36 protein-coding genes and 2 pseudogenes are annotated in these 57671 nt (G+C 50.0%); 18 read left to right on the top strand and 20 right to left on the bottom strand.

The genetic code is table 11. The annotated features are described in order from the left end of the window. Window positions 1-8: 8 nt before the first annotated feature. The 6 genes and pseudogenes from AB5903_RS11245 to AB5903_RS11220 all read right to left on the bottom strand — a co-directional run bounded on the left by AB5903_RS11245 (window position 9) and on the right by AB5903_RS11220 (window position 7285). Window positions 9-1148: an acyltransferase gene (locus AB5903_RS11245; RefSeq protein ID WP_272709818.1), complete on the bottom strand. Its 1140-nt coding sequence runs from the start codon at window positions 1146-1148 to the stop codon at window positions 9-11. A gap of 102 nt (window positions 1149-1250) precedes the next feature. Continuing rightward, window positions 1251-2366: an ABC transporter permease gene (locus tag AB5903_RS11240; protein ID WP_272709819.1), complete on the bottom strand. Its 1116-nt coding sequence runs from the start codon at window positions 2364-2366 to the stop codon at window positions 1251-1253. 104 nt (window positions 2367-2470) lie between these two features. Beyond that, window positions 2471-3574, bottom strand: a pseudogene (locus tag AB5903_RS11235) (ABC transporter permease). Window positions 3575-3611: 37 nt separating this feature from the next. Further along, on the bottom strand, window positions 3612-5072 hold the full coding sequence (locus tag AB5903_RS11230) for an ATP-binding cassette domain-containing protein (protein WP_272709829.1): 1461 nt from the start codon (window positions 5070-5072) through the stop codon (window positions 3612-3614). A gap of 19 nt (window positions 5073-5091) precedes the next feature. After that, window positions 5092-5979 carry an HlyD family secretion protein gene (locus tag AB5903_RS11225; protein ID WP_060386178.1) on the bottom strand — a complete coding sequence of 296 codons (888 nt, stop codon included), beginning with the start codon at window positions 5977-5979 and terminating at the stop codon, window positions 5092-5094. Window positions 5980-6016: 37 nt separating this feature from the next. Then, window positions 6017-7285: a TolC family protein gene (locus tag AB5903_RS11220; RefSeq protein ID WP_117917819.1), complete on the bottom strand. Its 1269-nt coding sequence runs from the start codon at window positions 7283-7285 to the stop codon at window positions 6017-6019. Window positions 7286-7454: 169 nt separating this feature from the next. Between AB5903_RS11220 and AB5903_RS11215 the strand changes: the two genes are divergently transcribed. The 6 genes from AB5903_RS11215 (at window position 7455) to AB5903_RS11190 (ending at window position 15203) form a co-directional block, all read left to right on the top strand. Further along, window positions 7455-8348, top strand: a complete 894-nt coding sequence (locus AB5903_RS11215; protein ID WP_040316131.1) for an AraC family transcriptional regulator — start codon at window positions 7455-7457, stop codon at window positions 8346-8348. Window positions 8349-8470: 122 nt separating this feature from the next. Next, window positions 8471-9538 (top strand): efflux RND transporter periplasmic adaptor subunit, encoded by a 1068-nt coding sequence (locus AB5903_RS11210; protein WP_117917820.1) that lies wholly within the window; start codon window positions 8471-8473, stop codon window positions 9536-9538. A gap of 28 nt (window positions 9539-9566) precedes the next feature. Continuing rightward, window positions 9567-12695 carry an efflux RND transporter permease subunit gene (locus AB5903_RS11205; RefSeq protein WP_022104437.1) on the top strand — a complete coding sequence of 1043 codons (3129 nt, stop codon included), beginning with the start codon at window positions 9567-9569 and terminating at the stop codon, window positions 12693-12695. After that, window positions 12695-14053 carry a TolC family protein gene (locus AB5903_RS11200; protein ID WP_224200176.1) on the top strand — a complete coding sequence of 453 codons (1359 nt, stop codon included), beginning with the start codon at window positions 12695-12697 and terminating at the stop codon, window positions 14051-14053. The genes AB5903_RS11205 and AB5903_RS11200 overlap by 1 nt, the downstream gene beginning before the upstream one ends. 233 nt (window positions 14054-14286) lie before the next feature. Continuing rightward, window positions 14287-14883 (top strand): hypothetical protein, encoded by a 597-nt coding sequence (locus AB5903_RS11195; RefSeq protein WP_368117845.1) that lies wholly within the window; start codon window positions 14287-14289, stop codon window positions 14881-14883. Between the two features lie 92 nt (window positions 14884-14975). Beyond that, a complete protein-coding gene (locus tag AB5903_RS11190; RefSeq protein WP_117666554.1) occupies window positions 14976-15203 on the top strand; it encodes a hypothetical protein in 228 nt (75 codons plus the stop codon). A gap of 555 nt (window positions 15204-15758) precedes the next feature. Here AB5903_RS11190 and carB read toward each other — a convergent pair. The 4 genes from carB to glmS form a co-directional block, all read right to left on the bottom strand. Continuing rightward, on the bottom strand, window positions 15759-19070 hold the full coding sequence (carB, locus tag AB5903_RS11185) for a carbamoyl-phosphate synthase large subunit (RefSeq protein WP_272709821.1): 3312 nt from the start codon (window positions 19068-19070) through the stop codon (window positions 15759-15761). 72 nt (window positions 19071-19142) lie between these two features. Beyond that, complete coding sequence (gene carA, locus AB5903_RS11180; protein ID WP_005656722.1) at window positions 19143-20219, bottom strand: glutamine-hydrolyzing carbamoyl-phosphate synthase small subunit; 1077 nt, start codon at window positions 20217-20219, stop codon at window positions 19143-19145. A 2-nt stretch (window positions 20220-20221) separates the two neighbouring features. Then, window positions 20222-22105: an amidophosphoribosyltransferase gene (locus AB5903_RS11175; RefSeq protein WP_117666558.1), complete on the bottom strand. Its 1884-nt coding sequence runs from the start codon at window positions 22103-22105 to the stop codon at window positions 20222-20224. Window positions 22106-22227: 122 nt separating this feature from the next. Continuing rightward, window positions 22228-24072 (bottom strand): glutamine--fructose-6-phosphate transaminase (isomerizing), encoded by a 1845-nt coding sequence (gene glmS / locus AB5903_RS11170; RefSeq protein ID WP_117857937.1) that lies wholly within the window; start codon window positions 24070-24072, stop codon window positions 22228-22230. A 364-nt stretch (window positions 24073-24436) separates the two neighbouring features. Here glmS and gltB point away from each other — a divergent pair, with 364 nt between their 5' ends. The 11 genes and pseudogenes from gltB to AB5903_RS11115 all read left to right on the top strand — a co-directional run bounded on the left by gltB (window position 24437) and on the right by AB5903_RS11115 (window position 42168). After that, window positions 24437-28996, top strand: a complete 4560-nt coding sequence (gltB, locus tag AB5903_RS11165) for a glutamate synthase large subunit (protein WP_117667092.1) — start codon at window positions 24437-24439, stop codon at window positions 28994-28996. A 124-nt stretch (window positions 28997-29120) separates the two neighbouring features. After that, window positions 29121-30461, top strand: a complete 1341-nt coding sequence (locus AB5903_RS11160; protein ID WP_005656729.1) for a glutamate synthase subunit beta — start codon at window positions 29121-29123, stop codon at window positions 30459-30461. 186 nt (window positions 30462-30647) lie between these two features. Continuing rightward, window positions 30648-32357: an asparagine synthase B gene (gene asnB, locus AB5903_RS11155; RefSeq protein WP_005656730.1), complete on the top strand. Its 1710-nt coding sequence runs from the start codon at window positions 30648-30650 to the stop codon at window positions 32355-32357. A 120-nt stretch (window positions 32358-32477) separates the two neighbouring features. Then, entirely contained in the window at window positions 32478-33242 is a 765-nt protein-coding gene (locus AB5903_RS11150; protein ID WP_005656732.1) for a glycerophosphodiester phosphodiesterase family protein, read from the top strand. 346 nt (window positions 33243-33588) lie between these two features. Next, complete coding sequence (gene dapF, locus AB5903_RS11145; protein ID WP_005656734.1) at window positions 33589-34443, top strand: diaminopimelate epimerase; 855 nt, start codon at window positions 33589-33591, stop codon at window positions 34441-34443. Between the two features lie 78 nt (window positions 34444-34521). Further along, window positions 34522-35754, top strand: a complete 1233-nt coding sequence (locus tag AB5903_RS11140) for an LL-diaminopimelate aminotransferase (RefSeq protein ID WP_005656736.1) — start codon at window positions 34522-34524, stop codon at window positions 35752-35754. Between the two features lie 107 nt (window positions 35755-35861). Beyond that, the gene (locus AB5903_RS11135; protein ID WP_005656739.1) at window positions 35862-36581 is read left to right on the top strand and encodes a hypothetical protein; all 720 of its coding nucleotides are present in this window, start codon (window positions 35862-35864) and stop codon (window positions 36579-36581) included. A 21-nt stretch (window positions 36582-36602) separates the two neighbouring features. Beyond that, entirely contained in the window at window positions 36603-36959 is a 357-nt protein-coding gene (locus AB5903_RS11130; protein WP_005656741.1) for a P-II family nitrogen regulator, read from the top strand. Between the two features lie 87 nt (window positions 36960-37046). Then, a pseudogene (locus AB5903_RS11125) lies at window positions 37047-38442 on the top strand (ammonium transporter). Between the two features lie 59 nt (window positions 38443-38501). Further along, window positions 38502-40691, top strand: a complete 2190-nt coding sequence (locus AB5903_RS11120; protein WP_005656745.1) for a glutamine synthetase III — start codon at window positions 38502-38504, stop codon at window positions 40689-40691. 181 nt (window positions 40692-40872) lie between these two features. Beyond that, entirely contained in the window at window positions 40873-42168 is a 1296-nt protein-coding gene (locus AB5903_RS11115) for a S28 family serine protease (RefSeq protein ID WP_368117844.1), read from the top strand. 113 nt (window positions 42169-42281) lie between these two features. Here the strand turns inward: AB5903_RS11115 and AB5903_RS11110 are convergent, their stop codons facing one another. Then, window positions 42282-43625: a threonine/serine exporter ThrE family protein gene (locus AB5903_RS11110; protein WP_005656749.1), complete on the bottom strand. Its 1344-nt coding sequence runs from the start codon at window positions 43623-43625 to the stop codon at window positions 42282-42284. A gap of 250 nt (window positions 43626-43875) precedes the next feature. Here AB5903_RS11110 and AB5903_RS11105 point away from each other — a divergent pair, with 250 nt between their 5' ends. Further along, on the top strand, window positions 43876-44598 hold the full coding sequence (locus AB5903_RS11105; RefSeq protein ID WP_005656750.1) for a DUF6064 family protein: 723 nt from the start codon (window positions 43876-43878) through the stop codon (window positions 44596-44598). 150 nt (window positions 44599-44748) lie between these two features. Here the strand turns inward: AB5903_RS11105 and AB5903_RS11100 are convergent, their stop codons facing one another. The 9 genes from AB5903_RS11100 to AB5903_RS11060 form a co-directional block, all read right to left on the bottom strand. Beyond that, complete coding sequence (locus AB5903_RS11100) at window positions 44749-47313, bottom strand: glycosyltransferase family 1 protein (RefSeq protein ID WP_368117843.1); 2565 nt, start codon at window positions 47311-47313, stop codon at window positions 44749-44751. Window positions 47314-47350: 37 nt separating this feature from the next. Then, complete coding sequence (locus AB5903_RS11095) at window positions 47351-49015, bottom strand: glycogen/starch synthase (RefSeq protein WP_005656754.1); 1665 nt, start codon at window positions 49013-49015, stop codon at window positions 47351-47353. A gap of 420 nt (window positions 49016-49435) precedes the next feature. After that, window positions 49436-49900 (bottom strand): V-type ATP synthase subunit K, encoded by a 465-nt coding sequence (locus AB5903_RS11090; RefSeq protein WP_005656759.1) that lies wholly within the window; start codon window positions 49898-49900, stop codon window positions 49436-49438. Window positions 49901-50083: 183 nt separating this feature from the next. Next, complete coding sequence (locus AB5903_RS11085; RefSeq protein ID WP_016662812.1) at window positions 50084-51898, bottom strand: V-type ATP synthase subunit I; 1815 nt, start codon at window positions 51896-51898, stop codon at window positions 50084-50086. Beyond that, on the bottom strand, window positions 51895-52500 hold the full coding sequence (locus AB5903_RS11080; protein ID WP_005656763.1) for a V-type ATP synthase subunit D: 606 nt from the start codon (window positions 52498-52500) through the stop codon (window positions 51895-51897). Before AB5903_RS11080 ends, AB5903_RS11085 begins: the two co-directional genes overlap by 4 nt. Before the next feature lie 32 nt (window positions 52501-52532). Continuing rightward, window positions 52533-53861 carry a V-type ATP synthase subunit B gene (locus tag AB5903_RS11075; protein ID WP_005656765.1) on the bottom strand — a complete coding sequence of 443 codons (1329 nt, stop codon included), beginning with the start codon at window positions 53859-53861 and terminating at the stop codon, window positions 52533-52535. An 8-nt stretch (window positions 53862-53869) separates the two neighbouring features. Then, a complete protein-coding gene (locus tag AB5903_RS11070) occupies window positions 53870-55624 on the bottom strand; it encodes a V-type ATP synthase subunit A (RefSeq protein WP_005656768.1) in 1755 nt (584 codons plus the stop codon). A gap of 18 nt (window positions 55625-55642) precedes the next feature. Then, a complete protein-coding gene (locus tag AB5903_RS11065; protein WP_005656770.1) occupies window positions 55643-56482 on the bottom strand; it encodes a DUF2764 domain-containing protein in 840 nt (279 codons plus the stop codon). Window positions 56483-56496: 14 nt separating this feature from the next. Beyond that, on the bottom strand, window positions 56497-57087 hold the full coding sequence (locus AB5903_RS11060; RefSeq protein ID WP_005656772.1) for a hypothetical protein: 591 nt from the start codon (window positions 57085-57087) through the stop codon (window positions 56497-56499). Between the last annotated feature and the right edge of the window lie 584 nt (window positions 57088-57671).

Below are 57671 nucleotides of genomic sequence, written 5' to 3'. Positions count from 1 at the left end.
ACTAACTTTTAACAGCTTTCTTTCCTTTTCAGGAATCGGTCTGTCAGCCATTTGCGTATAGGTTCGTCATAGAGTTTCAGACAGGCATAGGCAAGCACGAAAGCACCGGCAAAGGTCAGTATCATATAAGGAATGCTTTCCGCTAAAGTAGCATTATTATTGCACACCCACGCCGTGTAGGTATACACCAACGGATAATGTGTTATGTATACCGGATACGAAATATCTCCCAGAAACTTGCACACAGCGGTAGAACGTTTGCCCGTCACCTTACCTCCCGCCCCCATGGACACAATCACAGGAAAGACAAAAAGAATGCAGCAGGCCTCATAGAGTCCGTTCATCCAATAATGATTTTCACCGCCCAGACGGGGAAATGCCAAAACTGCCACAATCATCAGACTGCACCACCAGAACGCACGCTTCTCAATACGAACAATCCACCCCAGACGGGACAGCAGTAATCCGCCAAAGAAAGGATACATCAACCGGACAAGCCCTACGTACTGCTGTTCCCAATTCAACGCCCAGCCGCCGACAATATCACCCGCAGGTGCGGTAAGACAAAGATGCACCGTAAAACATCCCGCCACAACAACGAGAACGGACAAAGCTGTCTTGCTGAACTTGCGGATAAACAATGCATAAAGAATATTACCTATGTATTCGTAGTAAAGCGACCACGCCGGTCCGTTCAGCGGATGCATCTCGGTCCAGCCGCGAATGTCCCATTTCAAAGGAAGCGGAAGCAGCGTACACCCCAGCAGCATTACCAGTAGCATAGTCCCTACCGATGTATCCTGAATAGCCGGAAAGCAGGACGACTCCTGAAAATAAAAGAACACCGCACCCACTATGCTTCCCACTATCACCATAGGATGCAAACGGATAATACGCCGCTTGAAGAAAGTACCGATGCTCATCCTGCTCCAGCGGTCGTCATAGGCATAACCGATAACAAAACCGGAAAGCATAAAGAAAAAATCTACAGCCAGGTAACCGTGATTGATAATTTGTTCCAAGTGATTGCCGCCGGAATGCGCTTCCAGCAGATGAAAAGCGACTACCATTACGGCAGCTACGCCACGAAGCCCGTCGAGTATCTCGTAATGCGGCTTTGAAACAAGATAAGAGTTTTGCGTGTTCATTCGGTATAAGGTATTGATTAATTTGCCTGCAAAGATAGAAAAAAGGAATGACTGACCATGCTTTCACGGAACAATCAGGAGAAAATTACCTTACCGACTTTCTCAATTACTTTTCCTGTAGCTCTTTACCGCCCAAACATTAGCTGCCACAGCAAATACGGACAAGATACCCAATTGGGGAAGCAACTCCGCAAAACCACCGCCGCGAAGGTATATCGTACGCATCACCTCTACAAAATACCTCAACGGATTGATACGGGTAATCCATTGCGCCCATTCGGGCATACTATGGACCGGCGTAAACAGCCCGCTCAACAAAATAAGTACAAGCATAAAGAACCACATAACGAACATGGCTTGCTGTAACGTTGCCGAATGATTGGATATAACCAGACCGAATCCGGATACAACCGGCAGAAATATCAGCGCAAAACCGTAAATAGTGAAAAAATGTCCGGCAGGCAGAATGCCGTAAAGCAACCATGCAAGGACAAAACAAATGGTAAGTACCACAAAACCTATCAGCCAATAAGGTATCAATTTGGCAGTAATAAACGTGAATTTACCGACCGGTGTCACATTGATCTGTTCAATCGTACCCGCCTCTTTCTCGCCCACTACATTAAGGGCGGGAAGAAAGCCGCAAATCAGCGTCAGCAGCATCACCATAAGTGCAGGAACCATAAAGAGCTTATAGTTCAGCGTAGGATTATAGAGATTCAATGTAGAAATACCGATACGAGGAAGTAGTTTGCCTGCCAATGGTCTTACAGCCATTTCCGACTTCAGTTCACGGGTATAGTCACCGATGATGGCAGAAAGATAAGAACCGCCCAAACTTCCTTTTGTTCCGTTCACCGCATTGGCGGCAACAAGCAGACGGGGAGCTTTGCCGTTTATCCAGTCTTTCTCGAAATCACGGGGAATCTCCAAAATAACATCTGCCGTACCAGCCTCAATACCGTACAAAGCCTCATCATACGTATCGGGAAACGCTGTCAGACGGAAATAAGTGGAAGCATCGAGCTTATCCACCAGACGACGGGACACAACGCTACGGTCATTATCGACGACATTGAGATTAATATTCTTTATCTCCAGATTGGCAGCCCAAGGCATCAGTATCATAATCATACAAGGGAATATGAAAATCAGCTTAGGCAAGAATGAGTTGCGGAACAACTGCTTGAATTCTTTTTCTATCAGATATTTAATCATAAGGATACTACTGTTTATGCTCTACGGTTATGACACATCTTACATATTTAACACACGGATACGTTGACTTTGCCGGCCGGTGAATAATTATAATCGGAACAACTTCACTCCAACCGGTTTTTGAATTTCTTGAAGCTAACGGTTATCAGGAGTACCGCCATAACAGTCAGTATACCGATTTCGGTCAGCACCAGTGATATATCCACACCCTCTATCATCAATTTGCGTACCGCTTGAATATACCAACGTGCGGGAATCACCGTAGAAATACCTTGCAAAATGGCAGGCATGCTCTCAATAGGAAATATCATTCCCGAAAGCAACATAGTGGGCATCATCAGCATCAAGCCGGATACCAGCATAGCTGCCACCTGTGTACGGGTAACAGTGGAGATAAGCAGTCCCAAAGCCAATGATACGAAAATGAAAAGCAGTGATACGGCAACCAGCCAAAACAGGCTGCCTGCAACCGGAACATGAAGGACATAGACCGAAAGCAGCAGAATCGTAATCAGATTGACAAATGACAACACAAAGTACGGCACTGCTTTGGCAAAAATGATAAACAGCGGCTTTACGGGAGAAACCAGCAACACTTCCATAGTTCCCGTCTCCTTCTCGCGCACGATGGAGATGGAAGTCATCATTGCGCAAATCAGCATCAGGATAAGCCCCATAACACCGGGAACAAAATTATAGGCACTCTTCATCTGCGGATTATAAAGCAGTTTGACTTGGGGCACAATGGCGGATACGCGTACTCCGGGCGGAAGCATATCCTGTCTGGCCATGGAGATGATATTTGTGGCGTATCCCGCCTGCATGGTAGCCATATTAGGGTCGGTGGCATCGGAAATAATCTGTACTCCAGCCTCACCGGTATAGAGATTGTCCGAGAAACGTTCGCTAAAGACTATTGCCATATCAATGTCACCGCTCCTGAAAAAGCGTTCTGCTTCTTCGGGAGAATGCAGACGGCGGATAACGGTAAAGTACTCACTGGCATCCACACGATCGATTATGCGTCAGGTTACGGCATCATTGGAAGGGTCGAGAACGGCCACACGCACATTCCTTACTTCCGTAGTGATGGCAAAACCGAAAAGGATTATCTGCACAACGGGCATACCCAGCAGAATCAGCATCGTGCGCCGGTCGCGGAAGATGTGAAAGAATTCTTTTCGGACAAAAGCTATGAATTGTTTCATGGTTATATAACAATCTGTTTTGAATTTTATATCTGTATCAGTCTGCCGTTCTTACAGCCTCACGAGCCAACTGTTGGAACACATCGTCCATGGTAGCGGCTCCAAACTGCCGTTTCAGTCTGTCGGGAGTGTCAAGCGCACGGATTACGCCGTCCACCATGATAGAAATACGGTCGCAATATTCCGCCTCATCCATAAAATGGGTCGTGACAAAAACGGTGATGCCCCGGTCGGCTGCCTGATAAATCAATTCCCAAAACTGGCGGCGAGTGGCAGGATCGACACCCCCTGTAGGTTCATCCAGGAAAACAATCCTGGGATGATGAAAAATGGAGACTGAGAAAGCCAGCTTCTGTTTCCAGCCCAGCGGCAGGCTCTTTACGAGCGTATTACGTTCCTTTTCCAGACCCAGGCGCTGAAGCAATTCATCTGTTCTCGGAGCAATCTCGGCTTCGGGTATTCCGTAGATACCGGCAAAAAGGCGGATATTCTCCCATACCTTGAGGTCTTCGTACAAAGAAAACTTCTGGCTCATATAGCCGATATTCTTCTTCACGGCTTCGGATTGGGTGGCAACATCAAAGCCAGCCACGCAAGCCTTACCGTCTGTAGGACGACTTAACCCCGTGAGCATGCGCATAGCGGTAGTCTTACCGGCTCCATTGGCTCCCAGAAAGCCGAATATTTCACCTTGACGGACTTTGAAGGAGATATGGTCCACAGCCGTAAAAGTACCGAAACGTTTTGTCAGTCCGTCCACCTCTATTACGTAATTCTCACGGTTATCCGCTTTCTCGTGCAACAGTCCCGAAGGACAAAGTATGTCTGCAAACTGCTTCAGAATGCAGTCGGGAGTATCAATGCCATGTATCCGGCCTTCATTGATAAAGGCAATACGGTCGCATTGACGCGCCTCGTCCACAATTGGAGTAGAGGCAATAATGGTGATACCCTGTTCTTTGAGGCGGCGAAGCATCTCCCAGAACTCCTTGCGCGAAACCGGATCTACACCGGTAGTAGGCTCATCCAGAAATAGGACATCCGGTTTATGGATAAGCGCACAGCTCAGGGCAAGCTTCTGCTTCATACCGCCGGACAATGCTCCGGCACGACGCTTGCGGAAAGGCTCTATCTGCTGGTAGATGTCACGCACCAAATCATAATTCTCTTCGATGGTAGTATGAAAAACCGTAGCGAAGAAACTCAGGTTCTCTTCTACCGTCAGGTCCTGATAGAGAGAGAAGCGTCCGGGCATATACCCTACCCGTTGGCGGATAGCCTTATAATCCTTCACCGTATCCAGCCCGCATACCGTAGCCTTGCCTTCATCGGCAAGCAGCAAGGTGGCAAGAATACGGAACAGAGACGTTTTCCCCGCACCGTCAGGGCCGATGATTCCGAAAAGTTCACCCGGACGGACAGACAGTGAAACGCCTTGCAAGGCTTCCACCTGGCCGTAGCGTTTAAAAACATTATCGACAGTTACTGCAAAATCCATGACGGTATCGAATGACGAATTATAAATCCACTCCCCCATACATTCCGATTTTCAACATACCGTCATTCTTCACGGCCACTTTAACGGCATATACCAGATTGGCACGTTCATCTTTCGTAAGAATCGTTTTGGGAGTAAACTCTGAACTGTCCGAAATCCAGGTGACGACTCCCGGATATGCAGTCCGGACATCTTTACCGTAATCGGCATATACAGTCACTTTCTGCCCCAGCTTCACCTCGGACAGTTGCTCGGAAGTGATATAAGCACGCAGATAAATCTGTTCCATATCAGCTATCTTGAACAACGGAGTACCCGGTGCGGCCAGCTCTCCCGCTTCTGCATATTTGGCAAGGACAGTTCCGGTCAGCGGAGCAACGATGTGGCATTTCTTTAACTGGTCTTCAACCTGGGCAACCTGAATACCGACCGATGAACTCTGCCAGGTCAGACTCTGGTCGCTGTTCTGCAACGTAGAGTTTTGTGCGGCAAGTTGTTTGCGGAGTACCTTAAGCAGTGATTCGGCATCATCCAACTGCTTCTGATTGGCTGCACCTACACGAAGCAGATTGGCTACACGGTCGCGTTCGCGTTGCGCCTGAACGATTTGTTCTTTGGTTGCCGCCACCTGTTTCAGAATATCGGGGCGTTGCCCTTCCACAGACTTAACACCGGCTTCCAACTGGAGTTTTTTCAGATAAAGCTGAACTGTGTCGATAATACCGGCTTCCTGCCCGGCTTTCAAAACAGTACCTTCTTCCACATCCAGACCGAGTATCTTTCCGGACGCTTCGGCAGAGACTACGACATCGGTAGCCTCGAAAGTTCCCGTAGCATCATATTCGGGTGTACCGCTGCTGCAAGCGACAAGAAAGAACAATACTGGAAATAATGTAAATGATTTCATATCATAGGATTTTATTGTTACCATCAATTCTAAAATCTCAATTATTCAAAGTGTATTTCAACTGCCAGATATTCATCAACAGTTGCACTTCATGCAATGCCTTGGTCCGGCGTGCCAGATTCTCATTGGTTATCTCGCGAAGCAGGTCGGTCACAGTCAGCGTTCCGTTCTCCACTTTGGCCTCGGCTGCACGACGGATATTCCCACGCAAGCGGATAATTTCATCATCATCCGCCATTTGCCTGCGCATGGACAATACGCCCGCATCCTGCTGTGTGGCCTGCAAACGGGTATTGAACAGAAACACGTCTCTGCTTGTTTCTATCTGCCGGCGGCTGTTGTCTATCCTGCGGCGGTCGTTCTTCAGGGTATAGAGGCTGCCGAAATTCCACGACATGCGTACACCTGCCATATAGTATGCACTGAATTCATCTTTCAGCATATTCAGCCCCGGATTACCGTAGGCACCCTGCACAAAAAGCCCGAAACGGGGCATTACCCTTGCATTCAATGTAGCTTCCTGCACGCTGAGCTGTTCTGTCCGAGCCTCGAAAAGGCGGAGTTCGGGACGGTTATTTATCCCGCCCGCCACACTGACGGCACTTTCCGGTGCAGGCTTTTGAAAAACAGTTCCGGCAGGGATTTCTTTTCCTATAAAAGCGGAAAGCATGTTTACGTATGCCTGACGCGATGTTTCCAGTTCGATGCGGTGCTGTCCGGCATTCAACTGCTCCACACTGACGGCATCCAAATCGCTTTGAGTGGCTATACCGTTTGCCATATAGTCAGACACCTGCTTGTGCGTCCGTCCCAAATCATCCTGCAAAAGCCGGTTCTGCTTCAGTTGTTCGTCCAGCAGCAGGATACCGAAAAACAGCTGGTTGATACGGTCGTTCAATGCGTACATATCCACATGCTGTTTTTCCATGTCCACATCCGATGCCGCACGTGTCAGACGTTTCCGGTTGCGGATATCCCCGCCGTCCCAAATGGTTTGCTGCAATTCGAGCATCACCTGATACTGGTCTTTGGGAGCTGTCTCTACATCAATACCCGGTATCTCGACGGGCAGCCGGGTTATATCACTCTGATACGTGGCCTTTCCCGACAATGAGAACCGGGGCAGATAGCCCTTTCCGGCATTGGAAAGATCATATTCACATGCCTTTTCTATCAGTCCGTACCGGCGCACCAACGGATAATTGGCCTGCGCCTGACGTCGGCACTCGTCCAAGGTCAGTTGTGCATGAGCCAATGCAGCCGTAAGAAGAAAGGCTAAAGAGAGAATTGCTTGTTTTACATCCATATCTGTTTCTTATTTTATTTAGCACAATGCAAAGATAGACGCACAGCTTAGTATGTTTACAATCCATTTGTCGGCAATGATGTTCCGATAGTACGACTTTTTACCGAAAAAGACAAACGATATGGATACTTTATTATCTTTGCCACTGAATTACTTACTATTTATAGATATGGAGAAAAGCAGACCGATAAGCGTTGCATTCGATGACATCCGTCATAAACCGGACATCATCAATCATCTTGAGTACCGCTTCATAAACGATGACTTGGGGATGGTCATCAGTTTTACGCAAATGGGAAGCAAATTGTTCCATACCGGACAACCCTACCGTACCAAAGAAGGACGGATTATCCGTGTCCTGCAAGGAACAGGGCGAATCTCCATCAACCTCATCGAATACGAAGCATCCGCCCGCAAAATCATAATTATCCCCGACAATGCCCTGATAGAACTGCTGGAAATCAGTCCCGACTATGATTTTCAAATCATAATGCCCGCACGCAATTTCCTGCCTGCCCTGCCCGGTTCTATCTTGTCGGAAACTTACACGGGAAATGGCATTGTGCTGTCATTTAACGAGAAAGAGTGGACACAGACGGAGATGTTCTTTACCCTGCTGTGGAATATACTCCATTCCTCGCCCTACCGCCGCGAAACCGTACAGCATCTCATCATTTCCCTGCTTTACAATCTTAAGTATACTTACGAGCAAACGCGTACCGCCACCCCGCTGCGCCTTTCACGCCAGGAAGAAATATTCCGGCGCTTCATAGCTCTCGTAAACGAGCATAGCAAGCAGGAACGTTCCGTCGACTTCTATGCCGGCAAGCTATGCCTGACCCCTCATTACCTAAGCACCGTTATACGTGAGGCAAGCGGACAGACGGTAATGCAATGGATCAACCAATCCGTTATTCTTGAAGCGAAAGTATTGCTGAAACACAGCAATCTGTTGATATTCCAAATATCGGACGAGCTGAACTTTCCCAACCCTTCCTTTTTCTCGAAGTTCTTCAAACGGATAACAGGCATGACTCCTGCCGAATACCAAAGAACGCAATAGACAGGAAAATGTCCGTTTTTTACAAAGAGAGGGCATAAACAGAACATTTTATAATGCTTATAAACCTTTTATATATAGAAGAGACTGAGTAATTTTGTCACAAAACTAATATACCTTGAATTATGAAACGAATTTATTGGATTTTAACAAGCATCTCACTCTACTCGCTGCTATCCTGTAGCAACGGAGCTAAAGACACACGAGAATACCAGACCGTAAAAACAGATACGGTTGTCTCCGCCGGCGGACAAACCAGCCTGCAATATCCCGGAAAAGTAAAAGCGGCACAAGACATCAGCCTCGCATTCAGAGTGAGCGGCACGATACAGAAGATATATGTAAAGGACGGCGCCCGCGTACAGGCAGGACAACTGCTTGCCGAACTGGACCCTACGGACTACCAGGTGCAACTGGACGCCACCGAGGCCGAATACAAACAGATTAAGGCAGAGGCGGAACGCGTAATGGCGCTTTACAAAGACAACGGAACCACGCCCAGTGCCAACGACAAGGCCGTGTACGGACTGAAACAAATCACCGCCAAATACCGGCATCACAAAGACCAGTTGGGCTACACCCGCCTTTACGCCCCTTTCAGCGGCTATATACAGAAAAGGCTGTTTGAAGCGCACGAAACGGTGGGAGCCGGAATGCCTGTCCTGTCCATGATAAGCAACAGCGCCCCGGAAGTGGAAATAAACCTTCCGGCAGCCGAATACATCCGGCGCGAGCAATTTGACCGATACCGCTGTACGTTCGACATTTATCCGGAACAGACCTATGAGCTGAAACTCATCAGCGTCACCCCCAAAGCAAATGCGAACCAGCTCTACACCATGCGCCTGCAACTGATTACAGACAACCGCCCCGTTCCTTCTCCAGGCATGAACACCATGGTTACCATTCTTTGCAACAATGACAGTTCACGCAACCTCTCCGTACCCGGCAGCGCTGTCCTGCAAAAAGACGGCAAAACCTGCGTATTCGTATACAACCCGTCCGACAGCAAAGTACACAGCCGCGAAGTAACCCTCGTACGCCTGCTGAGCAACGGACGCAGCATCATCGCTTCCGACGGGCTGCAACCCGGCGACCAAGTGGTGTCGGCAGGAATACATCACATAAAGGACGGAGAAACCGTGACTCCTCTGCCTGCGGCCAGCGACACAAACATCGGCGGACTGTTATAGCATTGTTTTCCTTTAAAACTCAGCAATTATGGATATAAGCAAATGGGCATTCAAAAACCGCAATCTGGTTTACTTCCTGGTGACCGTCCTGTTTGTAGGCGGCATCCTCTCCTGCTACCAGATGAGCAAGCTGGAAGACCCTGAAATAAAAGTGAAACTCGCCATGGTGGTAACCACCTATCCGGGGGCATCCGCCCACCAGGTAGAGCTGGAAGTGACGGATGTGCTGGAGAAAAGCATCCGCAGCATGGGCAATATAGATAATGTGGAAAGCTACTCGTACAACGACCTCTCCCTGATACAGGTAGAACTCACCACCATTACCCCGGACGATGAAGTGGAGCAGTGCTGGGACATGCTGCGCCGCAAGGTGAGCGACGCCTGCGCCCTGCTGCCCGACGGAGCGAGCACCCCCATCGTGAAAGACGACTTCGGCAATGTATACGGAATGTTCTACGCACTGACCGGTGACGGACTGTCCGACCGGGAGCTGTCCGACTACGCAGAGCTTATCAAGCGCGAAATAAGCGACATGACGGGCGTGGAACGGGTGGAACTGTACGGCAAACGTCCCGAATGCATCAACATCTCCCTGCTGCAAGACCGCATGGCAAACCTCGGCGTAAAGCCCGCCGAAGTCCTCGCCACCTTGAACGGACAGAACAAGACCACCTACAGCGGCTACTACGACAACGGCGACAACCGCATCCGCGTCACCGTCAGTGACAAGTTCAAGACAGTGGAAGATATAGGCAGCATGCTGATACAAGGGCATGACGACGACCAGCTCCGCATGCGCGACATCGCCCGCATTGAGAAAGGATACGAAGAGCCTACCCGCAACGAACTGTTCTTCGACAGCGAACGGGCGCAGGGAATCCTCATCGCAGCTTCCAGCGGTTCGGACATCGTGAAAGTGGGCGCTGCCGTAGAGAAAAAACTGGCGCAACTGAAAGAAAGCCGCCTGCCCGCAGGCGTGGAGTGCCACAAGGTATTCTATCAGCCCGAACGTGTGGGAGCCTCTTTGGGTACTTTCGTCATCAACCTGATAGAGTCCGTCATCATCGTTGTGGTAATCCTGATGCTGGCCATGGGTTTCAAGAGCGGAATCATCATCGGCATCAGCCTCATTGTCACCGTATTCGGTTCGTTCCTGTTCCTGTACACGGCGGACGGAACCATGCAGCGTGTATCGCTTGCCGCTTTCGTGCTGGCAATGGGTATGCTGGTAGATAATGCCATTGTCATCGTAGACGGAATACTGGTAGACCTGAAAGCCGGCAAAAACCGCATGGAGGCAATGACAGCCATCGGCCGCCAGACGGCAATGCCCCTGCTGGGCGCCACACTGATAGCCATCATCGCTTTCCTTCCCATCTTCCTGTCGCCGGACACTGCCGGGGTATACACCCGCGACCTGTTCATCGTACTGGCGGTGTCCTTACTGCTGAGTTGGGTGCTGGCGCTGGTGCACGTGCCGCTGATGGCAAACCGCAAGCTGCACCCTGCCGTTGAAGTCAGCGCCACCGGAAAGCGCGAATACAAGGGACGTACCTATGCCCTGCTGCGCACCGCCCTCTACTTCGGACTGGCACATCGCTGGAGCGTCGTACTGGCGATGCTCGCCCTGCTGGGACTTTCCATTTTCGGCTACGGCTACATGCGGCAGGGTTTCTTCCCCGATATGGTGTACGACCAGCTCTACATGGAGTACAAGCTGCCCGAAGGCAATAACTCCACCCGCGTGGCACGCGATTTAAGGGAGATAGAATCCTACCTGAAAACACGCAAGGAGATTACCCACGTCACCGCCTCTGTCGGCGGCACGCCGGGACGCTACAACCTGGTGCGCAGCATCGCCAATCCGTCCTTGTCGTACGGCGAACTGATTATAGACTTCACCTCTCCTGACGACCTGGTAGAGAATATGGATGAGATACAGGAATACCTGACACGGCGTTATCCGGATGCTTACATCAACCTGAAACGCTACAACCTGATGTTCAAGAAGTACCCTATCGAAGCGCAGTTTATGGGTCCCGACCCTGCCGTACTGCACCGCTTGGCCGACAGTGCGCGGTACATTATGGAACACACGCCGGAGGTCCGCCTCATCACCACCGACTGGGAACCGCAGATACCCGTACTCTCCATCGAGTACGACCAGGCAGCCGCCCGCGCGCTGGGTCTCAGCCGCAACGACGTAAGTATGTCCCTGCTTTCCGCCAACGGCGGCATACCCATCGGGTTCTTCTACGAAGGCATCCACCGCGACAACATCTACCTGAAATGTCTGGACGAGGAAGGAAAGCCGATAGAAGACCTCGGCAATACGCAGGTATTCTCCGCCCTGCCCTCGCTGAACGGACTGCTGAACGAGGAAACCATGGTGAAACTGAAGGCAGGTACACTGAGCAAGGAAGAACTGGTGGAAAGCCTCATGGGAAGCACCCCGCTGAAACAAATCAGCAAGCGCATCGACATCCGCTGGGAAGACCCCGTCGTACCACGCTATAACGGACAGCGCAGCCAGCGCGTGCAATGCTCTCCCGCTCCCGGCATAGAGACCGAAAAGGCAAGGCAGATTATCGCCCGTCGGATAGAACAGATAGAGCTTCCGCAAGGCTATACCCTGCATTGGCAGGGCGAGAAGAGCGCCAGCGACGAGTCCATGGAGTATCTGTTCAAGAACTTCCCGCTTGCCATCATCCTGATGATTGCCATTCTTATCATGCTGTTCAAGGACTACCGCAAGCCGATTATCATCTTCTGCAGTCTGCCCATGCTGCTTGTGGGAGTGGTGGCTGTGATGCTGCTTACAGACAAGACGTTCAACTTCGTGGCAATTGTGGGTACGCTGGGACTGATAGGCATGCTTATCAAGAACGGCATCGTGCTGATGGATGAAATCACCCTTCAGCTCAACCAAGGGGTAGAACCTATTACGGCACTGGTGGATAGTGCCCAAAGCCGTCTCCGTCCTGTGACCATGGCTGCGCTGACCACCATTCTGGGTATGATACCGCTGCTGCCCGACGCGATGTTCGGTTCGCTGGCGGCTTCCATCATGGGCGGCCTCACATTCGGAACGCTGATAACACTCCTGTTCATCCCTGTACTATACGCATTATTCTTTCATATAAAAAACGAACAATAATGAAAAAGACAACATTCATCCTCGCCGCCCTGCTCTCCGCTGCCTGCATCTCCGCCCAAGAGACGCTGACACTGGAACAATGCAGGGAAATGGCACTGAAATACAACAAAGAAATGGCAGCCGCCGCCAGACAAACGGAAAGTGCACGCTACACCGCAAAGAGCTATAAGGGCAACTTCTTCCCCAACTTCAGCCTCAGCGGTACGGGTATCTACAGTACATCAGACGGCAGCCTCGGCATAGCCGGCGGCAACCTGCCTACTTTCCTGCCCGATGCCACAGGGCAATTCCTTCCCAACAAGGGGTTCGCCTACTTCCCCGGAATAGACCTGAACTACAAGATAGGCATGGTATATATGGGCGGCATACAAGTGGAACAACCGCTCTACATGGGCGGTAAAATCCGTGCGGCATACAAAATGTCCCTGCTGGGTAAGGAAATGGCACAGTTGAGCGAAACGCTTACAGCCTCGGAAGTCATTGTAAAGACAGAGCAGGCATACGCACAAGTCATCAAAGCCAAAGAGATGAAGAAAGTGGCCGACAAATACAGTGCCGTGCTCACGGAACTGATGAAGAACGTGGAAAGCGCCCATAAACACGGACTCAAGCCCCAGAACGACGTGCTGAAAGTGCAGGTAAAGCTGAACGAAAGCGAACTCAACATCCGCAAGGCCGACAATGCGCTGCGCCTGGCCACCATGAACCTCTGCCACTACATCGGCAAACCGCTGACGGCAGATATACGCACTGCCGATACTTTTCCCGAAGTGGCACAGGACATCCGGCTACAAACAGCCGACATCTCCGCCCGCCCCGAATATGCCATACTGAACCAGCAAGTGGCCATCGCCAAGCAGCAGGTGAAATTGAACCGCAGCGAACTCCTGCCCAAAATCGGTGTGAAAGGTTCGTACGACTACATCCACGGCTTGGAAATCAGCGACCAGGACCTGTTCGACGGCGGCAGCTTCTCTGTGCTTCTGAACGTAAGCGTACCGCTCTTCCATTTCGGTGCAAACAGCAATAAAGTACGTGCAGCCAAAGCCAAACTGGAGCAGGCGCGCCTCGAACAGGAGAACATGAACGAACAGATGCTGCTTGAACTGGTACAGTCCGTCAACAACCTCGACGAAGCCCGGCTGGAAAGCACCATTGCCGAACGCTCCCTGCAACAGGCGGAAGAGAACATGAGAGTGAGCCGCAGCCAATACGACGTGGGACTGGAAACCCTGTCCGACCACCTGGAAGCGCAAGCTCTGTGGCAGCAGGCGTACGAAACCAAAGTCGACGCATGCTTCCGACTGTACCTGAACTACATCACTTATTTAAAGGCAACGGGAACGCTGCTGAAATGAAAACGTACATATATTACTAAAATGCAGATTACGGACAATTAGAAAATATATAAGGAGACCGACAAAGAATAAAATAACGGATACTCTTGCACCCTACCAACAAAATGTAAAATTATTTATTCGCCTTCCAAGCGACACTCCTTATACTCGACAGGGAAAATGTTTTATCAGAAGCATTTTCCCTGTTTTGCTGCTAACAAGCCCCGTTATACCGTCCCCCAGACATCCTTTCTATGAAAAAGCGCATTTTTTTAGTCGCCGTCCCGCTGATGAACCAGACTTCCGCTTCGGACAACAGCCTGGTGAAGTTACGCTTCCACCATACCCTGACCCGGATTGCCATCTACGTAAAAAGCGATGACAACACAACCGGAAAGCAAATCACGGCATTCTCCATCCGCGGAATGAAAAACGGTATCCTCACCTGCCATATCCCGGAAGACAGTAAAGACAAAGGATTCGGCTGGAGTTATCCCGCCCCCGCCGAAACGGAAACATTCACCGCCACCGCTACCCGTTTCGATATTCCGGATAACACCGCAACCCCCAAGGAACTGCTCGCAACCTTCTATCTGCTGCCTTACGGAACAGAGAGTGTCTTCAACCTCACCTACACCTACCAAGCCTATAATTCCGATAATACGGACATCACCCAGACTATCGTCCTGAGCAACCAGACACTGCCATCGACTGAAATGTGGACGGAAGGAGCTTCCATAAGTTATACCCTCGGCATCTCCCGGAAGAAAGTCACCGTAACAGCAGGCAGCCTTCCGACATGGAACACAGGAAGTACTGAAACGGTAAGCGAAACGGTTGTGATAAACTAAAAACGAAACGACATGAAACACCTATCTGCCAATATACTGCTTTGCAGCCTTCTCATCTGCAACGGATGTGACAACAGCCGAACCATACAACAATGGCTACGACAAACCTGGACAAGCTGAACGCACAATTGGGCAAAGCAGGCAGGTCGGCAAGAAATCTGTCAGTTGGTAAAAGACGTATATACCAGACCAGCACCGAATTCAGCCGACAACTCAGTTGGATTATCATCTGGGGATTTCTCGATGATTGGGACAGAATCGGCATCAAAGGGTATGATAAAAGTGCCGGCTACCTGATTTATCCCTTCTTTGCATTTTGACTAAAACAACGTGTTGGAGCATTAGGAAAAACACGTTTTTTTCTCATCACTCGTCACTTTCGCTTTCTATCCCTTTGTTTATGGGGCATTGAGTGGTGACGACCATTGTTATGACAAGAGGTTTTGTCAAAATATACTTGATAATTTCCTTTTAAACACGGAATTACACGGATAAATACGGATTTATTTTATCCTTTTTCCGTGAAATCCGTGTAATTCCGTGCCTAAAAAGAAAAAAACCGGGGAAACGCTCTCTTTATCCGCCTGCTTTTTCATACTTTATCCATTGACTAATATCGAAAAGCCATCGATAAAACTACGGAATGCTTATAGGAAAACCCCGTTTTGCAGTTGCGGGCCGCACGGGGGGCAATTGCGGGCTCTGCGGTTTCCATATGCGGGCTGTACAGCCCGCAGCTACGGGACGAAGAAAACAATACTCTATAACCGGGTTTTACCTACGGTATCTCTGCTTTATATCGCAGAGATACCGTAGAAAAACACCGGCAAACCGGATGCTCCGGGCCGGAGTTCGGAACGGTTGTCCAAGCACTTTTACTTATATTCGTCCCAGGCCCTGATAGCCAAATCGTCCGGTGTCATGGTGCAGAAGGCATTGATAAACGCACTTGCCAGACGTGCATTCGTTATCAGCGGAATATTGAGGTCGATAGCGGCGCGGCGTATTCTGTAACCGTTGTCCAACTCGCCCGCGGTGAGATTCTTCGGAATGTTCACCACCATATCTATCTCTTTTCTGTGCAGCATTTCGAGCGCCTGCGGGTGCATGTCGGGCTCGCTCGGCCAGTAGACACGGGTATTCTCCACCCCGTTCTCGGTAAGGAACTTGCTCGAACCGCCGGTAGCAAACAGTTTATACCCCTTCTTTTGAAGCATGCGGGCTGCGGAAAGCATGTCTACCTTCTGCTTCGGCGTACCGGTGGAGAGCAGGATATTCTTCTGCGGAATACGGTAACCCACCGAAAGCATCGCTTTAAGAATAGCGCAGGAAGTATCGCTGCCTATGCACCCCACCTCGCCCGTAGACGCCATATCCACGCCCAATACGGGGTCTGCCTTTTGCAGGCGGTTGAAGGAGAACTGAGAGGCCTTGATTCCTACATAATCGAGGTCGAACAGGTTCTTGTCCGGCTTCTGTACGGGGATGCCGAGCATCACTTTCGTAGCCAGTTCGATAAAGTTTATCTTGAGCACCTTGCTTACAAAGGGGAATGAACGCGACGCACGCAGATTACATTCGATTACCTTGATGTCGTTGTCCTTGGCGAGATACTGGATATTGAACGGGCCGGAGATGTTCAGCTCGCGGGCTATCTCGCGGCTGATGCGCTTGATGCGGCGCACCGTCTCCACATACAGTTTCTGCGGCGGGAACTGGATAGTGGCATCGCCGGAGTGCACACCTGCAAACTCGATGTGTTCGCTGATGGCGTAGGCAACGATTTCCCCGTTCTGCGCCACGGCATCCATTTCCACTTCCTTGGCATGCTCTATGAACTGGCTCACCACCACCGGATGTTTCTTCGAGACGTTTGCCGCCAGTTGCAGGAAGCGTTCCAGCTCTTCCCGGTTGGAGCAGACATTCATTGCCGCGCCCGAAAGCACGTAGCTGGGACGAACCAGCACCGGGAAGCCTACCTTATCGACAAAGGCGTTGATGTCTTCCAGCGAGGTAAGCGCACGCCATTCGGGCTGGTCTACGCCGATGCGATCCAGCATGGCGGAGAACTTGTCGCGGTCTTCGGCGTTGTCGATGCTCCTGGCGCTCGTACCGAGAATAGGCACGCGCTGCGCATCGAGACGCAAGGCGAGGTTGTTGGGTATCTGGCCGCCGGTGGATACGATGACGCCGTGCGGATTCTCCAGTTCGAGGATATCCATGACGCGCTCGAAGGTAAGCTCATCGAAATAAAGGCGGTCGCACATGTCATAGTCCGTAGATACGGTTTCGGGGTTGTAGTTGATCATGACGCTGCGGTAGCCTTCCTTGCGGATGGTGTTCAACGCCTGCACGCCGCACCAGTCGAACTCCACCGAGGAACCGATGCGGTACGCACCCGAACCGAGTACGACGATGGATTTACGGTCGCCCAGGTAATGCACGTCGTGGGCAATGCCGCTGTACGTCAGGTACAGATAGTTGGTACGGGCGGGATATTCGGCGGCAAGGGTGTCTATTTGTTTCACTACGGGCAGAATGCCTGCATGCTTGCGCAGGGCACGTATGGCAAGGATGGCGTCCTCACCGTCCATATACCGTTCCAGGCCGAAAGCGCGGGCTATCTGGAAATCGGAGAAACCCTGTATCTTGGCCCTGTGCAACAGTTCCCGCGCGGCTTTGTCATTCAGGAGGGAATGAAGCATCCTTTCACCGTGCACGGCTTCCGACGTACCTTCAACCTGTGCGGCTTCCGGTTCATCCTGCACCTTTTCAGAATATTCGTGCAGCGCCCTGCTGGTGTCCATTATATTCATCAGCTTTTCAAGGAACCAGCGGTCTATCTTTGTCAGCGCGTGCACCTGGTCTACGGTATATCCGGCACGGAAGGCCTTGGAGATAACGAAGATACGCTTGTCGGTAGGCTCGCGCAGCGCCTTGTCTATGTCGGGGATAACAAGCTCCCTGTTCTCCACGAAGCCGTGCATCCCCTGTCCTATCATGCGCAACCCCTTCTGAATGGCTTCTTCAAAAGTACGTCCGATAGCCATGACCTCGCCCACGGACTTCATGCTCGAACCCAATTCCTTATCTACACCATGAAACTTGCCCAAATCCCAACGGGGAATCTTGCAGACCACATAGTCCAGTGCCGGCTCGAAGAATGCGCCGGTGGTCTTGGTTACGGAGTTCTTCAATTCGAAAAGGCCGTAGCCCAATCCTAATTTGGCGGCAACGAATGCCAGCGGATAACCCGTTGCCTTAGAGGCAAGTGCGGACGAACGGCTCAAGCGGGCGTTTACCTCGATAACGCGGTAGTCCTCGCTTTCGGGGTCGTAGGCATACTGCACGTTACACTCGCCCACAATGCCGATGTGGCGGATGATGCGGATAGCCAGTTCGCGCAGTTTATGATAATCCGTATTGCTCAGTGTCTGCGACGGAGCAATCACGATAGACTCTCCGGTGTGGATGCCCAGCGGGTCGAAGTTCTCCATGTTGCACACCGTGATGCAGTTGTCGAAACGGTCGCGTACCACTTCGTACTCCACCTCTTTCCAGCCGCGCAAGGATTTCTCCACCAGCACTTGCGGGGAGAAAGAGAAAGCCTTTTCCACCAGTACGTTCAGCTCGTCTTCGTTGTCGCAGAAGCCCGACCCTAACCCGCCGAGCGCGTAAGCGGCACGGACGATAACCGGATAGCCCAGTTCCGCAGCGGCGCGGCGGGCATCCGCAGCATTCTCCACAGCCTCGCTCCGGATGGTCTTTACATTGATTTCGTTCAGCTTCTGTACGAATATCTCGCGGTCTTCCGTATCTATAATGGCCTGTACGGGCGTACCGAGCACCTCGACGCCGTATTTTCCGAAAACACCTTCCTTGTAAAGCTCCACACCACAGTTCAAAGCCGTTTGTCCGCCAAAGGCGAGCATAATGCCGTCGGGACGTTCTTTTTCGATAACCTTCTCCACGAAGTAAGGGGTTACAGGCAGGAAGTAAATCCGGTCGGCAACACCTTCCGAGGTCTGCACCGTGGCAATGTTCGGATTGATGAGGACGGTGTGGATACCTTCTTCCTTCAATGCCTTGAGCGCCTGCGAACCGGAGTAGTCAAACTCTCCCGCCTCACCTATTTTCAGTGCACCGGACCCCAGCAGCAGGACTTTCTTTATATTGTTCTCTTTCATTTGTCTTGATTTGATTGTACCAATAATTTGTTTTCACACGTATCCGAATCTTTTTCGATACCGATAAAACGGTTATAGCAGTTTCACGAACTCATCGAACAGAAATTCCGTATCCGTCGGTCCGCTGGCCGCTTCGGGATGAAACTGTGCGGAGAACCACGGATTGCGCTTATGGCGGATGCCTTCGTTGGAGCCGTCGTTCATATTGACGAAGAGCGGTTCCCAGTCTGCGCCCAGCGTGTTGCTGTCCACCGCATAGCCGTGGTTCTGCGAAGTGATGAAACAACGCTCCGTACCCACCATGCGTACGGGCTGGTTGTGGCTGCGGTGTCCGTATTTCAATTTGTATATTTCGGCTCCACCGGCTTTGGAGAGTAACTGATTGCCCATGCAGATGCCGAAGATAGGCAGCTTCTCGTTCTGCATCGCCTTGCGGATGTTCCGGACGGCGGCATCGCAGGTATCGGGGTCGCCGGGACCGTTGGAGATGAACAGCCCGTCGAACTCCAGTCCGTTGAAGTCGTAATCCCAGGGAACGCGGATTACTTCCACATCCCGTTTCAAGAGACAACGGATGATGTTGGCCTTGACGCCGCAGTCCACAAGGAGCACTTTCTTTCTGCCCTCGCCCGTGTTGTAGCGGATAACTTCCCTGCAACTCACCTTATCCACATAGTTTACACCCGCATAAGCAGCTTGGGGCACATTATCGGGATCGTCGTCAAAGACAATCTTGCCCATCATCACCCCGTGCTCGCGCAGCACTTTCGTCAACTCGCGGGTATCGATGCCCGTAATGCCCGGCACTTGTTCGCGTTTCAGCCAGTTGCCGAGGCTTTCCACGGCATTCCAATGACTGTAGTTACCGGAATAATCGCTTACGATAAGGGCTTCGGCGTGGATGCGTTCGCTCTCCATAAATACAGGCAGCCCGTCGGGGGCGAAGGTAAAAGGCGGCACACCGTAATTGCCCGCCAAGGGATATGTAAGCGTCATCAACTGTCCGGCATACGAAGGGTCGGTCAGGCTTTCGGGATAACCCGACATGGCAGTGTTGAACACCACCTCTCCCGCTACCGGCTTTTCATAACCGAACGACTTGCCGTGAAAACGGCTCCCGTCGTCAAGGATAAGAGTCACATTTCTCATATTCAGAATTGATATACTTGTTCTATGTAATTAATAAATGCCATGTTCAGCAACTTCACACCGCCCGGCGTGGGATAGTCACCGCTGAAGTACCAGTCGCCCCGGTGCCGCGGACAGGCTTCATGCAGGCCTTCAAGAGGCTGATATACAATCTGCACTTGGGCTTTCGTGCCTTTCGGAGTGAGCAGTTCCACCATTTTGGCGGAAATCTCTTCGTCGGTAAAGGGAGCGTATATCTCCTTTACGTAGTTCACCATCTGTTCTTTGGGCAGACTCACCTGTTCTTTGGACTTGCGGTAGGCGGATTCGATGACATCGCGCATCTCGCGTTCTTTCAGTAACTCGATGGCAGCCTTGAAAGCTATGAACTCGCTCATCTTCGCCATGTCGATGCCGTAATAGTCGGGATAGCGCACCTGCGGTGAGGAGCTTACAATTACTATCTTCTTCGGACCGAGGCGGTCGAGGATGCCGATGATGCTCTGCTTCAGGGTAGTGCCGCGCACAATGCTGTCGTCTATGATAACCAGATTGTCCGTGCCGGGCACGAGGCTGCCGTAAGTGATGTCGTACACATGGGCGGCAAGGTCGTTGCGACTGTTGCCCTCGGCAATGAAAGTACGCAGCTTAATGTCCTTAATGGCCACCTTCTCGCTCCGTATGCGGCGGGACAGGATACGCTCCAGCTCATCGTGGCTGGGGTTGTGTCCCAAAGCGGCAATCTGCCGCACCTTCTCCTCGTTGAGATAGTCGTCCAGTCCCTGCAACATTCCATAGAAAGCCACTTCCGCAGTATTCGGTATAAAGGAAAAGACGGTGTGGTCTATATCCTTGTCGATGGCTTTCAGGATGTTGGACACCAGTTTCTCACCCAACAGTTTACGTTCCTTGTAGATGTCCATGTCACTGCCGCGGCTGAAATAGATACGCTCGAAGGAGCAAGGCTTCACCTCGCGCGGCTTGTTGATTTGCACCGTGCGGAGCTTGCCGGCTTTGTTGATTAGCAAAGCCTGTCCCGGTTGCAGCTCCCTGATGCGGTCGGCTGAGACGTTGAGCGCGGTCTGGATGACGGGACGCTCGCTGGCAAGCACCGCTATCTCATCGTCCTGATACCAGAATGCAGGGCGGATGCCCCACGGATCGCGGACGGCGAATGTCTCGCCGCTTCCGGTAAGTCCGCACATCACATAGCCCCCGTCCCACTCCTTGCTCGAGGTGCGCAGGACGTTGGCGAGGTCGATGTGGTCTTCGATGTAATGCGTGATGTCCATGCCCGTCAGTCCTTCGGCTTCGGCAAGGTTGAAGAGGCGCTCCACCTCGCGGTCGAGCCGGTGGCCCACCTGCTCCAGCATGATATACGTATCGGCATACTTGCGCGGGTGCTGGCCGATGGCGGTGATGCGTGCGAAGATTTCATCCACGTTCGTCAGGTTGAAGTTGCCGCACAGGGCAAGGTTCTTGGCACGCCAGTTGTTCCGCCTGAGAAACGGATGCACGTACGAGAGGCCCGACTTCCCCGTGGTGGAGTAACGCAGATGCCCCATATACACCTCCCCCGCAAAGGGGAGCACGCGCTTGGCATAGCCGGCGTCGTGCAGTTGTTCTTTCGTAAGGTCTTTAAAGTTGCTTTGCACCGTGCCGAATATCTCGGTGATGGCTCCCGAACCGAGCGCCCGTTCGCGAAACATATATTCCTCGCCGGGGTTCGCTTCCAGTTTCACACAAGCCAGTCCGGCGCCTTCCTGCCCCCGGTTGTGCTGTTTCTCCATGAGAAGATAGAGCTTGTTCAGCCCGTACATCCATGTACCGTACTTTTCTTCGTAATACTCCAGCGGTTTCAGCAGGCGTATCATGGCGACGCCACATTCATGCTTCAGTTGTTCCATTTATATATTTACTAATGAGTTATTACTTCTTTTAAAAACGCGTTATTTATGTTCTGAGAACATATCATCTGTCAAGGGCAAACGCATTATCTGTTTTACCCATACACATCATCCGCTTCCGGTCATTCCACCGTTACCGACTTGGCAAGATTACGCGGTCGGTCTACATCCATGCCTTTACATACGGCTATGTGATAAGCGAGCAGTTGCAAGGGAACCGTAGTTATTAACGGGCCAAGACATTCCATTGTTTCGGGAAGTTCGATACAAATGTCAGCGATTTTACCGATAACCGTATCTCCCTTGGTAACAATCGCTATCACCCTGCCTTTGCGCGCTTTAATTTCCTGTATATTGCTCAGTACTTTTTCGTACAATCCGTTCTGTGTGGCAATAACCACCACCGGCATTTCCGCATCTATCAAAGCAATAGGCCCATGCTTCATTTCGGCGGCCGGATAGCCTTCCGCATGGATGTACGAGATTTCTTTCAGCTTCAAAGCGCCTTCCAACGCTACGGGATAACTGTAACCGCGTCCCAGATAGATAAAATTGTGTGCGTAAGTGAAGATTTTGGAAAGCTCCGCTATACGGTCGTTCAGCTTCAGCACCTCTTTCATCTTTCCGGGAATCTGTCCGAGTTCCCTCACTATGGCGAGGTATTGCGTTTCATCAATCGTACGCTTCTCCCGTGCAAGAGTCAATGCCAACATGGTGAGCACAGTTACCTGACCTGTAAAGGCTTTGGTGGACGCCACACCTATTTCCGGCCCTACATGAATGTAAGACCCCGTATTCGTAGCGCGCGGAATACTCGAACCGATAGCATTACAGATGCCATATATAAATGCACCACGGCTTTTGGCAAGTTCTATGGCAGCCAGCGTATCGGCTGTCTCCCCGCTTTGCGAAATGGCAATCACCACATCACTACTGTCAATCACCGGGTCCCGGTAACGAAATTCCGAAGCATACTCCACTTCCACCGGAATGCGGCAGAAACTCTCTATCAGATGTTTGCCTATAAGCGCAGCGTGCCACGACGTGCCACAAGCCACAATTACAAAACGTTTGGCAGCAAGCAGACGTTCCTTATAATCTATAATGGCGGAAAGCACCACGTTAGTACCCTCCAGATTAATGCGTCCGCGCATACAGTCATGAATACAATCGGGTTGCTCAAAAATCTCCTTCAACATGAAATGCGGATAACCGCCCTTCTCCAACTGGCCGAGATTGAGCGCCACCGTCTTTACCTCGTGCGGGCACTCCACATTCTTGAGATTCACCACTTTCAGTTTCTCCCCACAACGAATAACGGCTATCTCCTCATCTTCCAGATAGACCACCTTGTCCGTATATTCCACAATCGGAGTGGCATCGGATGCCAAGAAGAATTCATCCTGCCCGATACCCACCACCAACGGACTGCTTTTGCGCGCAGCAATAATCTCATCAGGATTCTCCCTGTCGAGCACGGCAATGGCATATGCACCGATAACCTCCTGCAAAGCCAGTTGCACGGCAGTCAGTAAATCGATGCGGTTTATAACCTGAATGTATTCTATGAGTTGTATCAGTACCTCGGTGTCGGTACTACTTTTAAAAGTATAGCCTTTGGCTTGGAGTTTGTCTTTAAGGGCGGCGTAATTTTCAATGATACCGTTGTGAATAAGAGCGAATCTTTCGGAAGAGGAATAATGGGGATGAGCGTTAACGGAACAAGGTTCTCCATGTGTAGCCCAGCGGGTATGTGCAATACCTATACTACCGGAAATATCTTTTTGAGTAACGAAAGTTTCTAAATCCGAAACCTTTCCTTTCGTCTTGTACACGTTCAGTTCTCGGTCATCACTGATTAATGCTACCCCTGCACTATCGTATCCGCGGTACTCCAACCGCTTCAAACCTTTGATAAGAATGGGGTAGGCTTTTCTTTGACCTATATAGCCTACTATTCCACACATAATATATCAGTATTTGATTTGCGCTGCAAAGATATATATTCTTTAGAACATAAAGTTAACCTTTTCACTATTTATTTGTCAAAAGAGTAGAAAAAAGTTATTTTATTATCAAAAAGACAAGGAAAATAATATTTTAAAAGCAAAAGGTCTAATTTATAATCTTAAAGCAAACAGACGAAATCTGATTTAAGATTAGAAGAAAACAAAGGGTATTTTCTATCAGATTATAACTTCATCCCCCGGTGTAAGTATTTAGCAAGGCACAAATCGAGGAATATTGTTATCAATTTGAAACTATATATATATATTTGCAAAACATTTTGATACAACAAATAGGTATTACATAAATTAGAGTAAACCAAAAATGGAAAACAAAGAGCTTTTTAACAACAAAACAAAGGAACAACCCGCACAACGACAGCCCATGCAGTTGGGCCTGTACGATGCCACCAATGAACACGACGCTTGCGGTGTGGGAATGTTAGTGAACATTCACGGCAGCAAATCACATGAATTGGTTGAATCCGCATTGAAAGTATTGGAGAATATGCGTCATCGCGGAGCGGAAGGTGCCGACAACAAGACCGGAGACGGCGCCGGCATCATGTTGCAAATACCGCACGAATTCATCCTGCTGCAAGGCATCCCCGTTCCCGAAAAAGGGAAATACGGAACAGGACTGCTTTTTCTTCCGAAAGATGAGAAAGACCGGGCAGCCATCCTGAGTATCATCATTGAAGAAATAGAGAAAGAAGGATTGACGCTGATGCACCTGCGCAATGTGCCTACCTGCCCCGAAATACTGGGTGAGGCCGCACTTGCCAACGAACCCGACATCAAACAAATCTTCATCACCGGATTTACGGACAGTGAAACCGCCGACCGCCGTCTCTATATAATAAGGAAAAGAATAGAAAACAAAGTACGCAGGTCGGATATAGCCGCACGAGAGGATTTCTATATCGTGTCGCTGTCTACGAAGAACATCATCTATAAAGGTATGCTCTCTTCCCTACAGTTACGTAACTACTTCCCCGACCTGACAAACAACTACTTCACCAGCGGACTGGCTCTGGTGCACTCCCGTTTCAGCACCAACACCTTCCCTACATGGGGACTGGCACAGCCGTTCCGTCTCTTGGCGCACAACGGTGAAATCAATACCATACGCGGTAACCGCGGCTGGATGGAAGCGCGTGAAAGCGTCCTGTCCTCTCCCGCCCTTGGCGACATCAAAGAACTGCGTCCCATCATCCAGCCGAACATGAGCGACAGCGCCTCGCTGGACAACGTACTGGAGTTCCTTGTCATGTCCGGCCTCAGCCTACCGCATGCCATGGCAATGCTCGTACCGGAATCCTTCAACGAAAAGAACCCCATCAGCGAAGACCTCAAGGCCTTCTACGAATACCACTCTATCCTCATGGAACCTTGGGACGGACCTGCCGCACTACTCTTCAGCGACGGACGCTATGCGGGTGGTATGTTGGATCGCAACGGTCTGCGTCCCGCACGCTACCTTATTACGCACAACGACATCATGGTAGTGGCAAGTGAAGTCGGCGTAATGGATTTCGAACCGGGCAACATCAAAGAGAAAGGTCGTCTGCAACCCGGCAAGATACTTTTGATAGATACCGAGAAAGGCGAGATTTACTACGACGGCGAACAGAAAAAGCAACTTGCCGAAGCCAAGCCCTACCGCACTTGGCTCGCCAGCAACCGCATCGAACTGAACGAACTGAAAAGCGGGCGCAAAGTGCCCCACAACGTGGACAACTATAACAGTATGCTACGTACGTTCGGCTTCTCCAAAGAAGATGTCGAGAAAATCATCCTACCCATGGCATCCAACGGCGCCGAGCCTGTCAGCGCAATGGGTAACGACACCCCGCTTGCCGTACTTTCCGACAAGCCGCAGCTACTATACAATTACTTCCGCCAACAGTTTGCGCAAGTCACCAATCCGCCTATCGACCCTATCCGCGAAGAGTTGGTAATGTCTCTCACCGAGTACATCGGCGCAGTGGGCATGAACATACTGACACCCAACGAAAGCCATTGCAAAATGGTACGGCTGAACCACCCCATCCTGACGAATGCGCAATTGGATATTCTCTGCAACATCCGCTACAAAGGCTTCAAGACCGTAAAGCTGCCGATACTGTTTGAAGTCTCCAAAGGACGTGCAGGACTGCAGGAAGCGCTTGACCGCCTGTGCAAGGAAGCCGAAGAGTCCGTCACCGAAGGCGTGAACTACATTGTACTGACCGACCGCAACGTAGATACCGTCCATGCCGCCATCCCCTCATTGCTTGCCGTATCGGCAGTGCACCACCACCTCATTTCGGTAGGAAAGCGCGTACAGACCGCATTGGTCGTGGAAAGCGGCGAGATACGCGAAGTGATGCACGCCGCACTGCTCCTCGGATTCGGTGCAAGCGCACTGAACCCCTATATGGCATTTGCCGTACTGAACGAACTCGTTGCCAAGAAAGAGGTACAGTTGGACTATGCCACCGCAGAGAAGAATTACATCAAAGCCATTTGCAAAGGCCTGTTCAAGATTATGAGCAAAATGGGTATCAGCACCATCCGCTCCTACCGGGGCGCAAAGATATTCGAGGCTGTCGGGCTGAGCGAAGAATTGAGCAACGCTTACTTCGGCGGATTAAAATCGGCTATCGGCGGCATCCGTTTGGATGAGGTGGCACGTGACGCCATCACTTTTCACGACGAAGGAGAAGCGATGAAAAAGGAAGAAACGCGCATGAAGAATGATGGTGGTGAAGCTCCCCTATTGCCGAACAAAGGACTGTACGCATACCGTAAGGACGGAGAAAAGCACGCTTGGAACCCAGAGACTATCAGTACCCTGCAAATAGCTACTCGTCTGGGCAGTTACAAGAAATTCAAAGAGTTTACCCGCTTGGTCGATGAGAAAGAAAAGCCTATCTTCCTGCGCGACTTTCTCGACTTCCGTCACAACCCCATTTCCATAGACAGGGTGGAACCGGTGGAAAGCATTCTGAAACGTTTCGTTACGGGCGCCATGTCTTTCGGAGCCATCAGTCAGGAAGCGCATGAGGCAATGGCGGTTGCCATGAATAAACTGCACGGGCGAAGCAATACGGGTGAAGGCGGTGAAGATGCCGCACGCTTCGGAACTGAAATGCGCAGTGCCATCAAACAGGTAGCATCCGGACGTTTCGGGGTCACTACGGAATATCTGGTGAATGCCGACGAAATACAGATAAAAGTGGCACAAGGCGCCAAGCCGGGTGAAGGCGGCCAGTTGCCGGGATTCAAAGTAGACCAAGTGATTGCCCGCACGCGCCACTCCATTCCAGGTATTTCATTGATTTCTCCCCCGCCCCATCACGACATCTATTCCATCGAAGACCTGGCACAGCTTATCTTCGACTTGAAGAACGTCAATCCGAAAGCCAAAATCAGCGTGAAGCTGGTAGCCGAAAGCGGTGTGGGAACTATCGCCGCAGGTGTGGCGAAAGCCAAAGCCGACCTCATCGTCATCTCCGGCGCCGAAGGCGGTACAGGCGCATCACCCGCAAGCTCCATCCGATATGCCGGCATCTCGCCCGAACTCGGACTGAGCGAGACGCAACAGACACTGGTACTGAACGGGCTGCGCGGACAAGTGCTGCTGCAAGTGGACGGACAACTGAAAACCGGACGCGACGTAGTACTCATGGCCATGCTCGGTGCGGAAGAATACGGTTTCGCCACCGCTGCCCTCATCGTATTGGGATGCGTGATGATGCGCAAGTGTAACCAAAACACATGTCCCGTAGGTGTAGCCACCCAGAACCCGGAACTGCGCAAACGTTTCATCGGCCGTAGCGAATACCTTGTGAACTACTTTACCTTCCTTGCCCGCGAAGTACGCGAGTATCTGGCAGAGATTGGAGTGGAAAAACTGGATGATATCATCGGGCGTACCGACCTCATCATCCGCAGACCGGATGACGGCATCAAGAAACATCAACTCATCAACTTCGACAAAGTACTGGCGCGTGTGGACAACGGAGCCGCCATCCGCCACATCATAAACCAGCAACACGGCATCGACCGCGTAAAAGACGTGGAAATGCTGAATGCCGCCGCCAATGCCGTAGACGAACAGAAAGAAGTTTCTCTCGAATATACCATCGCCAACACCGACCGCGCCTGCGGTGCGATGCTCTCCGGCGCTATCGCCGCCAAGTACGGCGCAAAAGGCCTGCCCGAACATACACTGAACGTCAAGTTCAAAGGCTCGGCCGGACAGAGTTTCGGAGCATTCCTCGTACCGGGTATCAACTTCAAGCTGGAAGGTGAGGCCAATGACTATCTGGGCAAAGGGCTGAGTGGCGGACGTATCGCCGTACTACCCCCTGTACGCAGCAACTTCGAGGCCGAGAAGAACACAATTGCCGGAAACACCCTTCTGTATGGTGCAACCAGCGGCGAAGTATATATCAACGGTCGCGTAGGCGAACGCTTTGCCGTCCGCAACTCCGGTGCAATAGCCGTTGTAGAGGGTGTGGGTGACCATTGCTGCGAATACATGACCGGCGGACGTGTAGTGGTGCTCGGACAGACGGGACGTAACTTTGCCGCAGGTATGTCCGGTGGTGTGGCCTACGTCTGGAACAAAGACGGAAACTTCGACTACTTCTGTAACATGGAAATGGTGGAACTAAGCCTCATTGAAGAAACCTCATACCGCAAGGAGTTGCACGAACTCATCCGCCAGCATTATCTCTACACCGGTTCCAAACTGGCGCGCATCCTACTCGATGACTGGACGCACTACGTAGACGAGTTTATCCAAGTAGTCCCTATCGAGTACAAGAAAGTGCTGCAAGAAGAACAGATGAAGAAGCTGCAACAGAAGATTGCGGATATGCAAAGAGACTATTAAATTAAAAATTGAGAATTAAAAAATACAGAATAGTGCGTACTTACAAATTCCACGTTCTTTTTAATTTTCGATTCTCTGAGTATTATTTCTTAATTTTCAATTTTTAATTCTCAATTTATCAATCATGGGCGATTCAAAAGCATTCTTAAATATCCCCCGCCAAGAAGCGGGCTACCGTCCGATACACGAACGTATCACAGATTTCAGCCAGGTGGAACAGACGCTGAACAGTCACGACCGCAAGCTCCAAGCCTCACGCTGTATGGAATGCGGTGTACCTTTTTGCCATTGGGCATGTCCGTTGGGCAACAAGCAACCGGAGTTTCAAGACGCACTCTGCAAAGGAAAATGGCGCGAAGCCTATCAAGTACTGAACGAGACGAATGATTTCCCCGAATTTACGGGACGTATCTGCCCCGCACTTTGTGAGAAGTCATGTGTGCTGAAACTCTCCTGCGATGCTCCCGTAACCATCCGCGAGAATGAGGCAGCCATTGCCGAAGCCGCTTTTCGTGAAGGATATATCGTGCCTGTCCGCCCCGAACGCAATGGCTGGAAAATAGCTGTCATCGGTGCAGGGCCTGCCGGGCTGAGCGTTGCCGCACGGCTGAATGCCCGTGGCTACGAAGTCACGATATTCGATTCCAAACCGATGCCGGGCGGACTGCTTCGCTACGGTATTCCCAATTTCAAACTACCCAAAGAAGTGATAGACCGTCGCATGAATGTACTGAAAGCCGAAGGTATCCGGTTTGAAATGGGTGTCTGCATCGATATGCAGAAGCTGCCCGCAGGTTTCGATGCTTACGCCGTCTGCACAGGCACTCCCACTGCCCGTGACCTTACCATCCCCGGCCGTGAACTGAAAGGTATCTACTTTGCCCTCGATATGCTGGCTCAACAGAACCGTATCCTCGACGGAGAGACATTCCCGAAAGAGCAGCTTGTCAATGCCCGTGGCAAACGGGTGCTTGTCATTGGCGGTGGCGACACAGGCTCGGACTGCATCGGCACGAGCATCCGCCAAGGAGCTACGAGCGTGACACAAATAGAAATCATGCCACAACCACCCGTAGGCCACAATGACGCTACGCCCTGGCCGCAATGGCCCGTTGTCCTGAAAACCACTTCCAGTCACGAAGAAGGATGCACACGCCGCTGGTCACTGGCATCCAACAGATTCATCGGCAAGAACGGAAAGGTTTGCGGCGTGGAAGTGGAAGAAGTGGAATGGCTTCCGGCAAAAGACGGTGGCCGCCCCACCATGAAACCTACGGGTAAGAAAGAAGTCATTGAAGCCGATATGGTGCTGTTGGCTATGGGCTTCCTCAAACCGGAACAGCCGACATTTGCAGAGAATGTATTCGTGGCGGGAGATGCCGCCAATGGTGCAAGTCTCGTAGTACGTGCACTGGCTGACGGTCGCAAAGTAGCCCGGCGGATTGACCAATACTTCAACCGGTAGTTTTGCGGCAACGAAAAAAGTTTCAAAGAGGGATACCAAGAGTTTCAACGCATGAAACTTTCTGTCCCCCGGTGTGAAACGACTCGTTTCAACGCTTGAAACAATCCGTTCCAACGGACGAAACTGCCAGTCTCACCCGATACAACTAACATCATCCCGATATCAACTTCTAAAACAACTACAACCATGTGTGGAATAGCAGGTATTTTCAACATAAAATCCCAGACTCCGGAACTCAGGAGTAAAGCTTTAAAAATGGCACAGAAAATCCGCCATCGCGGACCGGACTGGAGCGGTATTTATGTAGGCGGCTCCGCAATCCTTGCACACGAGCGGCTTTCTATCGTCGACCCTCAATCGGGTGGGCAACCTCTGTACTCGCCCGACCGCAAGCAAATCCTTGCCGTCAACGGTGAGATATACAACCACCGCGATATCCGTGCACATTACGCCGGAAAGTACACCTTTCAGACGGGTTCGGACTGCGAAGTCATCCTCGCCCTCTACAAAGACAAGGGCATCAATTTCCTCGAAGAACTGAACGGTATCTTCGCCTTTGCCCTCTACGATGAAGAGACGGACGATTACCTCATAGCCCGCGACCCCATCGGAGTGATACCTTTATATATAGGCCGCGACAAGGAAGGCCGCATCTACTTCGGCAGCGAACTGAAAGCTCTCGAAGGCTTCTGCGACGAGTACGAGCCTTTCCTGCCCGGACACTATTACCGGGGACGTGAGGGTAAAATGCACCGCTGGTACACTCGCGACTGGATGCAATACCTTGCCGTAAAAGACAACTATCATACTGGTTACCCTGACGTCAATGCCACAACCTACCAAACTCAGGTTTCTGCCGTACATGATGCCCTCGAAGCCGCCGTACAGCGCCAACTTATGTCGGACGTACCTTACGGCGTGTTGTTGTCCGGCGGGCTGGACTCTTCCGTAATCTCGGCCATCGCCAAGAAATACGCCGGAAAACGTATTGAGACGGACAACAAGGCAGATGCGTGGTGGCCTCAACTCCACTCTTTTGCAGTAGGCTTGAAAGGTGCTCCCGACCTCATCAAAGCACGTGAAGTGGCGCAATACATCGGCACTATCCACCATGAAATAAACTACACCATTCAAGAAGGGCTGGACGCCATTCGCGATGTCATCTACTTCATCGAAACCTACGACGTAACCACTGTCCGCGCATCCACGCCCATGTACTTGCTGGCGCGTGTCATCAAGAGCATGGGCATCAAGATGGTACTTAGTGGTGAAGGTGCGGACGAAGTATTCGGCGGCTACCTCTACTTCCACAAAGCGCCCACACCACAAGCCTTCCATGAAGAAACAGTACGTAAGCTCTCCAAACTGTACCTTTACGATTGCCTGCGCGCCAACAAGAGTCTTGCCGCTTGGGGCGTGGAAGGACGTGTCCCGTTTCTCGACAAAGAATTTCTGGATGTAGCCATGCGACTGAATCCTGCCACGAAGATGTGTCCCGGAAAAGAAATTGAAAAGAAAGTGGTTCGCGAAGCCTTTGCGGATATGCTGCCCGAAAGCGTCGCATGGCGTCAGAAAGAACAATTTTCTGATGGTGTGGGTTACAGCTGGATTGATACGCTGAAAGCTGTCACTGCCGCTGCCGTCAGTGATGAACAGATGCGGAAAGCCTCCGAACGCTTCCCCGTAAACACACCGATGAACAAAGAGGAATACTACTACCGCACTATTTTCGAGGAGCACTTCCCCAGCGAGAGTGCCGCCCGCAGTGTACCCAGCGTACCGAGTGTAGCCTGTTCCACCGCCGAAGCATTGGCATGGGACGTCTCATTCCAAGGGAAAAACGACCCTAGCGGACGCGCCGTTGCCGGTGTGCACGAAGAAGCCTACAAGGACTGAACCTTAAAAAAAGTAACCACACGGCAAATGCAACGGATTTTTAATATACTTTCTGTTTCATATTCGTAAGCTTATGCTACCTTTGCGAAAGAACGATGAAAATAATTAATTCTAAAGCCCATGAAACTGAAAAGCCTTATTATCACTTCCGCCCTGCTACTTGCCGCTTGTGGCTATACACAGGCACAGTCCACCCAAGTCATTGCTCACCGCGGCTTCTGGAAAACAGACGGTTCGGCACAGAATTCCATTGCCGCACTGGTGAAAGCCGACTCCATAAATTGTTACGGTTCCGAGTTCGATGTATGGCTCACCGCCGACAACCAACTTGTAGTAAACCACGATAGCACTTTCAAGGGAGTGAATATGCAGAAATCCACCGCACAACAGTGTACCGCCGTCATACTGGACAACGGAGAGCAACTCCCCACCCTGCGGCAATACTTGGAGAAGGCCGGACAACTGAAAACGCGCCTTATTCTGGAACTGAAATCCCACAAGACACCCGAACAGGAAACACGTGCCGTAGAAAGTATCGTGAAGATGGTGAAAGACATGGGATTGGAGAACCGCATGGAATACATCGCTTTCTCGCGACACGCCACCAAAGAATTTATCCGTCTTACCCCCAAAGGAACTCCGGTATATTATCTGGAAGGCGACCTCTCTCCCAAAGAACTGAAAGAATGGGGATGCGCCGGACCCGACTATCACTTCAGCGTATTCAAAAGACATCCCGAATGGATTAAAGAGTCCCACGACTTGGGCATGAAAGTAAATGCTTGGACCATAAACGATGCCAAAGACATGAAGTGGTTGATTGACCACGGTGTGGATTTCATCACTACCAACGTCCCCGTAGAACTGCAAGAAATATTACAGTAAAAGCATCAGCTTACAATACATTTAGAAAGTTATTACAGACAAGCTGCTTCATTATGAAAACAATGAAGCAGCTTTTATATTTCAAAAAGGTAGTAATAAGCGAATAAAACAATCATTTTTATTATTTCCCCGCAAGAGTGCGAGAGCATTATATTACAATCTTTACGAATATAGCATCATATACTTTTAAATTGAAAGGGAAATCATATATATTTGCACTGAATGAAAGCAGGAATAGAAATAAATAGAAAACAGATATCAATATAGATAAAAATCATCCAAAACGTCGTATATTTGCATTGAAATAAGACAAAAGGATATAGTCAACTAACCAAGTAAGTACAAAATGACAAGAAGCATAAAGTTTACCAAGATGCATGGCGCAGGAAACGACTACATATATGTAGACACTACCCGCTATCCTATCGAGAACCCGGAGAAACTCTCGAAGAAATGGAGCGCACCGCATACGGGAATCGGCAGTGACGGTCTGGTACTTATAGGGCGCTCCGACAAAGCCGATTTCAGCATGCGCATTTTCAATGCGGACGGTTCGGAAGCCAAGATGTGCGGCAATGCCAGCCGGTGCATCGGCAAATACCTTTATGACTACAAGCTGACTTCCAAAACAGAAATCACACTCGATACCCTGTCCGGCATCAAGATTCTAAAACTACACGCGACAGGCGATAAAGTAGACACTGTAACCGTTGACATGGGTATTCCGTCTGACGAACCCGTGAACTATGACGGCAAGGGGAGCAAGCCGATGACAGAACATCCCATCGAAATAGACGGCATACGCTATACGGGTACTACCGTATCCATGGGAAACCCGCATCTGGTAATCTTCGTGAACGACATTACGAAGGTAGACCTCTCCTCTATCGGCCCCAAACTGGAGAATCACCCTCTCTTCCCCGACCGCACCAATGTGGAGTTTGCCCAAGTATTGGAAGAGGGAAAGATAAGGATGCGCGTATGGGAACGGGGTTCGGGCGTCACCCGAGCCTGTGGAACAGGAGCCTGTGCCACAGCCGTAGCCGCTTTCCTCACAGGACGTGCCGGAAGAAAATCAATCATCGGCATGGATGGAGGAACACTCACCATTGAATGGGATATAGCCACCAAGCACGTCTTTATGACGGGAGAGGCAACCAAGGTGTTCGAGGGAGAGATGGAGACGGATGAAGAATTATGAATGAATATACGCTTTTGTGCCACATGGCAATTCTTCATTATTAATTCATCATTATTAAATAATTAAACCAACAGAGATATGGCATTAGTTAATGAACATTTTTTGAAACTGCCCGGAAGTTACTTATTTTCGGACATAGCTAAAAAAATTAATACTTTCAGGATAACGCACCCTAAAAAAGAAGTCATCCGTCTGGGTATCGGAGACGTTACCCGTCCGCTGCCGCAAGTTTGCATCGAAGCGATGCACAAGGCAGTGGATGAGATGGCTGATGCCAAGACATTCCGCGGATACGGTCCTGAACAGGGTTATGACTTTCTGATTGATGCCGTTATCAAACACGATTACGCGACACGCGGCGTTCATTTCAGCCCACAAGAAATCTTCATCAACGACGGAGCCAAGAGCGATACGGGAAACATAGGCGACATACTCCGCCATGACAACAGTGTGGGAGTAACCGACCCTATCTACCCCGTCTACATTGACAGCAACGTAATGTGCGGACGCGCCGGCATATTGGAAAAAGACGGCAAATGGAGCAATGTAACCTATATGCCCTGTACGGCCGAAAACAACTTTATCCCCGAAATACCGGACAAACGTATCGACATCGTCTACCTCTGTTACCCCAACAATCCTACGGGTACTACCCTTACCAAACCCGAACTGAAAAAGTGGGTGGACTATGCCCTTGACAACGACACGCTTATCCTATTTGATGCCGCCTACGAGGCTTTCATCCAAGAGGACGATGTGCCCCACTCCATATACGAAATAAAAGGGGCGAAAAAATGCGCCATCGAGTTCCGCAGTTTCTCAAAGACAGCCGGATTTACAGGCGTACGCTGCGGCTACACCGTAGTACCGAAAGAACTGACCGCCGCTACGCTGGAAGGTGAACGTATCTCCCTCAACAAACTGTGGAACCGCCGCCAATGCACCAAGTTTAATGGTACAAGCTACATTACCCAGCGTGCCGCCGAAGCCATCTACACCGCAGAAGGCAGACGGCAGGTAAAAGAAACGATTGACTACTATATGAACAACGCCCGCACCATGAAAGAAGGACTGGAAACATCCGGGCTGGAAGTGTACGGCGGTGTGAACGCTCCATACATCTGGCTGAAAACCCCGAACGACATAAGCTCTTGGCGGTTCTTCGAACAAATGTTGTACGAAGCCAATGTAGTGGGTACTCCGGGTGTAGGCTTCGGGCCAAGCGGTGAGGGATATATCCGCCTGACCGCTTTCGGCAAACACGAAGACTGTGTGGAAGCCATAAAACGCATCCGCAACTGGCTGAAATAAAAGTGAAGAATATAAACATCCTACTATTTAATAGTTCAAGCACAATACTATACTAACAGAACCGGACTGATCATCCGCAATTTTTCTAACTAAAAAGGTAAGAAGGTATGAAAACAAGAAACACAAAATTAGGAGTAATAGCAATAACGTTACTATCAGCTGCAATGCCTTTCACGGCAAAGGCACAGGACAAAGTAAAAGCATCCGTAGGCGCAGACATCGTAAGCGGCTACATCTGGCGCGGACAAGACTTGGGCGGTGTAAGCCTTCAACCCAACGCATCCATCGCCTATAAAGGTTTGTCTTTGGAAGCATGGGGATCGGTAGGTATTGAAAAGACAGATGCCGACGGTTACGATGCTAAAGAGTTCGACCTCACACTGGGCTACTCCACCGGTGGTTTTAGCGTATCAATTACTGATTATTGGTATAATACCGGAGCAGGTTACTTCCACTACGGTGCCCACAATACAACCCACCTGTACGAAGCCCAAGTGGGTTACGACTTCGGACCGGTAGCAGTAAACTGGTACACCAACTTTGCCGGAGACGACGGTGTCAAGGAGAATGGTGACAGAGCCTATTCATCCTATATTTCCATAGCCGCTCCGTTCAAATTGGGCGGACTTGACTGGACAGCCGAAGTAGGCGCCACTCCATGGGAAACGGACTTCTACGGAGCAAGCGGATTTGCCGTATGCGACGTCAGCCTCGGAGCTACAAAGGATATCAGGATAACCAATTCATTCTCCCTGCCACTCTTTGCCAAAGCTACTTGGAATCCCTGTTCGGAAAGAGCATACTTCGTAGTAGGATTAAGTTTTTAAGAACAATAAAACACTTAAGGTATGAAAAAGATTGAAGCTATCATCCGCAAAACCAAATTCGAGGAAGTGAAAGACTCACTCCTCGAAGCAGATATCGAATGGTTCTCTTATTACGATGTAAGAGGTATCGGAAAATCCAGACAAGCCCGTATTTACCGTGGTGTACTGTACGACACCAGTTCCATCGAACGTATCCTCATCTCTATCGTTGTACGCGATAAAAACGCAGAAAAGACAGTACAAGCTATCATCAAAGCCGCACAAACCGGCGAAATCGGCGACGGCCGTATCTTCGTCATCCCCATTGAAGACGCTATCCGCATCCGCACCGGAGAACGGGGTGACATTGCCCTCTATAATGCCGAACAGGAAAGATAACCGGCAGCACTCAACCCACAGGATTTTCATTGAGCGGCGTGCTCAGTGAAAAACAAAATACAAGTACAACTAAAAACCCAAAAGATTATGGACAAATATATGAAACGCAGTTTCACAAAACTGCGTACGGCCCTTGCTATACTCATAGCTTGCTGCCTCACAACAGATATGTATGCACAAACCGCCGTAGCTGCGGATAGTGTGGCAACCGATACCGTCGCCCAGTTGGTTTCCGGTGTCAACACCGTCTGGATGTTACTTGCAGCCATGTTGGTATTCTTTATGCAACCGGGCTTCGCATTGGTGGAAGCCGGTTTCACCCGCACCAAGAACACCGCCAACATACTGATGAAAAACTTTGTGGACTTCATGTTCGGCTCACTTCTTTACTGGCTGGTAGGTTTCGGCATCATGTTCGGTTTAGGCGACTTCTTCGGAACTCCTCACCTCATGAGCCTGTTGTTCGATAGCAATGGCCTGCCCGACCCCGCTTCATTGCCTACCGAAGGTTTCCTCGTATTCCAAACCGTATTCTGCGCCACTTCCGCCACAATTGTTTCGGGAGGCTATGGCGGAGCGTACAAAGTTTTCCATGTATCTGGTTTACACAATCTTCATCAGCGTACTGATTTATCCCGTTTCCGGGCACTGGACTTGGGGTGGTGGATGGCTGATGAACGGTGAAGCAGGTTCCTTCATGACGGAAACATTCGGAACTACCTTCCACGATTTCGCAGGTTCTACCATTGTACACTCCGTAGGCGGTTGGATTGCATTGGTAGGTGCAGCTATCCTCGGTCCGCGCATCGGCAAGTACGGCAAAGACGACCGGTCAAAAGCCATCCCCGGACACAACCTCACCATTGCGGCACTGGGCGTGTTCATCCTATGGTTCGGATGGTTCGGTTTCAACCCCGGCTCTCAGTTGGCGGCAGCCACTACCGAGGATCAGGTAACTGTCTCGCTCGTATTCCTCAACACTAACTTGGCAGCTTGCGCTGGTGGTTTCTTTGCCCTGGCCGTCAGTTGGCTGAAATACGGCAAACCGTCCCTGTCACTCACGCTGAACGGTATTTTGGCGGGATTGGTAGGCATTACGGCAGGATGCGACGCCGTTGCTCCGCTGGGTGCGGTCATCATCGGCGCCATCTGTGGCGTACTGATGATATATGCCGTAGAATTCATTGACAAAGTACTGAAAATTGACGACCCCATAGGCGCATCTTCCGTACACGGCGTATGTGGTTTCACGGGAACGGTACTTACCGGACTGTTCTCTACCAGTGAAGGTCTGTTCTACGGTGCGGGTGCGGGCTTCCTCGGAGCACAGATATTCGGTGCGGTAATTGTCGGACTTTGGGCGGCAGGTATGGGCTTCATCATCTTCAAAGTACTCGACAAGATACACGGCTTGCGTGTTCCGGCTCGCGTGGAGGAAGAAGGACTTGACATCTACGAGCACGGAGAGTCCGCTTACAACTAAAACAAGTTTTTTTATTCTATCATATATTTATAAACCAACAATTACAATTCTAAGGTATTATGTCAAAATTGAGATTCAGAGTAGTAGAGACGGCGTTCAAGAAGAAACCCGTTGCAGTGGCAGTCCCGGCGGAACGTCCGTCGGAATACTTCGCCAAGTATGTATTCAACAAGGAAAAGATGTTCAGGTATCTGCCGAGCAAGGTATATGCCAAACTGATTGATGTAATTGACAACGGTGCGCCGCTGGACCGCAGTATTGCTGATGAAGTGGCGGCGGGAATGAAGAAATGGGCGCTTGAGATGGGAGCCACCCACTACACGCACTGGTTTCATCCGCTCACCGAAGGCACTGCCGAAAAACACGACGCTTTTGTGGAACACGACGGCAAGGGCGGCATGATGGAAGAATTCACAGGCAAGTTGCTTGTGCAGCAGGAACCGGACGCATCCAGCTTCCCCAACGGCGGTATCCGCAACACGTTCGAGGCACGCGGATATTCAGCATGGGACCCCTCTTCTCCCGCGTTCATAGTAGATGATACGCTCTGCATTCCTACCATCTTCATTGCCTACACGGGTGAATCTCTTGACTACAAAGCGCCGTTACTCAAAGCACTGCGTGCAGTGGACAAGGCAGCGGTAGACGTATGCCGCTACTTCAACCCGGACGTAAAGAAAGTAGTGGCGTACTTGGGCTGGGAACAGGAATACTTCCTGATTGACGAAGGCCTTTACGCCGCCCGCCCCGACCTGTTGATGACCGGCCGCACACTGACCGGACACGATAGTGCCAAGAACCAACAACTCGAAGACCACTACTTCGGCGCCATCCCTCCGCGTGTGGCAGCCTTTATGAAGGAGTTGGAAATCGAAGCGTTGAAACTCGGAATCCCTGTCAAGACCCGCCACAACGAGGTAGCTCCCAACCAATTCGAGTTGGCTCCTATCTTCGAGGAATGCAACCTTGCAGTAGACCACAATATGCTCATCATGGCTCTGATGCGCAAGGTGGCACGTAATCACGGCTTCCGAGTACTGTTGCACGAAAAGCCATTCAAGGGTGTCAACGGCAGCGGCAAGCACAACAACTGGTCGTTGGGTACGGACACGGGCATCCTGCTCCATGCCCCCGGCAAACTGCCCGAAGACAACCTACGCTTCATCACCTTCGTAGTAAATACCTTAATGGCAGTCTACAAACATAACGGATTACTGAAAGCCAGCATCTCCAGCGCCACAAACGCCCACCGACTGGGAGCGAATGAAGCGCCTCCTGCAATCATATCCAGCTTCCTCGGCAAGCAGTTGAGTCAGGTTCTAGAACATATTGAGGAAAGCACTAAGGATAACCTCATCAGCCTCAGCGGCAAACAGGGCATGAAGCTGGACATTCCGCAGATACCCGAGCTAATGATAGACAACACCGACCGTAACCGTACCAGCCCGTTTGCCTTTACGGGCAACCGCTTCGAGTTTCGTGCCGTAGGTTCGGAAGCCAACTGTGCCAGCGCCATGATTGCCCTGAACTCCGCTCTTGCCGAGCAACTGGTAGAATTCAAGAAGGATGTAGACAAACTTATCGGGAAGGGTGAACCGAAGATTTCGGCTATCCTCGACGTTATCCGCAAATACATCAGGATATGCAAGCCCATTCACTTCGACGGTAACGGCTACAGCGACGAATGGAAAGCCGAGGCCAAAAAACGCGGTCTGGACTGCGAAACCAGTGTACCCCTCATCTTCGACAACTATCTGAAGCCCGAAAGCATCCGTATGTTCGAGTCTGTAGGCGTAATGACGCAAAAGGAACTGGAAGCCCGCAACGAAGTGAAGTGGGAGACCTATACCAAGAAAATTCAGATTGAAGCCCGCGTGCTCGGTGACTTGGCGATGAATCACATCATTCCCGTAGCCACTCAATATCAGACGGATTTGATAGACAATGTCTACAAAATGAAAGACCTCTTCCCGGTAGAGAAAGCTGCAAAACTGTCTGCCAAGAATTTGGAACTCATCGAAGAGATTGCCGACCGTACCACCTTCATCAAGGAACATGTAGATACCATGATAGAAGCCCGCAAGGTTGCCAACAAGATTGAATGTGAACGCGACAAAGCCATCGCTTATCACGACAACATCGTACCGATGATGGAAGAAATCCGCTATCACATCGACAAGTTGGAACTCATCGTTGACAACCAGATGTGGACATTACCGAAATACAGGGAACTGTTGTTTATAAGATAAAGAGCTATTTCAGACATACAAACTCTGAAACCGGAAATTATCTATTTCTTTTGTTGGTTGTTTTAAGTTTGCAGGGGAAAGAAGTGCCGTGATGGTAGTTCTTTCCCCTTTTTTATCCGGCAGACAGCAGCCTGAAGAGGAAAACAGATTATCTTTGTCCCCAATTACAAATAAACACATTATGAAAGACCTGCGTACACGCCATACAGCATTGCTGCTGTTTACATTCTTGCTGGCATCGGTATCCTTATCCGCACAGACCGGCTTACAGCAGAAACTAAGTGAGATTTCCGCCATAACGGAAACCCAACCGTTGGAATCTACCGAGTTTTCGGAGAAGTATGTAACCTATTTCACCCAGCCGCTCGACCACCGGCATCCCAAGAAAGGAAGTTTCCGCCAGCGGGTTATCGTGGCGCATGCGGGCTTCGATCGTCCCACGGTCATTATAACCGAAGGATATGGAGCCGCCTACGCGCTCAAGCCCCAATATCGCGAGGGACTTTCCAGGCTCCTCAATGCCAATATGGTATTTGTGGAATACCGCTATTTCCTGGAATCCACTCCCGAACCCAAAGACTGGCGATACCTTACAGCCGAAAGTTCCGCCGATGATTTGCACGCGGTAACAACCGCATTCAAAAACATATATCCCGGAAAATGGATTGCTACCGGTATCAGCAAAGGCGGACAGACCGCCCTGCTCTACCGCACATTCTATCCGGACGATGTGGATGTATCCGTTCCTTACGTGGCTCCCCTCTGCTACGGAACAGAGGACGGCCGTCACGAACCGTTCCTCAAAAAAGTGTCTACGGATGAAGACCGTAAAAGAATTACCGACTTCCAGCTGGAAATCCTGAAACGCAAAGCGGCCTTACTCCCCCTTTTCGAGAAATACTGCACCGAACAAGAGTATAAGTTCCGTGCTCCTATCGAAGAGATATACGACTATTCGGTACTGGAATATTCATTCGCGCTCTGGCAATGGGGTACTCCCGTCGGCAGCATTCCGCTACCCACAGCCACCGACGCAGAACTCATAGCCCACCTGCTGGCCATCAGCGACCCGTCCTATTTCACAACCGACAGTACCAACGCCTCTTTCTTCGTACAGGCCGCACGCGAATTGGGCTATTACGGCTACGACACCCGTCCTTTCAAAAAGTATCTCTCCATCAAGTCCGGCAAAGGCTACCTGCATCGCCTGATGCTTCCCGAGGAACTGAAAGATATGCCTTTTGACAAGACACTCAGTAGGAAGATTAAGGGATTCTTGCAAAAGAACGACCCGAAAATGATATTCATCTACGGTGAAAACGATCCCTGGACGGCTGCCGGAGTTACCTGGCTCAAAGAGAAAAAGAATATTCACGTATTCATTCAGCCGGGCGGCAGCCATCTGGCACGCATCTCCACACTGCCCGAAAAGGAGAAAGAAGAAGTGATGAAGCTGCTAAACGAATGGTTGCGGTAAACGCACCCGTTCTTTCGCAGCATCCTGTTTCTGCCGCATAAGGGAAAAGACACAAACGGAAAAGGGCTGCCTCAGCGATTGAGACAGCCCCTTTTATATCAAACATACCACTCTTACCACTCAAGGAACTTTCCCCTCTCCCTGCGCTTCTGCAACTCCTCTTTCAGGAAGCGCTGACGGTCTTTGGCTATATAACGGCGGGCAAAGATGTTGGGAACGGCTACCCCCAGCGCAATGCAAAGGATAATCAACGAAGCGTTGATACCGTTGGACACAGCCACCGTGACCTCGCCCACCACTCCGTGCATATTGATGAGCGCCACCAGCGCACGGTACATCAACACTCCCGGAATCATCGGAATGACGGAAGGAATGGTAAGCACGTGATTAGGCACATGAAACCAGTGGACTGCCTTCACCGCCACCAGACTCACCACCATGGCTCCCATGAAAGAACCGATGACCGGACCGAGCCCCAACTCGAAGTTGACGAAATTACGCGTACACACGGCAAGGATTCCCCCTACCGCAACCACCCACAGCAGACGGCGCTGGATATTGAATATCATGGAGAAGCCCATCGCGGATATGGCTGCCGCAATGGCGTATATATAATAAGGATCGTGCGGAACCATGCTCAGTTCGCTGAACTTCTTGTCAATCACCACATCTTCCATAGCCAGCAGGCGCATGGCCATCACAATGCCGAACGCCATGGCACACACCATGAGTACCGTATTAACGGCACGCACGATGCCCACCTGTATGTAGTTGTCAATCATGTCGTCCACAAAGTTTATAATGGGAACTCCCGGCACAATGAACAGCGCGCACGCCAGTAGCGGATGGTAAGGCGTGCCCGAAAGCCCTGTAAAGGTAGTGATATAAGCCAGACATGTGGACACCAGCGCCGCAATGGTGATGCTCATATACAGATTGATACCGAACTCTATGCAGCGCGCACGGACACGGAAACCTGCAAAAGCGGCGATAGAGGCAAACAGAAAGGCAACCCAGTCGCTGCCGAACAGCTTGCAGAAGCCACCACAGGCAAAACCCGCACCGATGGCAACAAGATAGGGGGTGTAGTTCCGCTTCTTGTTTTTTATCTTCTCCAGCTCTTCCTCGTAGCGGTCGAGCGAATAGTCTTCCTCAATGGCACGCCAGGACAGCTTGCTGATTTCGGATATGGCCGTCATGTTGATACCATGTTTCTCGCACTTCTGAAATTTGGAATAAGAGTGCGATTCGTCACTCAGGTTCACCACCAGCATTGTATAAGTCACGTCGATGTGAAGATTTTCCTCAGGTAGTCCCAAATAAGCCGCCACACGATTCATATTGCGTACAATGCGATTGGTATCGGCAGCACTCTCCACTAATATTTTCCCCGTACGAAGCAATAAATCAAGCTTCCTGCGCAAGATAATCTCTTGCTCGACCATTGTTTTATCCATCAAACTTTCCACTAACTAATATCTGATTTTTACCTATTTTCAAAAAGGAGTACAAAAGTACATAAAAAGCATGAGTTTCCTACACCGGCATAACAAAGAAATCATTTTTTCTTTAGAGGAAAGAAAGGCAAAATAGGGAAAAGAATTTCATATCTCATCGGAAACCGATACCTTTGCACACATTTTCGGACAAAAGAAAACGGGCAGAGCGAATGTTCATCATATCTCCCGGAAACAAAAGCTGACTTATATGGAAACATTTTGGAACACCATCGCACAGTATAATGAAAGCACCTGGTGGGCGCAGATTCTCATTACCGCAGCGGGCATCCTGCTGACTGCATTGCTATACCGTCGTCCCACCGTCTGGACAAAACGCTCAATGAAAATATATATGGTATTCCTCAACGGCTGGATAGCGCTGGTGTACTACGCAATGTACTGCGACACGCGCAACTATCACTACGTTCTCTCCGCATTCTGGGGAACCGTCGCATTGATTTGGCTGTGGGATTTATTTACCGGTTACACTCCGTTCGAGCGTAACCCCAAGTACCCTATGCTGGCAGGAGTGCTCTATGCGATGCCCTTCCTATACCCGCTCCTTTCGTGGGCGCGCGGCATGGAGTTCCCGATGATGACGACCACAGTAATGCCCTGCTCGGTAGCCGCATTTACCATCGGACTTCTGTTGGCGTTCTCGCGCAAAGTCAATCTGCTCGTTATCCTCTTCCTCTGCCACTGGGCGCTCATCGCTTTCTCCAAAGTGTATGTGTACAAGATTCCCGAAGACCTGCTGCTGGCAAGCGCCACCGTACCTGCCATCTACCTGTTCTTCAAGAATTACATAGCCCAAAACCTGCACAAGGAAACGAAACTGAGCGCACGTCTCATGAACTGGTTCCTGATTCTGATGTGCATCGTTATCGGGGTATTCCTGAGCATCACGCTCTTTCAAGAGGTAGGAAAATAAACGGACCGACACACGTATTCATCACCGTTTGCCCATATAATAATACCCTATAAAAAAACAGACCATCCGTTTCGGGTAAACGGATGGTCTGTCTGTATCAAACGGATGATGCGTTTCATACCAACGCACCATCTGTTTTGTTATCTTATCTTAGATGAACCAGCGAACATAGCAGAAGTCCTGACGGTGAGGCAGTTCTGCGTTCTTCGGGAACATACGGTAAGCTACCTTGAAGCTGCCTGCGTTCTCCAGCTTATGTGTTGCCCGGAACGTATAGAGGTCACCCTCTTTCTTCACTACTTCAAACGGTGCTACGGAGTAAACGTGCTGCTTGCCGTCCTGAGCTGTATAAGTAGTAACCAGTTCCAGACCGATAGCATCGTCCAGCCCCTTCTCGTCGATAACGTAGGTAATGGTGTACTCCTTACCGCTTTCGAGAGAGCCTTTCACCAGTTCTTCGGTCTTTTCGCAGGATACGACTTCGATGCTGTCCCACTTGGCCACAACTTCTTCCTTCCATGCTGCGAGTTCCTTGGCTTTGGCATAGTTGTTGGCAGCCAATGCCTTGAAGCGTTTTGCTTCCTTGGTGTAGAACTTGCTATAGTAATCGTCCAACTGACGCTTCATTGTGTAATGAGGCGCAATCTGTGCGATGGAGTTCTTGATGGTTCTGATCCAGCCTTCGGAATATCCCTTCTTGTTGCGTGCATAGTACAACGGCAGGATTTCCTGTTCGAGGATGCTGTAAATGGTAGCGGCATCCAACTGGTCTTGGTATTCCTGATTCTGGTAAGTACGTTTTTCGGTCAACGCCCAGCCTGCACCTTCACGATAGCCTTCCAGCCACCATCCGTCGAGCACGGAGAAGTTTACCACACCGTTCATCAACGCTTTCTCACCGGAAGTACCGGATGCTTCGAGCGGACGTGTCGGAGTGTTCAGCCAGATATCCACACCCGATACAAGACGGCGTGCCAACTGCATGTCGTAGTTCTCGAGGAAGATAATCTTACCCAGGAATTCGGGACGGCGGGAGATTTCGATGATTCTCTTAATCAATCCCTGACCTGCACCGTCGTGCGGGTGGGCCTTACCCGTAAAGAGGAACTGTACCGGATAGTCGGGGTTGTTCACAATCTTGGACAGACGGTCCAGGTCGGTGAACAGCAGGTGTGCACGCTTGTAAGTGGCGAAACGGCGTCCGAAACCTATCAGCAGTGCATTCGGGTTAATCTTGTCCAGCAGAGACACAACACGTGAGGGGTCTCCCTGGTTGTTCAACCATGTCTTGCAGTATTCCTTACGGACGTAGTCAATCAGTTTGTTCTTCATGGCCATGCGCGTCTTCCAGATCTCTTCGTCGGGTACGCTGTAGATAGCTTCCCAAATCTTAGGATTGGACTGGTCGTACCAGAAGTTTTCATCGAAGTGCTTGGCATAGAGCTGCTTCCACTCCGTTGCGCTCCATGTGGGGAAGTGTACACCATTGGTGACGTAGCCCACGTGCATTTCTTCCGGGAAGTAACCTTTCCAGATGGGAGCAAACATCTCCTGGGAAACCTTTCCGTGCAACCAGCTTACACCGTTCACTTCCTGAGAAGTGTTGCAGGCAAATACGGACATGCAGAAACGCTCGCCCTTGTCGCCGGGGTTGTTGCGGCCGAGGTCCATGAGGTCGTCCCAAGTGATACCCATACGGGCAGGATAACCGCCCATGTACTTGCCGAAGAGACCTTCGTCGAAGTAGTCGTGGCCGGCAGGAACCGGAGTGTGTACGGTGTACAGAGAAGAGGCGCGTACCAGCTCGATAGCCTGGTCGTAGGTCAGACCTTCGGCTACGTAGTCGCAGATGCGCTGTACGTTAATCAACGCTGCGTGGCCTTCGTTGCAGTGATATACGTCTTTCTTGATACCCAGCTTCTTCAAGGTAAGGATACCGCCGATACCGAGCAGGATTTCCTGCTTCAAACGGTTCTCCCAGTCGCCGCCGTAAAGCTGGTGAGTGATGGAACGGTCGAACTCGCTGTTCATCTCGTTGTCCGTATCGAGCAGATAAAGGGAGATACGGCCTACGTTCACTCTCCAAAGATAAGCATGTACGTAGTAATCCAGGTAAGGAACATCGACTACAACCTGCTTTCCGTTTTCGTCCAATACGCGGTCGAGAGGCAACTGGCCGAAGTTCTGGGCTTCGTAGTTGGCAATCTGCTGTCCGTCCATAGACAAGGTTTGGGTGAAATAACCGTAACGGTACAGGAAACCTACGGCACACAAGTCTACGTTGCTGTCGGAAGCCTCTTTCAAATAGTCGCCGGCAAGTACGCCCAGACCACCGGAATATATCTTAAGTACATGATTCAAACCGTATTCCATACTGAAATATGCAACGGAAGGACGATTGCTGTCGGGTTTTACATCCATGTAATTGCGGAACTTGGAATATACATCTTCCATTCTGCGCAAAATAACCTTATCTTCAGCAAGCGCCTCAAGCTTGGCATAGCTCATACGTTCCAACAGCAGAACAGGGTTCTGTCCTACTTCTTTCCAAAGAGCAGGGTCAAGGTCTCTAAACAGTTCGGTGGCTTCAAAGTTCCATGACCACCAAATGTTACGTGCAAGTTCGGATAACTTCTCCAATTCAGCGGGGATGTGAGATTTAACGTTCACATCTTTCCAGTTCGGAGTGTTTACATTACTAACTTTAATCTTCATTGTATGATTACTTGATTGATTAATATAATTCTTTTTATCAGCCCAACTGACGCTTCATCGCATTGCGCAACGCAAGGTCGTAGGCTTCATAATAATATTGTATGAAATGCTTCCATAAGGCCTGCTCTGCCACTTGGGCGGCACGCTTACGGATTTCTTTGATTTCCGCATCTGTCTTTGTAGAGAACAAAGTTATGGTATCCTTGATACCGTCCGCCACTTCGGAATAGTTATAGTCCGAACGGTGCAGCACCTCTACTCCATCGTTGATACCGTGCTGGTTCTTCAGGCTGTTCACCCAAAGTCCGAAGCCGGCAAGGTCGGTCGTAATGGTGGGCACGCGGAAAGCCACGCTCTCCAACGGGGTATATCCCCACGGCTCATAGTAAGAGGGATAAACGCTGAGGTCCTCTCCCAGTATCAGGTCGTAATAATGCTTGTTGAGAATGCCGTCCTTACCGTCCAGATAGCAGGGAACGAAGATTACCTTCACCTTGTCTTCGGGACGGTTGCCCATACCGAGGTACTTCAGCATGTCCAGCACCTGGTCGTGCGTCATGTTGTGCAGCCAGTGCGTGATGAAAGGTACTTCCAAAGGAGTGGTATAATGCTCGTCTTTCTTTTTCAGACGCTGCTGCAGGTCTTCGCGGGGGTCACCCACCCAACCGGGTACGTTGACGAAAGCCAGCACTTTCTTATTCAGATTCTTATCACGGTTCAAACGGTTCAATGATTCCAGGAACACATCGATGCCCTTGTTCTTGAACTCGTAACGGCCGCTGGTTCCGATGATAAGCGTATCATCATCAAATTCCTGTCCCAACAGACTGTTTGCCACACGCAACATAGTGGAACGCGCCCGCTTGCGCTTACCGGTAAATGTAGAGCCTTTCGGAACGAAATCGTCCTCAAAGCCGTTCATCAGGACTACATCGGCAGGCTTGTCGAGCAGTTCCTTGCACTCGTTGTTGGTGATTTCGCTTACGGTAGTGAAACAGTCTACGTAATGGGCGGTCTGCTTTTCGATGGAATGTTTGGACTCCATATTCAGCTCCTGCGCCATTTGGTCGCCGTTGTAGGCAAAAAGATAATCGTATAGCGGTTTGTTGTTGCCCGCAATAGAACGGCCTATCGAAGTGGCATGGGTGGTGAATATCGTAGCGATTTCAGGAACGGCAGTCTGCAAGTAAAGCGCAGCCATACCGGTCATCCACTCATGTGCCTGAAATACAACCTTGTCCGTTTCCGTCAGGTTATACCGGTAGAAACTCTCCACCACCTTTCCGGTGGCGTATGCAAACATCGAGGCTTCATCGTAGTCACCGTATGCGTGCAGTGAATCCACCTGATAGTGTTCCCACATCTCCGCATAAATTTCATTCTTTTGTGCAAAGAAAGGTTGGAAGTCAACCAATATGACAATAGGTTCGCCCGGAATGTTCCAGCGGCCTACGCGGACAGAGAGGTTGTCTTTTTCAATAGCATATTTCTTCCATGCGGCACAAAGGTTATCGGACTCGATAAATAAAGGGTTCTCTTTACCTTGCCAGAAGTCCGGGCCTACAAAAAATACTTTATCGCGGAATTTTGTCTGCAAAGTGTTTGCTCTGGTAGACAAAACTGTATAGATACCGCCTACTTTATTACATACTTCCCAGCTCGCTTCGAAGATGTAATCGGGGGTAAGTAGTTCTTTAACCATATATGTTATAATCTCTTTATCGTAATTGTGGCTGCAAAAGTACGCATTATTCTTTGAAAAATAGCCTTTTAATCGAAAAAACTGATTAAATGTGCATAAACAATCGTTTGCATAAATACTACCGGCAAACGCTAAAAGCCCACCAATACAGAGAAGAGCGAAGATTACCGATGAAAAGAGAAAAAACAGAAGTTTGTACGGAATAGAAGGAAAAGACAGAGAAGAAGATATGAAAAAGAGGGTATATCAAAACTTAAACTCGCTTGCTGTCTGTTTCTTTTTAGGCACGGATTACACGGAAAACACAGATTTTCTTTGTTCTTTTTCCGTATAATTCCGTGACTAAAAGAAATCAGCAAGTATATTTTGACACCCTCTTCTTTTATTTCAACTGCTATTTGTGCAGTCGGTAATTGCTGTTTATGCGGTCAGCGCACTGCCAATCAAGAAAGTGGCAGCCAAAGCTACAATCGCATAAAGTTCGGGGAATACGGCAAGAATCAGCGTGTTGCTGAATACGTCGTGTCCCTGACCGATAGCGGCGATACCGTTGGCGCAAACCTGTCCCTGACGGATAGCGGAGAACAAGGCAACCAATCCCAAAGCAATACCTGCACCCAGAATGGCAGCAGCCTGAATGGCAGTCATGCCCGGAGTAAGGATGCCGAAAATAGTCTGGAACATAAAGTAGCCTGCAAAACCGTACAAGCCCTGAGTACCGGGAAGAGCGGTCAGCACAAGGAAGTTACCGAAAGCACCGTCGTTCTTCTTCAGCGCACCGATAGCCGCATTACCGGCAATTGTCACACCGTAGGCACTACCGATACCCGACAAACCAATCATCACTGCAATGCCAATATAGGCAATCAATAAATTCATTTCCATAATCTTATTCGTTTTTTATTGTTTATATTTTATTTGTTTCTCTTGTTTGTTTCTCTTAAAGATTTCTTTTGAAGAATTCTCCTGAAGACTCTCGGAGAAAAGACTACGCTATCTCCGCGCAGCTCCTATCTTCCTCTTTTGTCAATCCTTTATTCTCTATTTCTCAATTTAAATTTTCAACTCTCAATTCTTAAACGGCTTGTATTCCTTGCCTCCGCCTTCGTATCCGGAGTTCTTGAAGAATTCCACAAAGGTCAGACGCATGGGGTGAACCATTGCACCGAGCACGTTCATAAAGATATTGATGGCATGGCCGATAACGAATATCAGTACCATTACGATGGGACCTGCAATGACATTGTCAGGACTCATGCCCACCGCCAAGCTGTTGAACACCCCTGCAAGGATACCACCCGACAGTCCGAGGGCAAACAGACGTACATACGACAACACATCGCCCAGCAATCCGGTAGCCATATTGTAGGAATCCCAAAGCCCAAGCCCGATATTGAGGAATATGTTCTTTCCCGGACTGTTGTAGAGGAATATCATGGCTGCCGCCACACCGAGGATGCACAGATGCACCGTACCGCCCAATGGCATGACTTCCGGCAGCAAGGCTCCTACTCCGCAGGAAACCAGCAATATAATCCAGCCAATCGTAGCCACGGCATACTTGAACCCGAACTGAATACCCTGGTTCACCGCTTTCAGCACCATACCGAACAATATCTGCACCACACCGAGTATCAACGACAACTGGAACATATCGTTATTGTCCATGAACAAGGCCGCTTTCATTTTTTGGAAGAAAGGCAGGTCGATATCGTAAATGTTCGCTCCGAAGAACGTGCCGGTCAGCAATCCGCAGAAGAAAGTGGATGCCGCCAATACCTGCACCAATGAGAGGACAGGTCTCATCGCAGCGCTGATGTTCTTGGCAAACAGACGGTACAGGGTTGCTCCGAGAAACAGGAACAGTCCGTAACCGGAGTCTCCCAGACACAAGCCGAAGAACACCATAAAGAAAGGTGCAAAGAACGGCGTCAGGTCCAGCTCGTTATACTTGGGCAGCATATAGAGCTTGCATATAGGCTCGAACCAGGCAAAGAAACCTTTGTTGTTCAACTGTATAGGCACGTTGTCGCCCGGTACGGGAGAGGTTACCTCGTAGTACACGTGCTGCGCATCGAGCCATTCGGAGATTTCTCCGACTCTGGATGCCGGCGCCCAGCCTTGCAGCAGCATCAGCTTCTCTCCTGCCGTAGCTTCCGTATTCAGCATTACTTTGGAGAATTCCATGTCGGTGTTCACCTCTTTCAAGGCTGCACGCAACGAAGGGATTTCTCTCTCGGCAAGCACTTTCATTTTTTCCTCGTTATCCGCCAGAGCCTGTTCCGTCTCGTCACAAAGCACTTGTACGCGCTCCAATGAGTAAGGCGGCAGCTTGGCCTGCTCCGCATCCAAATCCGTTTCTTCCGAACTACCGGTTACGGTAACGAAATAGACGCGAGAGGCCTGACGGCTGATAACCATCGCATTATAGGTATCTTCCCAGGTTGCGTCGTAATTGCCTTCCGAGCAACTGTAAAAGCCTACTGCCAGTCCGGCATCGTGCAGACGCGAAAGGCTTGCGGGTTCAAAGTTACCCCATGGCTCCAGCGCAGCTTTTTCCTTCTGATAGGTCTGCAACTGCTGTTGCAACTTATTCTTTTCGGCTTGCAACTCGTCCACTTCGTTCAGCACTTCCAGTCCGCGGGCTGCCGAGGCGGGTGTTTCCTCCACCGCCGGTCTGGCGGGCTTAAACGCCTGCAACAGCTTTTCCGTAGCCTGCAGGCGGGCAGACAGACGGATACTGTCCTGCAACTCCGTATTGTCGGCAACGCCTTGCTGCTTTTCGGCCACATGCACCACACCGAGGTCGCGCACACCGTTCAGGAATGCTTCGTACTCCTTATAATATACAAGGAACGTGAGCTTCTTCATTTTCGTAATCATGCTTCTGCCTCCTTCCTTTTCTCTTGGTGGGACTTCATGATTTTCTGCGACGACTTGGAGAGGTTCTCCTCGTCTTCCATAAACCGCTTGATTTTGCGCAGTGCATCCTGATAGCCCGGAATCTGTACTTTCTCAAAAAGATTCACCTTTTGGGTGGTCTTTTTACGCGCATGTTCCAGCAAGTTCAGCTTGGCCACGGTAAACTCCCGTTCAATGGCCGTGTGTGCCAGTTCCTTGAGCAGATGCAACCCGTCTGCATACCATTTGGGCGCATTGAACAAGCTGTAAGGGCGTATCTCGAAATCTACATTCTCGAGCAACGGCACTCTTACGCCGGCAATCTTCTTCACACCAAGATGAACATCGCTGACCTTTATCAATGAGGCATCAAACTCATTCCAAAGGGCGAACATGGCTTCATAAGCTTGGATTTCCTTTTCCAACCTCGCGTCCAGCGCGGCAGCATCGGCCTTGCAGCGCTTCACTTCCATACGCAGGGCGCTCTCCTTGTTCTTAATGATGGGGAGCGTGCGCACACGTACTTTCAGTTGCTTTTCCAACTGCTGGAGCGACGTTTTATTATATTGAAACTTAATAGCCACTTCGTTAGTGATTAATGGTTAATTATAAGTGATTAGTTTTCTGTTTTGGGCCAGAATTCGTCCACAAGTTCTTTCTTGATGTTCACCTCTTCCGGACGGAAATACTTGCCGAACAAGCTCCAGGCTACGTCGAGCATCTCCGTGGTGTCAAGGTTTACGTCGATAGCCAGCAACTGGTTGGAGTAGTCCTTGGCAAAGGCAAGCGTACGCTCGTCGTAGTTCGTCAGGTCGAAACCGTTCTCCAGCTTCGTCTTGGCATTGGCGGCATCGGCATACAGACGTACGGCGGCATTCATCACCTGCGGATGGTCCTTACGGGTCTTCTTACCGGTAACGAGCTGTTTCAGACGAGACAATGAACGGAACGGGTCGACGATAACCTTACCGATGTCACTGTCACGGCGAAGGAACAACTGCCCCTCGGTGATATACCCCGTATTATCGGGCACAGCATGCGTAATATCGCCGCCGGACAAGGTAGTCACGGCGATAATCGTAATAGAACCGCCGCTGGGGAACTGCACCGCCTTCTCGTAAATCTTCGCCAAATCCGAATAAAGCGAACCCGGCATGGAGTCTTTGGACGGAATCTGATCCATACGGTTGGACACGATGGCCAGCGCATCGGCATAGGACGTCATGTCTGTAAGCAATACCAATACCTTTTCATTGTTGTTCACCGCAAAGTATTCGGCAGCGGTCAGCGCCATATCCGGAATCAGCAGACGTTCCACGGGGGGATTCTCGGTAGTATTCATGAAGCTGACGATACGGTCGAGCGCACCGGCATTGGAGAATACATTCTTGAAGTACAGGTAGTCGTCGTTCGTCATACCCATACCGCCGAGGATAATCTTATCAGTTTCCGCACGCAGGGCTACGTTGGCCATCACCTGGTTGAAAGGCTGGTCGGGGTCCGCGAAGAACGGAATCTTCTGTCCGGACACCAACGTATTGTTCAGGTCGATACCTGCGATACCGGTTGCAATCAGTTCGGACGGTTGCTTACGGCGTACCGGGTTCACGGACGGACCGCCGATTTCCACTTCCTGACCTTCGATGGACGGACCGCCGTCGATAGGATCGCCGAAAGCGTTGAAGAAACGTCCGGCAAGCTGGTCGCTCACTTTAATGGTAGGAGCCTTGCCCAGAAACACCACCTCTGCATTGGTGGGGATACCTTCAGTACCCTCGAAAACCTGCAAAGTCACATCGTCACCGGCAATCTTCACCACCTGGGCCAGCTTGCCGTTTACGGTTGCCAACTCATCATACCCTACCCCCGTGGCTTTCAGCGAGCACGTGGCTTTCGTAATCTGAGTAATCTTAGTATATATTTTTTGAAATGCTTTTGTTGCCATCTTATTATTTATGCTTTACGTTCTTCAATCAATTCCTGCAACTGTTTGTAGAAATTGTCATACTCTTCCGATTTGAATTTCGAGTAGTTCATCTGCTTGCAGATGTTAATCATTTTTTTGAAGTAATCCATTACCTCGTTGAAGTTGTCGAACTCAAATTCCGTATGGCAGATGTCGATAACCATGTTCAGGATTTCTTCCTGACGTTCCATGGGAGTTACGGCGTCAATCTCGTCGAAAGCATCCTGTTGCAGGATAACGAAGTCAATCAGTTCCGATTTCCAGAAGGTTACGTGATATTCCACGGGGACACCGTCATCACCGAGAATGTTGATTTGCTCCGCAATTTCCTTACCGCGTTGCAGACGGGTCTTGACTTCGTTTACCTTGCCAATCCATTCGCCGTTGATACGCTTGGTTATATAATCCTCGAATTCGGGATACTCGATATATTTGGAATACGAGTCGATAGGGTTTACGGCAGGATAACGCTTCTTATCCGCACGGTCTTGTTCGAGGGCGTAGAAGCAGCGGGCCACCTTCTTGGTATTTTCGGTTACGGGTTCTTTCAAGTTACCGCCGGCAGGCGATACAGTACCGATGAAGGTAATGGAACCCGTCTCGCCGTTGTTCAGCTTCACGTATCCGGCACGGCCGTAGAAGTTGGAAATGATAGAAGACAAGTCCATCGGGAACGCGTCCGGACCGGGCAACTCTTCCATACGGTTGGACATTTCGCGCAATGCCTGTGCCCAACGGGAAGTGGAGTCGGCCATCAGCAACACCTTCAATCCCATGCTGCGATAGTATTCCGCAATGGTCATGGCCGTGTACACAGATGCTTCACGGGCTGCCACCGGCATGTTGGACGTATTGGCGATGATAATGGTACGCTCCATCAGCTTACGGCCTGTATGCGGGTCGACCAGCTCGGGGAATTCCGTAAAGATTTCCACAACCTCGTTGGCGCGTTCACCGCAGGCGGCGATGATTACGATATCGGCTTCCGCCTGTTTGGAAATGGCGTGCTGGAGCACTGTCTTACCCGTACCGAACGGGCCGGGGATAAATCCCGTACCACCCTCCACAATCGGATTGACGGTATCGATTACACGCACACCCGTTTCCAACAATTTGAAAGGACGCGGCTTCTCTTTATAGTTCGTCATGGCTCGCTTCACGGGCCATTTCTGAATCATATTCACTTTTACATCGTTACCTTCCTCGTCGGTCAGGACAGCAATGGTATCCTCAATGCCGTAGTCGCCTTCCTTTACGATGGACTTCACGGTACATACGCCTTTCTGCCCGAAAGGAACCATGATTTTCAACGGCTGGAAGTTTTCATCCACCTGCCCCAGCCATGCAGCGGCTTCCACTTGGTCGCCTGCCTTTGCCAAAGGCACAAAATGCCATTTGCTTTCCTTATCCAACGGATACGTATATTGTCCGCGCTTCAGGAAAACGCCATCCATTTTATCGAGGTCGTTTTGCAGACCGTCATAGTTTTTAGAAAGCATACCGGGACCCAATGTCACTTCGAGCATGTGTCCGGTAAACTCAGCTTCGGCTCCCACCTTCAGTCCACGGGTGCTTTCAAACACCTGTACATAGACCTGAGTGCCTACCACTTTAATAACCTCCGCCATCAATCGGTCTCCGCCGGTCGAGATATAACAAATCTCGTTCTGTGCCACGGGGCCGTCAACTACGAGGGTCACCATATTGGCTATTACGCCACTAACAGTTCCTTTTGTTGCCATATAATTATGTAATTTATTTTATCTGAATTCTGCGGGTATCCGTACTTCATCCTTCAACGCAGCAATTATGCTGCGGAACAGTTGGCTACCCTTTTCTTTATCCAACGAAATCCAACGTTCTATCATTTCGAGCTGTAACAGGAACACAAACAGACGTTCCACTGTGAAATAGTCGAAGAAAGTAGTCTCTTCCATCCAGTTCCACCGCAACCGGTCTATCTTTTTCTCCCGCTCCACCAGTTCTTCCGTCTCGCTGATTTTCACCAGTTGCTCCAGCCATTCTACTTCACCGCCCAGTCCGAAGTCCCTGGCCCCGGATGTGCGCAAAGCCTCACAAACTTCCGTATCTCCCACTATCAGAGGAGCCACGTCCATTTTAAACTTTCGCGCCGTCAGTGCAACCAGCACATTGTTAATCACAAGATTAAAACCGAACCAAGCAGATACAAACTTGTTTTTGCACTTCATGGCATAGGTATAATAAAGCGCAGCCAAACGGTCTTCATGCAAGAAGCCATCTTCTGCGGACAAGTTGACATATTCGGAGATAAAGACAGAAAGGTAAGAGGGAAACACGCGATCCGATACCTCGCCGCCTTCTTTCAGCAACGAGATATACTCGGTCAGTTCTTCCGCCGAGTAGTTTCCCCGCGGATCAATCGCAGCGTCCTTGTTTTTCAATAATTTCAAGACATTCGCATTGTCGAACTGAAGATAAAACAAGTCTATCAGCCTTTTATCATCCTCAGACAAAGCCGGATACAATTCCGTCTTGAAATCAGCTACCGTATAGCTCAGTTTGCTATCCTCTAAAGTGAGTTCCGGCAAACCGGCTACCAAGTAATAGTATTTACTCATAATCCTGTGGGGAATTAAAACAGCATTTCCACTAATTGCGGACGCAGGAATTCTTTGAAATAGTTCATAAATTCCTCTTCGCCGAAGTTCACTTTGTAAGAGCCGTCGGCCGGTGAAACAGAAAAGAGTGTCTTGTTTCCATTCACCTGCTCAATCTTCACGCCCTTATCCAATAATTCTTTTGCCTGAGCGGTGAAATACTTTTTCAAGCCTTCCGCATCCGATGTGGAAATCACGATAGGTTCGTCCACACTCCATTTGGATGCCAGCGCTACGATGAAAGCGTTAAGGAAATCTTTGTTTGCGGCAAAAGCTTTCACATCGGCGTTTACGATTTTATCCGTTACCAAAGTGGCAATTTCAGATTTCAGGGCGTTCACAGCCTGACCGGCAAACAGTTTCAACTCTGATTTGGTATTCTCCGCCAGCTCATCGGCTGATTTACGAGCAGCAGCCACAATAGAGTCTGCCTCTTTCTGTGCATTCTCTACTATTTTTTGGGCTTCTTCCTGAGCTTTTACGATAAGTTTTTGGGCTTCTTCATTACCTTTTTCCACCCCTTCACGGTAAATCTTATCGGTTAGCTCTTGAATCTTGTTTTCCATATTTTACAGGAGTTATTATATGATTTATTACAATATTAATTGCATGATTTTTTTCAGTCCTTATTAGATTCACGCCAAAATTACGAAAAACCATTTGATATTAAACAAGAAGAATGGAATAAAAGTAACCCATTTTCATAAAAAATATCGTTTTTCACCAGTTTTGTTCCGTAAAGATAACAATAAGATAACAAGGAAAAAAGAAATAAAGAGTAAAACCGGAAAATAGACAGATGAAAGGGGCAAATAAACGGATGCATAGCATTCTTTTAGACGATACGATATAATATCCTAAAAACTAAGAAAGAAAAAACACTTCACAAGTATAAGAATAATCCGCACTAAAAATCTGCTGACCCCAAGAAAACAAGCAAAACAAAGAAAAGAAAAGAAAAGAAAAGCAAGCAAAACAAGGCAAGGCAGACAAATGAACTTAACTTCTCTGTTCGGAATGATAGCCCAAAAACAAGAAAGCCCCTGCATCTTCCGATACAGGGGCTTCTCTCTAAAAACGGCGACTACCTACTCTCCCACTGTTACGCAGTACCATCGGCGTGACTGAGCTTAACTTCTCTGTTCGGAAT

Origin of the sequence: Bacteroides sp. 2201st1_D9_2201SCRN_220225, from assembly GCF_040928965.1 — a bacterium.
Lineage (GTDB): Bacteria > Bacteroidota > Bacteroidia > Bacteroidales > Bacteroidaceae > Bacteroides > Bacteroides stercoris.
Note: the sequence above shows the minus strand (reverse complement) of the source record. Positions and strands in the feature narration are given on the sequence as shown.

Coding starts and splice junctions, on each gene's coding strand:
- AB5903_RS11245 (WP_272709818.1), bottom strand. CDS start 1,148: ATGAACACGCAAAACTCTTATCTTGTTTCAAAGCCGCATTACGAGATA.
- AB5903_RS11240 (WP_272709819.1), bottom strand. CDS start 2,366: ATGATTAAATATCTGATAGAAAAAGAATTCAAGCAGTTGTTCCGCAAC.
- AB5903_RS11230 (WP_272709829.1), bottom strand. CDS start 5,072: ATGGATTTTGCAGTAACTGTCGATAATGTTTTTAAACGCTACGGCCAG.
- AB5903_RS11225 (WP_060386178.1), bottom strand. CDS start 5,979: ATGAAATCATTTACATTATTTCCAGTATTGTTCTTTCTTGTCGCTTGC.
- AB5903_RS11220 (WP_117917819.1), bottom strand. CDS start 7,285: ATGGATGTAAAACAAGCAATTCTCTCTTTAGCCTTTCTTCTTACGGCT.
- AB5903_RS11215 (WP_040316131.1), top strand. CDS start 7,455: ATGGAGAAAAGCAGACCGATAAGCGTTGCATTCGATGACATCCGTCAT.
- AB5903_RS11210 (WP_117917820.1), top strand. CDS start 8,471: ATGAAACGAATTTATTGGATTTTAACAAGCATCTCACTCTACTCGCTG.
- AB5903_RS11205 (WP_022104437.1), top strand. CDS start 9,567: ATGGATATAAGCAAATGGGCATTCAAAAACCGCAATCTGGTTTACTTC.
- AB5903_RS11200 (WP_224200176.1), top strand. CDS start 12,695: ATGAAAAAGACAACATTCATCCTCGCCGCCCTGCTCTCCGCTGCCTGC.
- AB5903_RS11195 (WP_368117845.1), top strand. CDS start 14,287: ATGAAAAAGCGCATTTTTTTAGTCGCCGTCCCGCTGATGAACCAGACT.
- AB5903_RS11190 (WP_117666554.1), top strand. CDS start 14,976: ATGGCTACGACAAACCTGGACAAGCTGAACGCACAATTGGGCAAAGCA.
- carB (WP_272709821.1), bottom strand. CDS start 19,070: ATGAAAGAGAACAATATAAAGAAAGTCCTGCTGCTGGGGTCCGGTGCA.
- carA (WP_005656722.1), bottom strand. CDS start 20,219: ATGAGAAATGTGACTCTTATCCTTGACGACGGGAGCCGTTTTCACGGC.
- AB5903_RS11175 (WP_117666558.1), bottom strand. CDS start 22,105: ATGGAACAACTGAAGCATGAATGTGGCGTCGCCATGATACGCCTGCTG.
- glmS (WP_117857937.1), bottom strand. CDS start 24,072: ATGTGTGGAATAGTAGGCTATATAGGTCAAAGAAAAGCCTACCCCATT.
- gltB (WP_117667092.1), top strand. CDS start 24,437: ATGGAAAACAAAGAGCTTTTTAACAACAAAACAAAGGAACAACCCGCA.
- AB5903_RS11160 (WP_005656729.1), top strand. CDS start 29,121: ATGGGCGATTCAAAAGCATTCTTAAATATCCCCCGCCAAGAAGCGGGC.
- asnB (WP_005656730.1), top strand. CDS start 30,648: ATGTGTGGAATAGCAGGTATTTTCAACATAAAATCCCAGACTCCGGAA.
- AB5903_RS11150 (WP_005656732.1), top strand. CDS start 32,478: ATGAAACTGAAAAGCCTTATTATCACTTCCGCCCTGCTACTTGCCGCT.
- dapF (WP_005656734.1), top strand. CDS start 33,589: ATGACAAGAAGCATAAAGTTTACCAAGATGCATGGCGCAGGAAACGAC.
- AB5903_RS11140 (WP_005656736.1), top strand. CDS start 34,522: ATGGCATTAGTTAATGAACATTTTTTGAAACTGCCCGGAAGTTACTTA.
- AB5903_RS11135 (WP_005656739.1), top strand. CDS start 35,862: ATGAAAACAAGAAACACAAAATTAGGAGTAATAGCAATAACGTTACTA.
- AB5903_RS11130 (WP_005656741.1), top strand. CDS start 36,603: ATGAAAAAGATTGAAGCTATCATCCGCAAAACCAAATTCGAGGAAGTG.
- AB5903_RS11120 (WP_005656745.1), top strand. CDS start 38,502: ATGTCAAAATTGAGATTCAGAGTAGTAGAGACGGCGTTCAAGAAGAAA.
- AB5903_RS11115 (WP_368117844.1), top strand. CDS start 40,873: ATGAAAGACCTGCGTACACGCCATACAGCATTGCTGCTGTTTACATTC.
- AB5903_RS11110 (WP_005656749.1), bottom strand. CDS start 43,625: ATGGATAAAACAATGGTCGAGCAAGAGATTATCTTGCGCAGGAAGCTT.
- AB5903_RS11105 (WP_005656750.1), top strand. CDS start 43,876: ATGGAAACATTTTGGAACACCATCGCACAGTATAATGAAAGCACCTGG.
- AB5903_RS11100 (WP_368117843.1), bottom strand. CDS start 47,313: ATGAAGATTAAAGTTAGTAATGTAAACACTCCGAACTGGAAAGATGTG.
- AB5903_RS11095 (WP_005656754.1), bottom strand. CDS start 49,015: ATGGTTAAAGAACTACTTACCCCCGATTACATCTTCGAAGCGAGCTGG.
- AB5903_RS11090 (WP_005656759.1), bottom strand. CDS start 49,900: ATGGAAATGAATTTATTGATTGCCTATATTGGCATTGCAGTGATGATT.
- AB5903_RS11085 (WP_016662812.1), bottom strand. CDS start 51,898: ATGATTACGAAAATGAAGAAGCTCACGTTCCTTGTATATTATAAGGAG.
- AB5903_RS11075 (WP_005656765.1), bottom strand. CDS start 53,861: ATGGCAACAAAAGCATTTCAAAAAATATATACTAAGATTACTCAGATT.
- AB5903_RS11070 (WP_005656768.1), bottom strand. CDS start 55,624: ATGGCAACAAAAGGAACTGTTAGTGGCGTAATAGCCAATATGGTGACC.
- AB5903_RS11065 (WP_005656770.1), bottom strand. CDS start 56,482: ATGAGTAAATACTATTACTTGGTAGCCGGTTTGCCGGAACTCACTTTA.
- AB5903_RS11060 (WP_005656772.1), bottom strand. CDS start 57,087: ATGGAAAACAAGATTCAAGAGCTAACCGATAAGATTTACCGTGAAGGG.